Below are 56118 nucleotides of genomic sequence, written 5' to 3' on the forward strand. Positions count from 1 at the left end.
GTTCTTGCTCGGCAGCTCGCCGAGGATGTCGAAGTCGACCTTGCTCGTGCCCTGCCCGCGCAGGTACTGCATGAAGACGAGGTTCCAGATCTCGACGTAGCGGTCGTCGTCGGTGGCCGGGCCGCCGTCGATGCCGTAGGCGGGCCCGCGGTCGAAGAAGATCTCGGAGCAGGGCCCGGCGGGGCCGGGCTGGCCGGTGGACCAGTAGTTCGTGTCCTTGTCGAGGCGCTGGATCCGCTCGTCGGGCAGGCCGGCGATCTTCTTCCAGAGCGCGATGGCCTCGTCGTCGTCCTTGTAGACGGTGACCCAGAGGTCCTTCTCGTCGAAGCCGAGGTTGCCGTCGCTCTCACTGCCGGTGAGGAGCTCCCAGGCGTAGCCGATCGCCCCCTCCTTGAAGTAGTCGCCGAAGGAGAAGTTGCCGTTCATCTGGAAGAACGTGCCGTGGCGAGGGGTCTTGCCGACCTCCTCGATGTCGTTCGTGCGGATGCACTTCTGCACGCTCGTCGCGCGGTCGAACGGCGCGGGGACGACCCCGGTGAGGTAGGGCACGAAGGGCACCATGCCTGCGACGGTGAAAAGGAGGCTCGGGTCGTCGCTGACGAGGGAGGCGGAGGGGACCACGGTGTGCCCGCGGCTTCCGAAGAAGTCGAGCCAGCGGTTGCGGATGTCTGCGGTCTGCATGGGTTCCGTTACGTTTCGGTCGACCGGGTCGACGCGGATGTCTGTCGGGTGGTGCGGTTCCAGCGGGTCGTGCGGGTCTGTCGGGTGCGCCGGGACGGGCAGGGAGTCAGCCCTCGCCGATCGCGGCCTTGAGCTCGGCCTCGCGCTGGTGGTAGCCCTCGGAGACGGCGTCGCCGAGCTCCTTCGCCGTGCGGTTGATGTCCTCGAAGAGGCGGGCGCCCGCCTCGGTGCGCGCGACCTCGTGCGCGACCGCGAATCCGAGACCGATCCCGATGACGATCAGCACGATGTTCTTCACAGCGATTCCTCCCACAGCGTTTCCTGCTCACGGCAGCCGGCCCGAGGGCGCGGCGACCCCCTCGATTGTAGGGCGCGGGCAGGGGGCTACCTGGAGGACGACCTGCGGGTGCGCCGAGAGCGGCGCGCGGCGCCGCGTCCGACCGCGGCACCCGCCTTGTCGGCGGTGCGGCCGGCGACGAGGACGGCGCGGACTCCGGCGGTGAAGCCGGCGAGCTTGATCAGCGGTCCGCCGATCGTCGCGGCGGTCAGGGCGACGAGCGCGTTGACGTTGCCGGTGACCTCGGCCACGTCCTTCGTGATGGTGTCGACGCGAGCCAGCTGCTGGTTCGCCTCGCGCAGCGTCGACGCCGATTCGTCGAGGATCGGGGTCAGGCCGTCGCTGGCCTGCTTGATGGCCTCGCTCGTGCTGTCGAAGACCCGACCGAGCTTCCAGAGCGGGATCGCGGCGACCGCGACCAGGATCGCGAACACCCCCGCGGCGATGAGCCCTGCGATGTCTCCACCGGACACGATGACCTCCGTTTCGGCGCCGCCGGATGCGGCACCCCAGCCTACCGACGGCGCACGGCGGCCCCGGCTCCCCCGGCCTCAGCCGCACCTCCGGCACGCGGAACCACCCCCGGCACGCCGGAACACGCGGATCCCGCGAGCCCGAGCTCGGATCGCGAGCCGAACCCGAGTTCGGCTGACCTCCGGCACGGGGAATCAGCTCCGGCACGCCGGAACGGGCGTATCCGGCGAGCCGGAGCACGGATCACGAGCCGGAAGGACACGACTCCGGACCGCCGGTCGCTCGCCGGAGCCCGGAAACGAGGAAAGGCCCCGGCAGGAGCCGGGGCCTTTCCAACGGGGGTGCGCTGACTAGCGGGCCGCGTAGTACTCGACGACGAGCTGGACTTCGCAGGTCACGGGGACCTCGGCGCGCTTCGGGCGGCGCAGCAGCGTCGCCTGGAGCTTGTCGATCTCGACCTCGAGGTAGCCCGGGGTCTTGGGGAGGACGTCGACGTGTCCGCCGGCGGCCGCGACCTGGAAGGGCTCGGTGCCCTCGGAGCGGGTCTTGACGTGGATGACCTGGCCCGGCTTCACGCGGAAGGAGGGACGGTCGACCGTCTGGCCGTCCACCATGATGTGGCGGTGGGTGACGAACTGGCGGGCCTGCGCGGTGGTGCGGGCGAAGCCCGAGCGCAGGACGAGGGCGTCGAGGCGCATCTCGAGGAGCTCGACCAGGTTCTCACCGGTCAGGCCCTGGGTACGGCGCGCCTCCTGGAAGGCGATGCGCAGCTGCTTCTCGCGGATGCCGTACTGGGCTCGCAGACGCTGCTTCTCCCGCAGGCGGACGGCGTAGTCGGAGTCGGCCTTGCGCTTCGAGCGGCCGTGCTCACCGGGAGCGTAGGGACGCTTCTCGAGGTAGCGGGCGGCCTTCGGGGTCAGGGGGATGCCGAGGGCGCGCGAGAGGCGCGTCTTCGAACGGGTACGTGAGGTGGTCGACACTGTGGTCCTTCCAGGGTCTGAGAGGTTCGGTCGCAGTCCTCGTCCGCCGGCTCCGGGAGGAGGGCGGGCGCCGAGGTCGTGTCCCCCCGCGGGTGCGGGAGGCAGGGTGACCGCGGTGGCGGACTGCGCGATTCAGAGGGATGCGCTGCTCCGCTCGGCTACAGAGCGGTGGGCAACCTCGCAAGACTACCAGGCGCGGGAGCCCGCGTCACGCGCGGTTCCGGGTCCGCCGTCCCGGACCGTCAGCCGCGGCCTCGGATGATCCGGAGCAGCTTCGCCAGCCGGGCCGACACGTCGCGCTCGTTGCCGTGCTCGGTCGGCGCGTAGTAGCGCGCGCCGCGGAGCTCGTCCGGCAGGTACTGCTGCTCGAGGACGCCGAGCTCGGCGTCGTGCGGGTAGCGGTAGCCCTTGCCGTGGCCGAGCCGCTTGGCGCCCGGATAGTGCGCGTCGCGCAGGTGCGGCGGCACCCGGCCGGCCTTGCCCGCGCGGACATCGGCGATCGCCCTGTCGATGGCCGTGTAGGAGGCGTTCGACTTGGGCGCGGTGGCCAGGTGGACGACGGCCTGCGCGAGCGGGATGCGCCCCTCCGGCATGCCGATGAACTGGACGGCGTCGGCCGCGGCGATCGCGACGACGAGCGCCTGCGGGTCGGCCATCCCGATGTCCTCGGAGGCCGAGACGATGATCCGGCGGGCGATGAAGCGCGGGTCCTCCCCCGCCTCGATCATCCGGGCCAGGTAGTGCAGCGCCGCGTCGACGTCCGAGCCGCGGATCGACTTGATGAACGCGCTGATGACGTCGTAGTGCTCGTCGCCGTTGCGGTCGTAGCGCAGCAGCGCGCGGTCGACGGCGCGGGCGACCACCTCCACCGTGATCAGCGGGAGCTCGGGCTCCTCCGCCTCGGCGGGCTCGGCGGGCTCGGCGGGCTCCTCCTCGTCGTCGTCCTCGTCGTCCCCCTCCACCGCGGTCGCCCGCGCGACGCGATCCGCCTCGCGCGCCTCCGACCTCGCGGAGGTGGCGGCGGCCTCGAGCGCCGTGAGCGCACGTCGGGCGTCCCCGGAGGCCAGCCGGACGATGCTCGCGCGGGCCTCGTCGTCGAGCCGCACCGAGTCGCGGAGTCCGCGCTCGTCGTGCAGGGCCCGGTCGACGAGCAGCCCGAGGTCCTCGTCGTCGAGGGTGTTCAGCGTGAGCAGCAGGGAGCGCGAGAGCAGCGGGGCGATCACCGAGAAGGACGGGTTCTCGGTCGTCGCCGCGATGAGGATCACCCAGCCGTTCTCGACGCCGGGCAGCAGCGCGTCCTGCTGCGCCTTGGTGAAGCGGTGGATCTCGTCGAGGAAGAGGACGGTCGACGTGCCGTAGAGGTCGCGGGTGGAGAGCGCCTCCTCCATCACCTGGCGGACGTCCTTCACGCCGGCCGTGACGGCGGAGAGCTCGACGAAGCGCCGGCCGCTGGAGTGCGCGACGGCCTGGGCGAGCGTCGTCTTGCCGGTGCCCGGCGGGCCCCAGAGGATGACGGAGACGGCTCCGCGCTCACCCGTGGTGTCGGCCGCGAGGGCCACCAGCGGCGAACCGGGCGTCAGCAAGTGCCGCTGCCCCGCGACCTCCTCGAGGCTGCGGGGACGCATGCGCACGGCGAGCGGCGTCGCCCCGGAGCGGAGTCCGGCCTGCTGCATGGTCATCGCACCAGCGTAACGAGGGCCTCCGACAGTCGACCCCGGCGCCCACCCGGCACCCGGCGCCGCGGCGTCCGGCAAGGGCGCGGCGATTCTCGTAGGCTCGACGCGCTCCGCGCTCGCGCGGGGCCGCGCCGGACGCAGGCGCGACGCACGACGGCGGAGGAACACGTGGCTCAGGGCAGGACGAACGATCGCGAGGCGCGCACCCGACTGAGGGCCTACCAGGCGCGGCAGACCCTGCACCGCACGCGCGCCAAGCGCCGGGTCCGCGACAACGTGATCGCGGCCGTCGCGGGCGTCGTCGTGATCGCCCTCGCGGTCGTCGCGCAGCTCCTCTACTTCTCCGGCGGCCCGGGCACCCCGGTCGCCGAGCCGACCTCCTCCGAGAGCGCGACCCCCACGCCGACCCCCGAGGCGACCGGCCAGAACACCGGGGACGTCCCCTTCGCCGACATCGCCGAGGGCCGCGACTGGACCGGCACGATGTCGATCAACAGCGACGAGCTGGGGATCACCCTGGCCGGCGCCGCCGCCCCGCAGGCCGTCTCCTCCTTCCTCTCCCTGTCGCAGTCGGGCTTCTACGACGGCGTCTCCTGCCACCGGCTCACGACCGAGGGCCTCTACGTCCTGCAGTGCGGCGACCCGAACGGCGACGGCACCGGCGGCCCCGGCTACAGCTACGGACCCGTCGAGAACGCGCCCGCGGACGGCGTCTACCCGGCCGGCACGATCGCGATGGCTCGCCAGGGCGGCAACGGCTACAGCCAGGGCAGCCAGTTCTTCGTCGTCTACCGGGACACCCAGCTCCCCGAGGACGCGGCGGGCGGCTACACGGTGGTCGGGCAGGTCACCTCGGGTCTCGATGCGCTGATCGCCGACGTGGTCGCGAAGGGCACGGCGGACGGCTCCGGCGACGGCGCTCCCGCCGAGCCGGTCACGATCGGCGGCATCACGCTGCAGTAGCCCTCGTGCGCGCCGCCGGCGAGCGGCGCGCACGACCCGCGGGACCGCGGACGAACGGGGGCGCGGGGAGTGCAATAGGCTTGTCGTCACTGCCCGTTCGCGGCTGAGCGCGGTCGTCGGCCTCCGGCTGTCGAGCACCGAGGCCGAGGGGCGGGACGACAGCGAAAGGCGGCACCCGATGCTGACTCCAGACGGCGACATCGACACCGTGTCCACCCCCGGCACCGTGTCACCCGACGACAGCGCGTCCTCCGAGACGACGGACGCTCCCGAGAGCACCGGCGCCCCCGAGGGCGCCGACGCCCCGGCCGAGACGGACGCTCCCGAGACGGGAGAGGACTCCCCCGAGGCGGCGACGTCCGGATCCGAGACGGCGACGCCCGACGAGGTGGCGGCCCCCGAGGAGGCCCCGGCCTCGGACGAGACGGCGACCTCCGACGAGACGGCGCTCTCCGACGAGGCAGCGAGCTCCGACGAGGCGACGACTCCCGAGGACGTGGCGCCTCCCGTCGTCCCGACGGCTCCCCGCCCGCAGGCGGGCGCCCGGCAGCCGTGGGGCCGCGTGGCCGACGACGGCACGGTCTACGTCCGCGTCGGCGACGAGGAGCGCGAGGTGGGCCAGTACCCCGACGCGACTCCCGAGGAGGCCCTCGCCTACTACGAGCGCAAGTACACCGAGCTCGCCGGCCAGGTCTCCCTGCTCGAGCAGCGGGCCAAGCGCGGCGCTCCGGCGAACGACGTGTCGCGCGGAGTGCAGACGCTCACCGCGGCCATCTCGCAGGCGCACGCCGTCGGCGACCTCGACGCCCTGCAGGCCCGCGTCAGCGCGCTCAGCGGTTCCGTCGAGGATCTGACCGAGCAGCAGGCCGCCGAGACGAAGGCCGCCCTCAGCGACGCGATCGCGCACCGCGAGGCGATCGTCGCCGAGGCCGAGGCGCTGGCCGCCGTCGACCCGGCGAAGACGCAGTGGAAGCAGGCCAGCGCCGCGATCGACGACCTCTTCGCCCGCTGGCAGAGCCACCAGCAGCAGGGTCCGCGCCTCCCCAAGAACGACGCCAACGAGCTGTGGCGCCGCTTCCGCGGGGCGCGCACGACCATCGAGCAGAACCGCAAGGCGTTCTTCGCCGACCTCGACTCGGCGCACCGCGAGGCCAAGCAGGCCAAGCAGTCGCTGATCGATCAGGCCGACGCCCTGGTCTCGCGCGGTGCCGAGGCGATCCCGGAGTACCGGGCCCTCCTCGAGCGCTGGCGGGTGGCCGGTCGCGCGGGCAAGCGGTTCGACGACGCCCTCTGGGCGCGCTTCAAGGCCGCCGGCGACGCGATCTACGGCGCGAAGGCCGAGGTCGTCGCGCAGGAGAGCGTCGAGTACACCGAGAACCTCGACCTCAAGCTCGCCCTCCTCGAGGAGGCGGAGCCGCTCCTGCAGGAGCAGAACCGCGAGAAGGCCAAGCGCGTGCTGCTCTCCGTGCAGGAGCGCTGGGACGCCGTCGGCCGCGTGCCGCGCGAGCAGGTGCGCACCGTCGAGGACCGCCTCCGCAAGGTCGAGGCGCACGTGCGCAAGCTCGACGAGGAGCACTGGAACCGCAGCAATCCCGAGCGCAAGGCGCGCTCGGAGGGCCTCGCCTCGCAGCTGACCGCCGCGATCCAGAAGCTGCAGGACGAGCTCGACGAGGCAAAGGCCCGCGGTGACCGCGCCGCCATCGCCCAGGCGCAGGAGGCCCTCGACGCCCGCAAGGTGTGGCTGGACGCCCTGGGCTGATCCCGGCCGGCATGCACGCTGGTCGAGTAGGCGCCGCAGGCGGCGTATCGAGACCCACCCCTCGGACGACGTGGATCTCGATACGCCCGCTGCGCGGGCTACTCGATCAGCATGAGGGGGGCCCCGGATTCACGGGGCCGGACCCCGAGTGGCTCGGACCTGCATGCTGGTCGAGTAGCCGCCGGAGGCGGCGTCTCGAGACCCGCCTGTCGCCGGCGGGAACCGCACGGCGCTGGTTCCGGCGGCTCCGTCCACAGATGTGTCCCGGGTGTCCCGCGGGGACGGCGGCTCGGTCAGCATGGGCGGATGACGCGCCTCCTCCCCTCCGTGCTGCTCCCGGGGCAGCTGCCGCTCGCCGAGCTGTGCGCCGCCCGTCTCGACGGCGAGGTCGTCGCGCTCGACGAGGGCTTCCTCCTCGCCGATCTGCCGGTCGGTCCGGCCGAGCGCGGCGCGGCGCTGCGGGCGGTCGTCCCGGCGAAGGCGGTGGCGGACCGGCTGTCGGCGGCCTGGGTGCACGGCACGATGCCCGCCGCTCCCGCGGTGCACAGCGCCTCCATCGACCGACGGAACCGCTTGCACCCGCCGATGCTCGCGCGGGTGCGCTTCCACGAGGTGCGGCTCACCGACGAGGACGTCGTGCTCCTCGGCGGCTGCTCCGTCACGACCCCCGAGCGCACCCTGATCGATCTGGCGCGCACCCGCAGCACCTGCGACGACGATCTCCTGCGCAGCCTGGCGGCCGTCACCGGTGTCTCGCTCGAGCGGGTGCTCGAGCGGCTGGACAGCGGTCCTCCGGTCTCGAGCCGCCGGATCGCCCTGCTCCGCCTGACCACGGCCCTCGGCTGACCCGGCTCTGAGCCTCTGCCCTGCGCTGACCAGGTCCTGCGCCGGCCTCGCCGGGCGGTCAGCCCGCGTTCACCCGGTAGACGTCGTAGACCGCGTCGATCCTGCGGACGGCGTTGAGCACCCGGTCGAGGTGCGTGGTGTCGCCCATCTCGAACACGAACCGGCTGATCGCCAGCCGGTCGCTGGAGGTGGAGACCGTGGCCGACAGGATGTTCACGTGGTGCTCGGAGAGCACGCGCGTCACGTCGCTGAGCAGGCCGGACCGGTCGAGCGCCTCGACCTGGATCTGCACCAGGAAGATGCTCTTCGAGGACGGCGCCCACTCGACGTCGACGATCCGCTCCGGCTCCTTGAGCAGCTCCTGCACGTTGTGGCAGTTGGCCTGGTGCACCGAGACGCCGGCGCCGCGGGTGACGAAGCCGACGATCTGATCGCCCGGCACCGGGGTGCAGCACTTCGCCAGCTTGACCAGGATGTCCGGTGCGCCCTTGACCAGGACCCCGGACTCGCTGCTGCGGCTGCGCGGACGCGGGGAGCGCGGGAGGGTGACCTCGTGCTCGTCCGACTCCGGGTCGCCCTGGATGGTCGCGACGACCTTCTCCAGCACCGACTGGGTGGAGACGTGCCCCTCGCCGACCGCGGCGTAGAGCGCCTCGACGTCGTTGTAGCGGAGCTGGCTGGCCACCTCGGTGAAGGTGTCCTGGCTCATCAGCTTCTGCAGCGGCAGGTTCTGCTTGCGCATGGCCCGCGCGATGGAGTCCTTGCCCTGCTCGATCGCCTCGTCGCGGCGCTCCTTGGTGAACCACTGGCGGATCTTGTTGCGGGCCCGCGGGCTCTGCACGAAGTTCAGCCAGTCCTGGCTGGGGCCGGAGTCGGGGTTCTTCGAGGTGAAGACCTCGACCACGTCGCCCGTGGTCAGCGAGGACTCGAGCGGCACGAGGCGCCCGTTGACCTTGGCGCCCATGGTGCGGTGGCCGACCTCGGTGTGCACGGCGTAGGCGAAGTCGACCGGTGTCGCGCCCGTCGGCAGGCCGATGACGCGGCCCTTGGGCGTAAAGACGTAGACCTCCTTCGCACCGATCTCGAAGCGGAGGGAGTCGAGGAACTCGTTCGGGTCGGTCGTCTCGGACTGCCAGTCGGAGAGGTGCGCGAGCCAGGCGAGGTCGGTGTCGTTCGAACCGGAGGCGACCTTGCCCGTCGCCATCTGCTCCTTGTACTTCCAGTGCGCCGCGATGCCGAACTCGGCGTGCTGGTGCATCTCGTTGGTGCGGATCTGGATCTCGACTGCGCGGCCCTTCGGCCCGATCACCGTGGTGTGCAGCGACTGGTACAGGTTGAACTTGGGCGTGGCGATGTAGTCCTTGAAGCGCCCGGGCATCGGGCTCCAGCGCGCGTGGATCGAGCCGAGCACGGCGTAGCAGTCGCGCACCGAGTTGACCAGCACGCGGATGCCGACCAGGTCGTAGATCTCGTCGAAGTCGCGGCCGCGGACCACCATCTTCTGGTAGATCGAGTAGTACTGCTTCGGCCGGCCGACGACGCGGCCGCGGATCTTGCCCGCCCGCAGGTCCTCGCCGATGAGGTCGATGATGCTCTGGACGAACTCCTCGCGCTGCGGGGTCCGCACCTTCACGAGGCTCTCGATCTCGTTGTAGATCTTCGGATAGAGCACCGCGAAGGACAGGTCCTCGAGCTCCCACTTGATCGCCTGGATGCCGAGGCGGTTCGCCAGCGGCGCGTAGATCTCGAGGGTCTCGGTCGCCTTGCGGGCCGCGGACTCGGCGGGGACGAAGCCCCAGGTGCGCGCGTTGTGCAGGCGGTCGGCCAGCTTGATGATCAGAACGCGGATGTCCTTCGACATCGCCACGATCATCTTGCGGACGGTCTCGGCCTGCGCGCTGTCGCCGTACTTGACCTTGTCGAGCTTGGTGACGCCGTCCACCAGCATCGCGACCTCGTCGCCGAAGTCGGCTCGGAGCTCGTCGAGCTTGTAGTCGGTGTCCTCGACGGTGTCGTGCAGCAGCGCGGCGGCGATGGTCTTCGAGCCGATGCCGAGGTCGGCGAGGATCTGCGCGACGGCCAGCGGATGCGTGATGTACGGCTCGCCGCTGCGGCGCTTCTGATTCGCGTGCGCGCGCTCGGCGACCGAGTAGGCCCGCTCGATCAGCGCGATGTCGCTCTTGGGGTGGTGCGTCCGCACCGTCCGGACGAGCGTGTCGACCGCCCCGGAGGGCTGCGCGCGCGAGAAGATCCGCGGGACCAGCCGGCGCAGGGCGGCGGTCGAGGACGTGGTCGTGGTGTCGCTCACGCGGAGATCTCCATCGCCTCATTATCGCCCGTCGCGCGGGCGCCGCGTGACCGGTCCGCCGGGAGCGGACAGGCCCGCGGTCAGTCGATCCGGCCCGGGCGTCCCTCGTCGTCGACGACGTCGCCGCCTGCGGCCGCCCAGGCGGTCATCCCGGCCTCGATGTTCGCCGTCTCGTAGCCGGCGCCGTCGAGCGCCTGGACGACCATGGCCGAGCGGACGCCGGAGTGGCAGACGACGAGGATCGCCGCGTCCCGAGGGAGCTCGTCCTGCCGCTCGCCGATGCTGCCCATCGGGATGTGGTGCGCCGCTGCGGCGTGCCCGAGCGCCCACTCGTGCGGCTCGCGCACGTCGAGCAGCCAGACCTCGTCGCGCTCGACGAGGCCGATCGCGTCCGCGGCGGTGACCTGTGCGTAGTCGGCCACGATCAGCCCTGCACGACGGGGGTCGCGGCGCGCTCGCGTGCCGAGACGACCCGCTTGTCGTGCTTGCCGATCTCGGCCTCGCCGCTGCGCAGCTGCGCGTAGAGCGGGGCCGCGACGAAGATCGTCGAGTACGTGCCGACGATGATGCCGATCAGCAGCGCGAGCGAGATGTCGCGCAGCGTGCCGGCACCGAGGACGAAGGCGCCGATCACGAGGATCGCGGCCACCGGCAGGGCGGCGACGATCGAGGTGTTGATCGAGCGCACCAGCGTCTGGTTCTCGGCGAGGTTGACCGTCTCGGAGAAGGTCTTCGTGGTGCTGCCGAGCGCCTCCGCGGTGTTCTCGCGGATCTTGTCGAAGACCACGACGGTGTCGTAGAGCGAGTAGCCGAGGATCGTCAGCAGGCCGATGACCGCCGCCGGCGAGACCTCCGTCCCGGTGATGCCGTAGACGCCGGCCACGATCACGAGGTCGTGCAGGAGCGCGACGATCGCGGCGAGGGACATCTTCCAGGTCCGGAAGTACGCCCACATCGCCAGGGCGGCCAGGATCACGAAGATGATCAGGCCGCGGACCGCCTGCTGCGTGACGTCCGAGCCCCAGGCGGCGCCGATGAAGGACGACGCGACCTGCTCCGTCGGGACGGAGTAGGCCTCCGACAGGGCGTTGCGGACCTGGGTCGACTCGTCGGTCGACAGCTGGCTGGTCTGCACCCGGATCGAGTCGTCGCCGACGATCGAGACGCGCGGGACCGCGTCGGGCGAGACCGAGGTGACGGCGTCCGTCGCCGCGGTCTGGTCCAGGTTCTCCGGCGCGGTGACCGTGAACTCGGAGCCGCCGGTGAACTCGATGCTGAAGTTGAAGCCATCGCGCGCCGCCGTGCCGAGCACGGTGAGCAGGATGATCGCGATCGAGATGAGGTACCAGGTGCGCCGGCGGCCGACGAAGTCGACCGAGCGCTTGCCGGTGTAGAGGTCGTTTCCGAACTGCGAGAAGCTGGCCATCACGCGTCCTTCCCGTTCGAGTCGTTCGAGGAACTGCGCGCGGCGGCCGCCTCGGCGGCCTTGCGCTCGGCGATGGTCTGGCGGCGGGCGGCCTCGCGGGCGGCGGAGGAGCCCTTGCCCGAGGCGCCCTTGCCGGCGAGCACGGCGTCCTGCGGGCGGAACGCCGCTCGGCCGCGGTAGACCGCGCCGAGTGCGCGCGGATCCAGCCCGGAGGCCTTGTGCCCCTCGGAGAAGAACTTGGTCGTCGCGAGCAGCTGCAGCATCGGGTGGGTGAAGAGGATCACCACCACGAGGTCGATCAGCGTCGTGATGCCGAGCGTGAGCGCGAAGCCGCGGACGCTGCCGACCGCGAGGGCGAAGAGCACGACGGCGGCGAGCAGGTTCACCATGTCGGAGGCGAAGATCGTGCGCAGCGCGCGCCGCCAGCCGGCCTCGACGGAGGACTCGAGTCCGCGGCCGTCGCGCAGCTCGTCGCGGATCCGCTCGAAGTAGACGATGAACGAGTCGGCCGTGATGCCGATGGCCACGATCAGACCCGCGACGCCCGCGAGCGAGAGGCGGAGTCCCTCCCGCCAGGAGAGCAGCGTCACGACGAGGTAGGTGACGATCGCCGCCACCATCAGCGACGCGATGGTCACCGCGCCGAGCACGCGGTACTGCGCGATCGAGTAGACGACGACGAGGATGAGGCCGATCAGGCCCGCGAGCAGGCCGCTGGCGAGTTGGGTGGAGCCGAGCGTCGCGGAGATGCTGTCCGAGCTCTGCACCTGGAAGCCGATCGGCAGGGCGCCGTACTTCAGCTGGTCGGCGAGGGTCTTGGACGACTCCTGGGTGAAGGAGCCGGAGATCTGCGCGTTGCCGTCGGTGATCGCCGCGTTGGTGGACGGCGCCGAGATGACGCGGCCGTCGAGGACGATCGCGAACTGGTTCTGCGCCCCCTGCAGGCCGATGAGGCGCGAGGTGACGTCGCCGAAGGCCTGGGTGCCCTGGTCGTCGAAGGAGAGGTTGACCGCCCAGGTGCCGGTGCTGGCGCCGGAGGACGTCGTCATCAGGCCGTTCGAGGCGTCGGAGATGTCCTCACCGGTGATCTCGACCGGTCCGAGGATGTACTTCGCCGTGTCGTTGTCGTCGCAGGTGATCAGGGGCTGATCGGCCGGCGCGAGGTTCGGGTCCTGGTCGTTCAGGAACGCGCAGTCGAAGGAGGTGTACTGCGCCTCGAGCGCCGGCGTGATGTAGGCGAGGTCGCTCGCGCTGGTCGGAGCGGCCGTCGGCTCGGTGGCGAGGGAGGGGTCGACCGGGGTCGGCGTGGGCGACGCGGTCGAATCGCCGCCGACCGAGCTGTTGGTCGCCTGGCTGGCGACGAGCACCGGGCGGAAGTCGAGCTTCGCCGAGGCCTCGATGCGCTGCAGCGTCGCGTCGTCCGGCGTGCCCGGGATCGAGACGACGATGTTGCTCGAGCCCTGGGTCGTGATCTCGGACTCGGAGACGCCCGCGGCGTCGATCCGCTGGCGGATGATCGAGACGGCCTGCGTCAGCTGCTCGGACGAGACGGTCTGGCCGTCCGAGAGCTGGGGCTGGAGCACGATCTGGGTGCCGCCCTCGAGGTCGAGCGCGAGCTTCGGCGTCCAGGAGCCGCCGCCGAAGGCGACGGCGGCGGCGTTGAGGCCGACGAGCGCGAGGATCAGGACGCCGAGCCAGCTCAGCGAGCGCCGGGCCTTCCGGACGGGGGTTGATGCGGCCACCCAGGGCTCACCTTCTTCTTCGGTCGGCGCCGGCTCTCCGGCCGACGCTGGCTCTGCGGTCGACGTCGATCCTCGCGCAGGCGCCGACCCCGGGGGCCGCGCCTGTCGTCCGATCGACGGTCTTCGATCCGGGGCGCACCCCGGACGTGGAAGGGCGGGCGGGGTGCCGATGCACCCTGCCCGCCCTGGAGACTACTGCGCGTCGGGCCTGCGGTCGCGCTCGACCGGGTCGACCAGCGGGTCGGCGGTGTGCGCGGCGTCGCGCTCGCCGAACGCGGGCGACTCGACGGCCGCCACGGACTCGGCCTCGTCCTCGTCTGCGACGACCGCGTTCTCGGTCGGGTCGATGAGGCGGGCGATGGCCTGGCGGTGGATCGTCAGGAGCGTCCCGGGGGTCGACTCGATGACGATCTTGTTCTCGTCGTCGTCGATCGAGACGACGGTGCCGAACAGGCCGGAGCCGGTCATCAGCTCGACACCGGGGACCAGCCCGGACTTCATCTTCTCCGCGTCGCGCTGCCGCTTCTTGTTGTTGCGGAACATGAAGATGATCATCACGGCGAGAAGCAGGACGAGCAGGATGATCGTCGGATCCATGGGTGAGCCTTCCGGAGTTGAGGGTGATCCGCCGCGCACACAAGGGGTGGCGCATGCGGATCGAGCGGCCCGTCGGGCCTTGAAGATTATAGGTCATCTCCGAACAGGGGCCGCTGGGAGGCCGAGGCGGCTCCCCCGCGCGGATCCACGCCGAAGTGCCGGTACGCGGCCGGGGTCGCGACGCGCCCGCGCGGAGTGCGGGTGAGCAGCCCGATCCGGACGAGGAACGGCTCGACAACCGCCTCGACCGTCTCCGCCTCCTCGCCGACGGAGACCGCGAGCGTGTTGAGTCCGACCGGTCCGCCGTCGAAGCGGGTGAGCACGATGTCCATCACGGCGCGGTCGAGGCGGTCGAGGCCGAGCTCGTCGACGTCGTAGAGGTCGAGTGCGGCGCGGACCGCGGTGACGTCGGCGCGACCGCCGTGCACGAGCGCGAAGTCGCGGACCCGGCGCAGCAGGCGGTTCGCGATGCGCGGGGTGCCCCGGCAGCGGCCGGCGATCTCGGCGACCGCCTCGCCGTCGATGTCGAGGTCGAGCAGCCGCGCGGCGCGGGTCAGCACCTGGCGCAGCTCGTCCTCGGCGTAGAACTCGAGGTGGGCGGTGAAGCCGAACCGGTCGCGCAGCGGATTCGGCAGGAGGCCCGAGCGCGTGGTCGCGCCGACGAGGGTGAACGGCGCGAGATCCAGCGGGACGGAGGTCGCGCCGGCGCCCTTGCCGACCATGATGTCGATCCGGAAGTCCTCCATCGCGAGGTAGAGCATCTCCTCCGCGGAGCGCGCCATCCGGTGGATCTCGTCGATGAAGAGGATCTCGCCGGGCAGCAGCGAGGAGAGCACGGCGGCCAGGTCCCCGGCGTGCTGGATCGCGGGGCCGCTGGACATCCGCAGCGGCGAGGAGCTCTCCTCCGCCACGATCATCGCGAGGGTGGTCTTGCCGAGGCCGGGCGGGCCGGCCAGCAGGATGTGGTCGGGCGTGCGGCCCTGCATCGCCGCCGCCTTGAGCAGCAGCTCGAGCTGGCCGCGGACCTTGCGCTGGCCGACGAACTCACCGAGGTTCTTCGGGCGGAGCGCGCCCTCGAAGGCGATCTCGGCCTCGGAGGCGACCTCGGGGCCCATCACGTCGTCGCCGCTCACGAGCGCGCCGCCGGACCGAGCCGGGCCAGGGCGAGGCGGAGCAGCGACTGCACGCTCGCGGCGTCGGAGGCCTGGGCGTCGAGCAGGATCTCGTCGACGACCTCGGCGGCGACGCGCTCGGGCCAGCCGAGGCCGACGAGTGCCGAGAGCACGCTCTGCGCGGCCGTCGCGCCCGGCCCGGAGCCGCGGGCGGCGCGCGGGCGGACGGCGAACTTGCCCGCGAGCGACAGGATGATGAGCTTCGCGGTCTTCGGGCCGATGCCGGAGACCTTGCGGAAGACGGCGTCGTCCTCGTCGGCGACGGCCTGGGCGATGCGCTCGGGCTCGACCGCGCCGAGCACGCCGAGCGCGGACTTGGGGCCGACGCCGGTGACGCCGATCAGCAGCTCGAAGATCTCGAGCTGCTCCTCGTCCGGGAAGCCGTAGAGGGTCAGCGAGTCCTCGCGGACGATCAGCGTCGTCGTCAGCACGGTCTCGTCGCCGACCCGCAGCTCGAGCGCGTGCTGCGGCGTGACGTTGACCGCGTAGCCGACGCCGTGGACGTCGACGACGGCGAGGCTCCCGCGAGCGGAGAGGACGGTGCCGCGGAGGGAGGAGATCACCGCGTCAGTCTAGAGGCTCGAACAGGCGTTCGAGTGGCGGCCTCCGCGGCGCGCCAGGCCCGCTGCGCCGCGGTCTCCCCCTCGGCCGTGGCGGGGCCCGCGGCGATCGGCCCGCGCCAGGCGTGGCAGACGGCGAGGGCGAGGGCGTCGGCCGCGTCGGCCGGCTTCGGCGGGGCGTCGAGCCGGAGGATGCGCTGGATCATCGTGGTGACCTGGCGCTTGTCGGCCGAGCCGTAGCCGGTGACCGCGGCCTTGACCTCGCTGGGCGTGTGCATGCCGACGACGAGGTCGCGGCGGGCGGCCGCGACCAGAGCGACGCCGCTGATCTGGGCGATGCCCATCACGGTGCTGACGTTGTTCTGCGCGAAGACGCGCTCGATCGCCACGGCGTCGGGACGGTGCTCGTCGAGCAGCGCCTCGATCCCGTCGCCGAGGGCGAGCAGCCGGCGCTCGAGCGGCGCGTCGGCCGGGGTGCGCAGGACGCTCACGTGCACGAGCGTCGCTCGGCGATCGCGTCCGACGTCGACGATGCCGACGCCGCACCGGGTGAGCCCCGGGTCGATCCCGAGGACGCGCATCAGCGCGTCCGCCCGGGACGAGCCGGGGTCACCGGGTCACTCCTCGTCGTTCTCGAGCTCGGCCCGGACCTCGGGCGTGATGTCGAGGTTCGTGTAGACGTTCTGCACGTCGTCCGAGTCCTCGAGCGCGTCGATCAGGCGGAAGACCTTGCGCGCCGTCTCCGCGTCGGCCTCGACCTGCAGCGAGGCGACGAACTCGACGTCGGCGGCGTCGTAGTCGATGCCCGCCTCCTGGAGCGCCGTGCGCGCCGGGACCAGCTCGGCGGCCTCGGTGCGGACCTCGAAGGACTCGCCGTGGTCGATGACGTCGTCGACGCCGAAGTCGAGGACCGCGCCGAGCACGTCGTCCTCGGTGACGCCGTCGCCGTGCGGCACGGTGATGACGCCCTTGCGCGCGAAGTTGTAGGCGACGCTGCCCGGGTCGGCCATGGTGCCGCCGTTGCGGGTCATCGCGGTGCGGACGTCCGCCGCGGCGCGGTTCTTGTTGTCGGTGAGGCACTCGACGAGCAGAGCGATGCCGTTCGGGCCGTAGGCCTCGTACATGATCGTCGTGTAGTCGATGACCTCGCCGGTGAGGCCCGCGCCGCGCTTGATCGCGCGGTCGATGTTGTCGTTCGGCACCGAGGTCTTCTTCGCCTTCTGCACGGCGTCGACGAGCGTCGGATTGCCGGACATGTCGGCGCCGCCGATCTTGGCGGCCACCTCGATGTTCTTGATCAGCTTGGCGAAGGACTTCGCGCGGCGCGAGTCCTTGATCGCCTTCTGGTGCTTGGTCGTGGCCCACTTGGAATGCCCGGACACGGTGCTCCCTCGGAAATCTCTCGTTCGTGCGACTCCCTCGGGCGCCGCTGATGGCTGGTCCAGTGTAATCGAGCGCCGGGCGGGGCGGTCCGAGCCGCGCCCGAGGGCCCGAGGACGCATGCCAGGGCGGCTTCGGCACCGGGAAGCGCGTCCGGCTCGTCGGAACCGGGCGGTTCTGCGAGCCGGAGGGGGTTCCACGAGCCGGAGGTCGATCGCGCGGCCCTCCGGCACGGACCCGATCGTCGGGGACCTCTGCGGAAGCCCGTCGTCCAGCGGACCGGTGACGATCCGACGAGCGGGATCCGTGCGCTCGGGATCGTCCGATCGAGCCACCGACCCGATCTCCGCCAGCGATTCGGCGCCGGCCGCTCCTCGTCGGAAGAGTGGCCGGCGAGCCGGGTCGCACCCCGCCGTCCAGTCGACGCGAACGAGAACGAGGACACCGATGCCACCCGATGAGCGCCACCCGCACGACGACGAGCGCCGATCCTCCCCTCCGCCGGGCATCGCACGGCGGACCGCTGTCACGGCCGCGTGGACGACCCCGGTGGTCGCCGCCGCGGTCGCCGCTCCCGGCGCCTCGGCGTCCCCCGCCCCGGTGGGAGACGGAGCGTTCCTGGGTGTGACTCTTCAGGGCTACCGCTCCGGTGTCTTCGTGACGGCGGTCCTCCTCAATGTCCCTCAGACGTCCTTGACGCCGATCGTGCTCGAGCGCGCCGCGGAGATCCGGATCACGGCGGGGCACGACGTCGCGTACTGGGGATCCGGGATCGTGGCAGAGAGCCCCCGAGCGGGCCGCCTGCTCGTCCCTGCGGGCTCGTACTCGGTCGACGCCATCTACGACATCGCCGGACGACGCATCTCGGTCGCGTCCCCGCTCGGACAGCTGACCTCCGGACTCACTGCCTCTCCGACCGGCTCGTTCCCCGTGACCGTCGCTGTGGTGAGCGGACCGGTCTACCCCGGTCCCGACCCGTCCGTCACGCAGGGATACGGGCTTCCGTCGCAGACCGTCATGATCACGGTCTGACGATCGCCGGCGGTCAGCGCGGCAGCTGGGAGAGGACGCGGTCGGCCTCCGACGCGTCGCCGGTCCGGAAGGTCGGGCGGAGCGGGCAGCTCTGCGGCGTCGATCGGATCGGATTCCGTCCTCCGCCAGGAGGCTGTGGGCGGACGGCCGGAGTCGCCGCCGAGGCCGCGCTCCGCGGCAATCCCGCCAGGCGGCACGATCGGTGCCAGAGATTCGCCCCTCGTCCCCTCACACCGAGAAGGTGATGCCGGCGCTGGAACGCTCCGCGCGGCGCCTGCGGTTCGAACGAGGACGATGACCCACCAGGACGCAGGGCCGCGCGGCCGAGACGAGAACGAGGACCGCGATGACGAACGACCCGCAGAGGGACGACACGACCGGACTGGACGGGGATCGTCCACCGGGGATCGGGCGCCGGTCGGCGCTCGCGGTCGCCTGGACGGTCCCGGTGATCGCGGGCGCCACGGCCGCCCCTGCGGCCTCCGCCTCCACGCCGCCGAAGGAGGACGGCACCTTCCTCGGCGTCTGGCTCGCCTCCCTCGGCGGCGAGTCCCCGCGGGCCTTCCGCGTCGAGGTGTACCTCAACGGGACCGGGACTCCGGGCACCCCGGTCGTCCTCCCCCAGGACGCGGTCGTGCGCGTCGACTCACCGGACCACGACGTCGCCGTCTGGCCGGACGGGATCGTTCCCGAGGGGCCTCGGGCCGGAATGATCACGATCCCCGCCGGGGTCTACCCCACCGTCGAGAGCTACACGGTCCGCACCAGGAGCGTGGTGGTCACCGCCCCGTACCCGGGGCCTCAGACCGTGTGCGAGCTCGTAGCCGATCCGCGGGGGCGATTCGCGGTGGAGGCGAAGGTGACCCGGGGACCCACCTACCGAGGTCCCGACCCGTACGCGACCGGCATCCACGGCCGCCCGTCCGCGGTGGCCGTCCTCACGTTCTGAGAGGTGTCGGCAGGCTGGAACCGGTCGATTCCGCACGCCGGAGAGTGTTCCGCGCGCCGGAGATCAGCCGCGCGGCTCTCCGGCACGCGGAGCTGCGTCCGGCACGTCCGAACGGACCGATCCAGCGAGCCGGGGGATGTTCCACGAGCCCGAGGTCCGCCCCGCGGCCCCTGGCACCGACGTGCAGGATCCGCGCGCTCGGGATCGTCCGATCGAGCCACCGGCACGATCTGCGCCACCGATTCGGCGCTCACGGCCCCTCATCGGCAGAGTGGCCGGCGAGCCGGGCAGCTCTCTGCCGTCCGGTCGCCGCGAGCGAGAACGAGGACCGATGACACCCGACGAGCACCCTCCGCAGTACGACGAGCTCCGATCGCCCCCTTCGCCCGGAGTCGCGCGGCGGACCGCGGTCATGGCCGCGTGGACGACCCCGGTGGTCGCCGCCGCGGTCGCGGCCCCCGGCGCCTCGGCGTCACCCGCCCCGGTGATCGTCGCCACCTTCGTCGGGGTGAGGGTCACGTCGTACGCCGCCGGTACCTTCGGCGTCACCGCCTACATCAACGCGACCGGAACGACCGGGTCGAGCGTTCAGCTGGAGGAGGAGACGTGGGTGGACGTCTCGACCGACCACGACGTCTCGCGCTGGGACAGCGGACTCATCGCGATGGGGCCCCGGGCCGCCCGCCTGGTCGTCGCCGTCGGCCCTTACCCCGTGAACCGGACCTACCAGATCGGCAGCCAGAGCGTCTCGGTCTCCTTCAATCAGACGTACACGTCCTTCCTCACTGCAGAGCCGAAAGGCAGTTTCCTCGCGACAGCCACCCTGACCCGCGGCCCCGTCTACCTCGGGCCCGATCCCGGCGCCGCCCAGCAGTTCGGAGCGACATCCGCGACGGCGACAGTGACGAACTGACCTCGCGCTACTTCAGCAGGCGGGAGAGGACCCGGTCGGCCAGGAGCTTCCCGCCGGTCTGGCAGGTCGGGCCGAGCGAGCGGTCCTGCGGCGTCGATCGGAGGAGGTCCGGTCCTCCACGAAGAGGCTGTGGGCGAACGGCCGGAGTCGCCGCCGAGACCGCGCCCGCGGCGGATCCCGCCAGGCGGCACGATCGATGCCAGAGATTCGCCGCTCGCCCCCTCCCCTCGGGAAGGTGATGCAGGCGCAGGAACGCTCCGCGCAGGAACGCTCCGCGCGGCCCCGCGATTCGAATGAGGACGAGGACGAGGACACACCATGACGCAGGACCACCACCACGACGACGGTCTCCGCTCGTCTCAGCCCCCGGGCATCGCGCGCCGCACCGCCGTCGCCGCCGCATGGACCACCCCGGTCGTCGCCGCCGCCGTCGCGGCTCCCGGCGCCACCGCGTCACCCGCACCGGTCGGCACCGGGACCTTCGCCGGCGTCATCCTGTCGAGGGTCTACCCCCGCAGCTTCCAGACCGGGGTCATCGTGAACGGGGACCGGACCGCCACCGGGCAGATCGTGCTCGCGGAGGACGTCGAGGTCAGGATCACGGTCGAACACGACGTCGAGTCCTGGGGGACCGGCGTCGTAGCCGAGGGACCCCGCTCCGGGCGCTTCCTGTTCCCCGCCGGATCGTACCCGGCCATCGAGAGCTACCCCTTCGGCACCACTCTCATCTGGGTCTCCTTCTCCTCCAGGCCCCCGGTGACACGCCTCAGTGCCAGTCCGACGGGCGCGTTCTCCGCGACGATCGCCATCGTGCGAGGGCCGGTCTTCCCGGGCCCGGATCCCTCCGCGACCCGAGGATGGGGTCTGCCGTCCGCCACCAGCACCATCGACGTCTGACCGGAGCTCCTCCGCTCCGAGCCGAGCCGAGGAGGACGTCCTCGGCGGCGAGCGCGTCGAGCCGATGGCGCGCTACTTCAGCAGGCGGGAGAGGACGCGGTCGGCCAGCGGCTTCCCGCCGGTCTGGCAGGTGGGGCAGTACTGCAGCGTCGAGTCGGAGTAGATCACCTGGCGGATCGTGTCGCCGCAGACCGGGCAGGCCTCGCCGGTGCGGCCGTGCACCCGCATCCCGAGCTTCTTCTCGCGCTTGAGATCGGCGGCGTGCAGCCCCTCGGCCCGGCCGAGCGCCTCCTCCAGGGTGTAGTGCAGCGCGGTGTACAGGCGGTCGAGCTCGTCCGGCGTGAGTGTCGCCGGCTTGAACGGCGACATCCGCGCGACGTGCAGGATCTCGTCGGAGTAGGCGTTGCCGATCCCGGCGATCCGGGACTGGTCGCGCAGCACGCCCTTGAGCTGGGCGCGGCCCGCGGTGGCGAGGATCGCGCCGAGGATCTCGCGGGTGAACTCCGGGTCGAGCGGATCGGGACCGAGCCTGGCCACGCCCGGCACGTCCCGCGGATCCTCGACGATCGAGATGGCGAGGCTCTTCTTCGTGCCGGCCTCGGTGATGTCGAAGCCGGAGCCGTCGTCGAGGATCAGGCGCGCGGCGAGCGGGCCACGGCCCGGCTTCACCGGCGCGGTCGGCCGCTCGGGACGCCAGCGCACCCAGCCCGCGCGGGCCAGGTGCAGCAGAACGTGCACGTCGCCGATCGCGAGATCGAGGAACTTGCCGTGCCGGCTCACCCCGTGCACCGTCTCCCCCGCGAGCGAGGACGGCGGGATCGCGACGGTCTTCAGCGCGGAGATCGCGAAGACGTCGAGGCGCTCGAGCACGCGGCCGCCGAGGCGCTCATCGAGGTCGCGGGCGAGCGCGTGCACTTCGGGGAGTTCGGGCATCCCCCTACTGTGCCGTGCCGAGGCGATCGGCGGCGACCTCAGGAGGAGCCGCCGATGGTCGCAGTAGAGGAGCACGGCGCACATCGGTATGTCGGATCCCGCCAGCGCACATCGGCCGCGCCACGGGTTCGTCGGTGCAGGCGCTCAGCCGTCAGGCTCTCGGTGGCCCGGCGCGCTCGCACCGCGCTGCAGACGACCCACGACGAGGAGCACCACGATGATCGGCCGCCACCACGACCACCCCGACCACATCTGTCGAGGCACGTCAGATCCGGACGGCTGCGAGAGCGGCGTCGACCGCAAGGCGTCGCCCCGAGTCGCGCGGCGCTCCTCAGCGGCGGTCGCCTCGACGAGCCCGGTGATCGCCACCGCCGCCGCACCCGGCGCCCCCGCGTCCGTCCCGCCGTCGAGCGCATCGTCGGGCCGCCACTCCGCCCGGGCAGCGACGCGGGAAGACTCCTCCGGAGACGCCGCGGACACCCGAGGATCCGACCTCACGGCGAGGAACACGACCGTCGAGGTCTGAGCGGTCCCTGCGGGCCCGCTCTCCGTGCGAGCGGGTCCGCGGCCGAGGAGACCGGCGCGCCCCTAGGCGTCGGCGTCGAAGCGGGTGGCCGCGACCTTGCGCAGGAACAGCTCGTGGAACCGGTAGTCGCCGGTGATCTCGGGGTGGAACGAGGTGCCCAGCAGGGCGCCCTGCTCGACGGCGACGACCCGGCCGTCGGCCAGGGCGGCGAGGGCGTGCGCCCGCTCCCCCAGCTCCTCGACGACGGGGGCGCGGATGAAGACCGCATGCATCGGCGGGTCGCCGATGCCGTCGATGTCGAGGTCGGTCTCGAAGGAGTCCAGCTGGTTGCCGAAGGCGTTCCGGCGGACCGTCACGTCCAGGCCGCCGAAGCTGCTCTGGCCGTCGATGCGGTCGAGCACGCGGTCGGCGAGCATGATCAGCCCGGCGCAGGTGCCGTAGACCGGCAGACCCGCCGCGATCGCGGCCTTCACCGGCTCGGCGAGGCCGAACAGGCGCGAGAGCTTGTCCATCACCGTGGACTCGCCGCCGGGGATCACGAGACCCGCGACGGAGTCGAGCTCGGCCGGGCGGCGCACCAGCACCACCTCGGCGCCGAGCTCGCGCAGCACGTGCGCGTGCTCGCGGAAGTCGCCCTGCAGGGCGAGGACGCCGACCCGGAGCCCCGCGAGGGACTCCCGGGTCTCGTCCTCGCCCGCGACGGGCGCGCTCTCGCTACCAGCCACGCTCGGAGAGCCGGTGCGGCGCGGGCACGTCGGCCACGTTGATGCCGACCATCGCCTCGCCGAGACCGCGGGACGCCTCGGCGACGACCTTCGCGTCGTCGAAGAACGTCGTCGCCTTGACGATCGCAGCGGCGCGCTTCGCGGGCTCGCCCGACTTGAAGACGCCGGAGCCGACGAAGACGCCGTCGGCACCGAGCTGCATCATCAGCGCGGCGTCGGCCGGGGTGGCGACACCGCCGGCGGTGAAGAGCACGACGGGGAGCTTTCCGGTCTGCGCGATCTCGGCGACCAGCTCGTAGGGCGCCTGCAGCTCCTTGGCGGCGACGTAGAGCTCGTCCTTCGTCAGCGACTTGAGGCGGTTCACCTCGGCGGAGATGGTGCGGATGTGCTTGGTGGCCTCGGAGACGTCGCCCGTGCCGGCCTCGCCCTTCGAGCGGATCATCGCCGCACCCTCGGTGATGCGGCGCAGGGCCTCGCCGAGGTTGGTGGCGCCGCAGACGAAGGGGACGGTGAACTTCCACTTGTCGATGTGGTTCACGTAGTCGGCCGGCGAGAGGACCTCGGACTCGTCGATGTAGTCGACGCCGAGCTCCTGGAGGATCTGCGCCTCGACGAAGTGGCCGATGCGGGCCTTGGCCATCACGGGGATGGAGACGGCGGCGACGATCCCGTCGATGAGGTCGGGGTCGCTCATCCGCGCGACGCCGCCCTGCGAGCGGATGTCGGCGGGGACGCGCTCGAGCGCCATCACGGCGACGGCTCCGGCGTCCTCGGCGATGCGCGCCTGCTCGGCGTTGACGACGTCCATGATGACGCCGCCCTTGAGCATCTCGGCGAGCCCGCGCTTGACGCGGCTCGAGCCGAACTGCTCCGAGGCGGAGGAGGACGTGGGGGTGGTGTCGGTCATGTTCGCGAGTCCTGTTCTGTGCGGCGACTTCCGCCGACGGCAGCGTCCAGTCTACGAGACGGGGCTGACCGACATCGGCGCTGGACATGCGGGCGGGGCGGGTCTCGAGACGCCGCTGCGCGGCCGGCAAGGAGGGCGGCATGAGGCGGTCCATGCTGATCGAGCAGCCCGCGGAGCGGGCGTATCGAGATCCACCGGCGTCGGGACTGGAGTCTGCAGACTCGGCCTGCTGACGACGGTGGGTCTCGATACGCCCCTGCGGGGCTACTCGACCAACATAGGCAGCAGCAGCGCAGCTGCCCGAGAAGGATGCGCAGCCGCTGCGCGGCTGCTCACTGCGGCTGCTCGACAGGCGTAGGGAGGCCCGGCTAGGGGCGGGGCCAGGCCGCGGCGAGGCTCGCGCGGACGTCGCCGAGGAGCTGGGGCAGGGCCTTGGTGCGGGCGATGATCGGGAAGAAGTTGGCGTCGGTCGCCCAGCGCGGCACGACGTGCTGGTGCAGGTGGGCGGCGATGCCGGCGCCGGCGACGGCGCCCTGGTTCATGCCGAGGTTGAAGCCGTCGTTGTTCGAGACCTCGCGGAGGACGCGCATCGCCGTCTGGGTGAGCGCGCCGATCTCGGCCACTTCCTCGGGAGTGGCCTCGTCGTAGAGCGGGATGTGCCGGTACGGGCAGACCAGGAGGTGGCCGGAGTTGTACGGGAAGAGGTTCAGCAGGACGAACGCGTGCTCGCCGCGCGCGACGATCAGCGCCTCCTCGTCGCTCAGCGTCGGCGCGACGCAGAACGGGCAGTCGTCGTCGCCGGGCTGGCCCTTCTGGATGTAGACCATCCGGTGCGGGGTCCACAGGCGCTGGAACTCGTCGGGGACGCCGGCGAGGTGCGCGGAGGACTCGGCACCCTCGGGGACGGCGTCGTCGAACGGCTCCGCCATCGCTAGACCTGAGCCTTGGTCGCGATGGCCTCGCGGATCCGGGCGACAGCGTCGGCGACGGGGATGCCGTTCTCCTGGGTGCCGTCGCGGAAGCGGAAGCTGACCGCTCCGGCGTCGCGGTCCTTCTCGCCGACGATCAGCTGGAACGGGACCTTCTGCAGGGTCGCGTTGCGGATCTTCTTCTGCATCCGGTCGCTGGAGTAGTCGATCTCGGCGCGGACGCCGGCCTTCTTCAGCTGACCGACGACGTCCTCGAGGTAGGGCAGGTACTCGTCGGCGATCGGGATGCCGACGACCTGCACCGGCGAGAGCCAGACCGGGAACGCTCCGGCGTAGTGCTCGGTGAGGATGGCGAAGAAGCGCTCGATCGAGCCGAAGAGGGCGCGGTGGATCATCACCGGGCGCTTCTTCGAGCCGTCGGAGGCGGTGTACTCGAGCTCGAAGCGCTCGGGCTGGTTGAAGTCGAGCTGGATCGTCGACATCTGCCAGGTGCGGCCGATGGCGTCGCGCGCCTGGACCGAGATCTTCGGGCCGTAGAACGCGGCTCCGCCCGGGTCGGGGACCAGCTCGAGGCCGGAGTCGACGGCGACGGCGCGCAGCGACTCGATCGCCGACTCCCACTGCTCGGGGTCGCCGACGAACTTCGGGTTGCCCTCCTCGTTGGTGGAGAGCTCGAGGTAGAAGTCGTCGAGGCCGTAGTCGCGCAGGACCTGGAGCACGAACTCGAGGTTGCGGGTCAGCTCGGCCGACACGTCCTCCTGCGTGACGTAGATGTGCGCGTCGTCCTGGGTCAGCCCGCGGACGCGGGTGAGGCCCTGCAGGGTGCCGCTCTTCTCGTAGCGGTAGACGGTGCCGAACTCGGCCAGGCGCAGCGGCAGCTCGCGGTAGCTGCGCCCGCGCGAGCGGAAGATCAGGTTGTGGAACGGGCAGTTCATGGGCTTCAGGTAGTAGTCCTGGCCCTGGCGGGTGACGGTGCCGTCCTCGTCCTGCAGCTCGTCGAGGTGCATCGGAGGGAACATGCCCTCGGCGTACCACTGCAGGTGGCCGCTGGTCATGAAGAGGTCGCCCTTGGTGATGTGCGGCGTGTAGACGAGCTCGTAGTCGTGGGCGAGCAGCTGCTCGCGCATGTACTGCTCGATCTCGTAGCGGATGATGCCGCCCTTGGGGTGGAAGACCGCGAGGCCGGAGCCGATCTCGTCCGGGAAGGAGAAGAGGTCGAGCTCGTGGCCGAGCTTGCGGTGGTCGCGGCGGGCGGCCTCCTCGAGGCGGGCCTGGTGCGCGCGCAGCTCGTCCTTCGTGGGCCACGCGGTGCCGTAGACGCGCTGCAGCTGCGGGTTCTTCTCAGAGCCGCGCCAGTAGGCCGCGGCGTTGCGGGTCAGCGCGTAGCCGTTGCCGATCATCCGGGTGTTGGGCAGGTGCGGGCCGCGGCAGAGGTCCTTCCAGACCGTCTCGCCGGTGCGGGGGTCGACGTTGTCGTAGATGGTGAGCTCGGCGCCGCCGACCTCGACCGACTCGCCGTCGGCGCCCGCGCCCTTGAGGCCGATCAGCTCGAGCTTGTACGGCTCGGCGGCCAGCTCGGCGCGCGCCTCGTCCTCGGTGACGACGCGGCGCACGAAGCGCTGGCCCTGGCGGATGATGCGGTCCATCGCCTTCTCGAGCGCCTTCATGGCCTCGGGCGTGAAGGGCTCGGTGACGTCGAAGTCGTAGTAGAAGCCGTCGGTGACGGGCGGGCCGATGCCGAGCTTCGCCTCCGGGTTGCTCTGCTGCACGGCCTGCGCGAGCACGTGCGCGGCGGAGTGGCGGAGGATGCTCAGGCCGTCGGGCGAGGAGATCAGGACGGGCTCGATGCTGTCGCCGGGGACGACGTCGGCGGCCAGGTCCTTCAGCTCGCCGTTGACGCGGATCGCGACCACCGCCCGGTCGGTGAAGTGCGTGAACCCCGTGCCGGCCTCGGTGACGACGGCGGCGTCGGCGGCGGGACGGGACGATTCGGGGACGTTCGACGATGCGTTCGACACGCGCGGGTGCTCCTCTGGGGCTGGGGGACCCCTCGACTTTAGTCGTCGGCGCGGCCGCCTCGACGCGGCGACGCGGCCCGGGAGGTGACCTCCCGGGCCGCGCAGGGATTCCCGCGCCCCGTCTCGATTCCTGGCGATCGGGGGCGGCAGTGCTCCCCTGGCACCGGGGCGCGACCCGATCGCACTCCCGGCACCGGGACGATTCTAGGAGGATCGCTGAGGAACGCCCGAGAGAAGATCGAGGATGTCACTCCCCGTGCGACCCCCTTACTGGGGCCACGCACTGGGTTGCCAGGACCGCTATGTTCGGCTGAGAACCACCCGACCACCGGGAACGGAGCGCACGAACCCTGTCGTGCCGCGCCGCCCCGACGCGAGGCCCTGCCTCGACCGATCTGCTCATCCTGGGAGCACGACGGTCACAGCGGTGCCGACGTGGCGACGATGCATCGCGGCCCCGAAACCGCGACGTCCTCCGAGCCCGCCCTGCAGTACCCCCCTTCCCTGTAAACCCGAAATGCAGGTTGATCCTTTGTATGCACCACTGGTGCGCGCCTTCAGCGCGCCCACACGGCTCCCTCCCTCCTCGAGACCCCGTCGCCTCCCCCCGGCGACCCGGCATACGAGCGGCGGTGAGAGCAGGAGACCGCGGTGACCGCCGTCTCCACCGCGGCCCCGACTCCTCAGCGCGATCCGCGCGCCCTCGTCCTCGTTCCGGCACCGCCGGCGGAGGCCTCGAGCTGGCGACGCCGATTCTCGCGGAGGGTCCTGGCCGCGGACGTCTTGGTCGTGCTCGGGGCCGTGTCGCTGGCCGCCGGCCTGCGCTCGACCGCCGAAGCGCGATCCGCCGAGGCGCGCTCGGCCGACCTCGTGGTCGCCGGCGTCCTCGGCGCCCTCTGGGTCTGCTCCGTCCTCCTCGCCCAGCGGCGCCTCGCGCACCGCATCGGAGCGGGAGCGGACGAGTTCCGCCGTCTGCTCTCGGCGACGGTCGCGACGTTCGGCCTCGCCTCCGTCGCCTCGGTCCTCACCCACGTCGACCTGCCGCGGGTGCACGTGCTGATCGCCCTGCCCGTCGGGCTCGGCGGGATGCTGGCGGCGCACGCCCTCAGCCGCGGGCACCTGGCCCGGGAGCGACGGGCCGGTCGTGCCCTGTCCCGGGTGATCGTCGTCGGCAGCGCCGGTGACGTGACGCACATCGTCACGCAGATCGACCGCCGGCGCGGCCGCGTCGAGTACGACGTCGTCGGCGTCGCGCTCTCGACCGGCGGTGAGCGCACGCTCCTCGCCGACCCGCGGCGCTCGATCACCGTCCGGGGCCGCTCGATCCCGGTCGTCGGAGCGATCGACACGATCGCCCAGGCGGTCGTCGAGCAGCGCGCCGACGCGGTGGTCGTGGCCGGTCAGGTGGACGGCGGCGACGCCTACCTCCGCCGGCTCTGCTGGGCGCTCGAGCCGTTCGCGGTCGAGCTGGTGCTCGCACCGGGGCTCAGCAGTGTCGCCGGACCGCGCATCCACTGGCGCCCGGTGGACGGTCTCCCGCTGATGCGGGTCGAGCCGCCGCGCTACTCCGGTCCGCGCCACGCGCTCAAGCGCGTGCTGGACGTGAGCGTCTCGGCCCTCGCGCTGCTGGTGCTCTCGCCGCTGCTGGCCGTGCTCGCGGTGATGATCCGGCGCGACAGCACCGGGCCCGCCCTGTTCCGGCAGCAGCGGGTCGGCCGCGCCGGGCACCTCTTCACCATGCTGAAGTTCCGCTCGATGAGCATCGACGCGGAGTCGCGGCTGGCGGAGCTGAGTGCGGCGAACGAGGGCTCCGGCCTGCTGTTCAAGCTGCGCGACGATCCGCGGGTGACCCCGCTCGGCCGCGTCCTGCGGCGGTACTCGCTCGACGAGCTGCCCCAGTTCTGGAACGTGCTGCGCGGCAGCATGAGCCTGGTCGGCCCTCGCCCGCCGCTGCTCAGCGAGGTGGAGCGCTACGACGACGTCGTGAACCGCCGTCTCTACATCAAGCCCGGCATCACCGGCCTCTGGCAGACCGGCGGCCGCTCCGAGCTCGACTGGGAGGACGGGATCCGACTCGACCTCTACTACGTCGAGAACTGGTCGCTGGCCGGCGACCTGCTCATCCTCTGGCGGACCCTGCGCGTGATGCTGCGCCCGGTCGGCGCGTACTGACGCACGACCCCGCTCCCCTCCTTCCTCTCCTCTCCCCTCCGGCGCTCTCCCCGCCGTCCCCTCCCTCGGCGCGCCCTGACGCGCCGTCCCCACCCGTCCGCGCGCTCCTTCTCCCTGGTCGGAGCGCCCGGTCCCCTCGGCGTGCCCGCATGCCGCCCTCCTCACCCGAAGGAACCCGCCATGACCACCACCATCCCCTCCCGGAGGCTCCGCGTCGCGCTCGTCGGCGCCGGCTACTGGGGCCCGAACCTCGCCCGGAACTTCTCCGCCAGCGCCGACTGGGACCTGGTCGCGATCTGCGACCTCGACCCGGTCCGCGCGGAGGCCGTCTCCCGCGCCAACGGCTCCGTGCCGGTGCTGCGCTCGCTCTCGGACGTCCTCGACCTGCCGGGACTCGACGCCATCGCCATCGCCACGCCGGCGCGCACCCACCACGCGATCGCCATGGCGGCGATCGCCGCGGGGCTGCACGTGCTGGTGGAGAAGCCGCTCGCCGACTCGAGCGTGCTCGGGATCGACATGGTGAACGCCGCCGAGCGCGCGGGCGTCGTGCTGATGGCCGACCACACCTACTGCTACACGCCCGCCGTGCTGAAGATGAAGGAGCTGATCGCCGCCGGCTCGCTCGGCGACGTGCTCTTCGTCGACGCGGTGCGGATCAACCTCGGTCTGATCCAGCCCGACGTCGACGTGTTCTGGGACCTCGCCCCGCACGACCTGTCGATCCTCGACTTCATCATCCCCGGAGGCCTGCGCCCCGGGAACGTGGCCGCCCAGGGCTCCGACCCGCTCGGCTCCGGCCGCGCCTGCGTCGGCTACCTGACCGTCCCGCTCGGCCAGGGCGCGATCGCCAACGTGCACGTGAACTGGCTCAGCCCGACCAAGATCCGCCGGATGGTGATCGGCGGCTCGCGGCGCACGCTGGTCTGGGACGACGTGAACCCGCAGCAGCGCCTCAGCGTCTTCGACCGCGGCGTCGACCTCGGCACCTCGCTCCGCGGCGGGACCTCCCGCCACGACGCGGCGATCTCCTACCGTCTCGGCGACACCTGGTCGCCCGCCCTGCCCGAGCGCGAGCCGCTCGCCGACATGGTCACGGAGTTCGCGACCTCGATCTCGGAGCGCCGCGCGCCCCGCACCGACGGCCGCGCCGCCCTGCGCGTCCTCAGCGTCCTGGAGCAGGTCAGCGACCGGCTGCTCGACGCCGGCCAGGTCAGCCGCACCACCGCTCCGGCGGTCCGCCTGGAGGAGGCGTCGTGGCTGAGCTGACCCCCTCCCCCGTCTCGCTCGAGGGCGCCGAGGTCCTGGTGACCGGCGGTGCCGGCACCATCGGCTCGACGATCGTCGACCGCCTCCTCGACACCGGCGTCAGCCGGGTCGACGTCCTCGACAACCTCGTCCGCGGGCGTCGGCAGAACCTCGAGCACGCGCTCGCGGACGGCCGGGTCCGGCTGATCGAGGGCGACATCCGCGACCGCGCGACGGTCGACTCGGTCGTCCGTGGCAAGGACGTCGTCTTCCACCAGGCGGCGATCCGGATCACCCAGTGCGCGGAGGACCCGCGCCTGGCCTTCGACGTCCTCGCCCAGGGCTCCTTCACCGTCTTCGAGGCGGCGGCGGCGCACGGCGTGGGCCGGGTGGTGGCCGCGTCCAGCGCCTCCGTCTACGGACTCGCGACGCAGTTCCCCACTCCCGAGAGCAACAACCCCTACGCCAACGACACGATCTACGGCGCGGCGAAGGCCTTCTCGGAGGGCATGCTCACCAGCTTCGGCGCGATGAACGGCCTGCGCTCGACGGCGCTGCGCTACTTCAACGTCTACGGACCGCGGATGGACGTGCACGGCCTCTACACCGAGGTGCTCGTGCGCTGGATGGAGCGGATCGAGGCGGGCGTCCCGCCGCTGATCATGGGCGACGGCGCGCAGACGATGGACTTCGTGCACGTGGACGACGTCGCGCGGGCCAACGTGGTCGCGGCGACGGCGGGCCGTGACGGCGCCTTCAACATCGGCACGGGGGTCGAGACCAGCCTGCTGGAGCTCGCCCGCACGCTGCTGCACGTCATGGAGTCCGACCTCGACGTCGTCTTCGCACCGGCGCGCTCGGTCAACGGCGTCACCCGCCGCCTGGCCGACACCCGGGCGGCGCGCGACGAGCTCGGCTTCGTCACCGCGTACGACCTGGAGAGCGGTCTGCGCTCCCTGGTCGAGTGGTGGCGCGCCGAGCGGCTGGACGCCCCCGTCCTGAGCGGAGCGACCCGATGAGCGCGGCGAGCACCGGCGCGGCGAGCACCGGGCGCATCGACGTGATGCGCCCCTGGCTGGGAACCGAGGAGAGCGACGCGCTCGCCGAGGTGATCGCCTCCGGCTGGATCGCGCAGGGCCCCCGGGTCGCGCGCTTCGAGGCGGCCTTCGCCGAGGCGATGGGCGTCGGCCACGCGGTCGCGCTGTCCAGCTGCACCACGGCCCTCCACCTCGGGCTCGTGGTCGGCGGCGTGAGCGCCGGGGACGACGTCGTGGTCCCCTCCTTCTCCTTCATCGCGACCGCCAACGCGGTCGTGCACGCCGGCGGCCGGCCCGTCTTCGCCGACGTCGACCCGGTCACGGGCAACGTCACCGCGGAGACGATCGCCGCGGCGCTGACCCCGGCCACCCGCGCGGTGATCGCGGTCGACCAGGGCGGCGTGCCCGTCGACCTCGAGCCGATCCGCGCGCTCTGCGACCCGCTCGGGATCCTCGTGCTCGAGGACGCCGCCTGCGGCGCGGGCTCTCGGTACCGCGGCCGCTCCGTCGGCGCCGGCGCGGCGCTGACGGCCTGGTCGTTCCACCCGCGCAAGCTCCTCACCACGGGTGAGGGCGGGATGCTCACGACGGACGACGCGGACCTCGCGGCCCGCGCCCGCCGCCTCCGCGAGCACTCGATGTCCGTCTCCGCGGCGGACCGGCACGGCAGCGTGCTCGCGGCGCCGGAGCACTACGACGAGGTCGGCTTCAACTTCCGGATGACCGATCTGCAGGCCGCCCTCGGCCTCGTGCAGCTCGGCCGGCTGCCGGCGCTGATCGAGCGCCGCCGGGCGCTCGCGGCCCGGTACGCGGCGGCCTTCGCCGACGTCCCGGGCCTGCGCACGGTGACCGACCCGGAGCACGGCACGAGCAACTTCCAGTCGTTCTGGATCGAGGTCGGCGACGACTACCCGCTCGAGCGCGACGGCCTGATGGCCGAGCTCGCCTCCCGCGACGTCTCCGCCCGCCGCGGCATCATGGCGGCCCACCGCCAGCCGCCGTACCGCGCCCACCCGAACGCGGACCGACTGCCCGTCACCGAGCGACTGACCGACCGGACGCTGATCCTGCCGCTCTTCCACGCCCTCACCGAGCAGGACCAGGACCGGGTGATCGAGGCCGTTCTGGCCCCGTCGCGCCTGGCCCGCGAGCACGAGACGGCGGTCCTCCGTGCGTGAGCTGATCCTGGTCGGCGCGAGCGGACTGGCGCGGGAGACCCTCGCCCTCCTCTCCGTGAGCGGCAGCCACCGCGTCATCGGCGTGGTCGACGACGGCGCCGCGCGCTGGGGCACCGAGATCTCGGGAGTCCCCGTGATCGGCGGCCTCGACGCGATCGCCGAGCACCCCCGCGCCGAGATCGCCGTCTGCGTCGGCCACGGCAGCGGCCGGGCGCGCATCGTCGACCGCCTCCGCGCGCTCGGCGTGCACGACCACCGCTACGCCCGGATCGTGCACCCGGCCATCCACGTGCCCGACGACTGCCGGATCGGCGCGGGGAGCATCCTGCTCGCCGGCGTCGTGCTGACCGCCGACGTGGCGATCGGCCGGCACGTCGTGGCCATGCCGAACGTGACCCTCACCCACGGCGACCGCATCGGCTCGTTCGCCACCCTCTGCGCCGGGGTCACCCTCGGCGGCGGGGTGCGGGTGGGCGAGGAGGCGTACCTGGGCATGGGCGCCTCCGTCCGCGAGCGCTCGCGGATCGGCCGCCGGGCGACGCTCGGCATGGGCGCGGTGCTGCTGCGCGATCAGCCGGCCGGCGAGACCTGGCTCGGCGTGCCCGCGGCTCCGCGGATCGAGCCCGACGCCGTCCGGCGCGCGGACAGCACCCTCGAAGGAGCGTCCGCATGAGCGCCGTCCGCGGGCACCGGTCGCCGGTGCTCCCCCTCTCCGGCCCGGCGCCGCTCGTCTCGGTCGTGATCGCGGCCGTCGACGGCGCATCTCCCCTCGCCGCGCTGGCGAGCGTCCTCGCGCAGCGCGGCGTCCGGCTGGACGTCGTCGTCGTGACGGACGCGGATCCGGTCGTCGACGACGAGCGCGTGCGCGTGCTCGAGGTGCCCGCCGGCCTCGGCGCGATCGCCGCCCGCAACGCCGGGCTCGCGCTCGTCCGCGGCGAGTCCGTGCTGGTGCTGCCGAGCACCGACGCGTTCACCGCCGGGGCGCTCGAGCGGGCGGCGGCCCTGCTGGCCGCGCACCCGTGGGTGGGCGCCGTGCACGGCGACGCCGAGATCTCGGTCCGGCCCGCGACCGCGGGCACCGGGCGCGTGGAGTGGACGCTGTGGAGCGGGGCCGACTGGATCGAGCGCACGAGCCGGCACGGCTCCGACCTCCTGGTCGACCACGCCGTGCTGGTCCGCCGCTCCCTCGCCGACGCGCTCGGCGGCTACGCCGAGGACCTCCCCCGCACCGCCGACCTCGACTACGGGCTGCGGCTCGCGGCGCTCGGCGGGATCGGCCGGATCAGTGGCGTCGTCCAGACCCGCTGCCACCCGCAGCCGAGCAGCGACCCGCTGGCGGAGCTGCGCGAGCGCCGCGGCACCATCGAGCACTTCTTCACCAGCGCCGGGCACGACTCCTCCGGCCGCCGGGCGCAGGGCGGGGACCGCCGCGCGAACGCCGGCCGCGCCCTCGCCCACGAGGCGATGGGCCGGGCGCTGCGCAGCCGCGCCTCGGCACGCCCCGAGGATCAGGCCGAGGGCGCCCGCTTCGCCTCGATCGCCGCCGAGTGCTGGCCGGCGGTCGTCGACACGGCCGAGTGGCGGCGCTTCGTCCGCGCCGGCGAGCGCGCGCGGAGGCCGCTCTCGTGACCGCCGTCGAGTCCCCTCCGGTCTCCGCGGGCCGGAGCCGCATCGCGTCGGCCCTGGGCTGGAGCGCGCTCAGCACGATCGCGCTCCGGCTCGGCAGCCTCGCCCTGGGCGTCGTGCTGGCCCGGCTGCTCGCGCCCGAGGCGTTCGGCGTCTACGCGCTCGCGCTCACCGTGCAGTCGGTGCTGATGGCGCTGTCCGACTTCGGACTCAGCACCGATCTGATCCGCTCGAGCGAGCCCGAGCGGCGCGCGCCGACCGTGGCCGTGCTCGGCCTGGTCCTCGGCGGGACTCTCGGCGCGGCGATGGCGGCCTCGGCGCCGATGATCGCCGCGGCGACGGGCTCGCCCGAGACGGCCGGCGTGCTGGCGGTCCTCGCGATCACCCTGCCGCTGGCCGGGGCCGGAGTGGTCCCCTACGCCGCGCTGCAGCGCCGCTTCGCCCAGCGGCCGCTCTTCCTGATCGCCGCCGTCGACTTCGTCGTCTCCACCGCGATCACCCTCGCGCTGCTCGCCGCCGGCACCGGGGTGCTGGCGCTCGCCGTCGCCCGCGTCGTGGCGCAGACCTGCACGATGGTGCTGCTCTTCGTCGCCGCCCGCGAGCGGCCGCGCCTGGGCTGGGACCGCTCGATCGCCCCCTCCGCGCTGCGCTTCGGCCTGCCGGTGGCGATCGCCAACCTGATCTCCTGGGGCGTGCTCGGCACCGACAAGGTCGTGATCGCCGGGCTGATCGATCCGGTGGCGCTGGGCTACTACGTCCTCGCGTTCAACATCTCGACCTGGCCGATGACCGCGGTGGGCCAGGTGGTCCGCTCCGTCGCTCTGCCCGCGTTCTCCCGCGCGCACGAGGACGGCCGCCCCCTGCCCGTCGCCGCGGCGACCGGGCTGACCTGGGCGCTCGCCGCTCCGCTCGGCGCGCTTCTCGCCGCCCTGGCCGCCCCGCTCGTGCACGTCGTCTACGGCGAGCGCTGGGCTCCCGCCGCGGCGGCGCTGGGACTGCTCGGCGTCGTCGGCGCGCTGCGGGTGGTCGCCGATCTCTTCAGCTCGGCGGCACTCGCGAAGGGCGGCTCCGGTCGCGTCGCGATCGTGCAGGGCGTCTGGTTCGCGGCGCTCACGCTCGCGCTCGTCCCGGCGGTGCTGGGCGGCGGCTTCGTCGGCGCGGCCTGGGCGCAGATCGGGGTGGCCGCGCTCGTGGTCGGTCCCGTCTTCGCCTGGCTGCTGCGCTCGATCGACGTCGACCTGCGCGCCGTCGGCCGCTCCCTGCTGCCGCCGGCGCTCGCAGCGGCGGCCGCGGCCGGTGCCGCGCTGCTCGTCCCGATCGGCCTCGCCGCCGTCGGCCTCGACGCCGACTGGCTCGCCCTCCTCGGGGGCGGCGCGATAGGCGGCGTCCTCTACCTCCTCCTCCTGCGGACCTGGCTGCTGCGCCGGGTCCGCGAGCTCACCTCCGACCGAAGGAACCCGTCATGACCACCGAGCCGATCGTCCCGCTCGCCGATCTGCACCTCCAGCACCTCGTCGTCGCCGACGTGATCCGGGAGGGCTTCGACCGCGTGCTCGCGGACTCGTCGTTCGTCCGCGGTCCGGACGTGTCCCGTTTCGAGGAGGAGTTCGCCGCGTACTGCGACGTGCGGCACACCATCGGCGTCGGCAATGGGACGGACGCGCTCGAGCTCGCCCTCCTGGCGCTCGACCTCGCGCCCGGCGACGAGGTGCTCGTCCCCGCGAACACGTTCGTGGCGACCGCCGAGGCCGTCGTGCGCGCCGGCGCCCGCCCGGTGTTCGTCGACTGCGACGACGACTACCTGATCGACGTCGACTCGGCCGCGGAGGCCGTCACTCCCCGCACCCGCGCGGTGATGGCCGTGCACCTCTACGGGCAGTGCGCCCCGGTGGAGCGGCTCTCCGCCGCCCTCGGCGACGGCGTGCCGATCGTCGAGGACGCCGCTCAGGCCCAGGGCGCGCGGCGCTTCGGCGCCCGCGCGGGCTCGCTCGGCGCCATCGCCGGCACCAGCTTCTACCCGGGCAAGAACCTCGGCGCCTACGGCGACGCGGGCGGAGTGATGACCGACGACGACGAGCTCGCCGCGGCCGTCCGCCGCCTCGGCAACCACGGCGGCCTCAGCGCCTACCGGCACGACGTCGTCGGCACGAACTCGCGGCTCGACTCGCTGCAGGCGGTCGTGCTGAGCGCGAAGCTCGCGCACCTGGACGAGTGGAACCAGCAGCGCCGCGACGCCGCCGCGCGCTACGCCGAGCTCCTCGACGGCGTCGACGGGCTGGTCCTCCCCCGCACCGCGCCGGGCAACGAGCACGTGCACCACCTCTACGTCGTGCGCACCCCGGAGCGGGAGCGCCTGCGCGCCGCGCTCGCGGAAGCGGGCGTCGCGACCGGCGTGCACTACCCGACCCCGGTGCACCTGCTGGCCCCGTTCCTCCCCGCCTCCGGCCGCCCGCGCTCGCTGCCGCGCGCCGAGGCGTTCGCCGGGCAGCTGCTGACGCTGCCGCTGTTCCCCGGCATCACCGCGGCGCAGCAGGAGTACGTGGCGGAGTCGCTGATCGCCGCGCTGCGGAGCACGACCTCCGCCGCCCCGAGCCCGGCGGGGGTGCTGTCGTGACGACCGCCGTCGCCGCGGGGACCCGGCGCGGTCGCACGGTGCCGGTCGAGGACGTCGACACCTCCGACGCCACCGTCTCGGTCCTCATCCCGCTGCACGACTACGCGCAGTTCCTCCCCGCCGCCGCGGCGAGCGCCCTCGGCCAGACGGGCGTCCGCGTGCAGCTGGTGATCGTCGACGACCGCTCCACCGACGACTCGCTCGCGGTGGCCCGCTCGATCGCGGCCGGCGACGACCGCGTCCTGGTGCTGGCGAACCCGCGGAACCTCGGCCCCGTCGGCAGCGTGCTCGCCGCGCTGGCCGTGGCGACCGGCGAGTTCTCCTGGTACCTCGACGCCGACGACGTGATCGCCCCGGGCGCCCTGGCCCGCGCGGTCGCCGTCGCCCGCGCGCACCCGTCGGTCGGGCTGGTCTACGGCCACCCCGTGCACTTCCCGGACGGGTCGGTGCTGCCGACCGCGCGGACGACTCCGACGTCGTGGCTGCTCTGGTCCGGCGGCGACTGGCTGCACGAGCGCTGCCGCACCGGGCTCAACGTGATCACCTCGCCCGAGGTGCTCGTGCGCCGGTCCGTCCTCGACCGGGTCGGCTGGCCCCGGCCGCTGCCGCACACCTACGACATGGAGCTCTGGCTGCGCCTCTCGGCCGCGTCCGACGTCGCCTACATCCAGGGCGTCGACCAGGCCTGGCACCGCGAGCACGCGGGCAGCCGCTCGGACACCGTGACGCCGCTGCACGACCTGCGCGAGCGCCTGCTCGCCTTCGAGACCTTCTTCGCCGATCCCGGCGGACCGCTCGACCGGCGCGACGAGCTCGAGCACCTCGCCCGGCGGGCCCTCGCCCGCGACGCCCTCGTCAAGGGCGCGCAGCGCTTCGACAGCGGCGGCGCCACCGCGGCGGACCTCGAGGAGCACCTCGGCTTCGCGCACCAGGTCTACGGCGACGCGGCCCGGCTGCCCGAGTGGGAGCGCCTGCAGTCGCGGCTGCTGAGCGCGCCGAGCGACCGCTTCTCCCCGCGCTTCCTGCTGGAGCGGGTGCTGCGGCGCCTGCGCACCGACCGGTCCTGGCGCCGCTGGCACCGCGAGGGGAGCTTCTGATGCGCGCCTCCCGCGTCCCCCGCGAGCTCGTCCGGCGCCTGCGCAGCACCGGCGGCCGCGATCTGCTGCAGCGCGCCGTCCGCTCGCTCGGCGACCGCGTCGGCGTCCGCGAGCTCGACATGCCGCTGCTCCCCGGCGACATCGCCGACTCCGGTCTCCTCCACCTGCCCGGCGCCCCTGTCCGCGCCGAGGGCCCCGCATCGATCGGCTGGATCTGCACCCCGCCCGACCGCGGCTCCGGCGGCCACACCACCCTGTTCCGGATGGTGCAGGCCCTGGTCGAGCGCGGCCACCGCTGCACGCTCTTCCTCTACGACCGGCACGGGGCCGACTTCGAGACCCGCGCCGCGATCATCCGGGCCGGCTGGCCGTGGCTCGACGTGGACATCCGCAGCGCCGACGACGGCGTCACCGGCGTCGACGCGGCCGTGGCGACCTCCTGGGAGACCGCGCACGTGCTCGCCACCCGCGGAACGGCGCCGATGGCCCGGCTGTACTTCGTGCAGGACTACGAGCCGTTCTTCCACCCGCGCGGGACCCTCGCGGCCCTGGCGGAGGACAGCTACCGGTTCGGCTTCCGCACCATCGCCCTCGGCGAGATGGTGCGCTCGCACCTCGACGCGCTCGGCGTCGCGAGCGACCTCGCGCCGTTCGGCTGCGACACCGCGACCTACACGCTGGACAACCTCGACGGCGAGCGCTCCGGCGTGGTGTTCTACGCCAAGCCCGCCGCCGACCGGCGCGGCTACCTGCTCGGCCGGCGGGCGCTCGCGCTCTTCCACGCCGAGCACCCCGAGGTGCCGATCCACGTCTACGGCACGGCGCCCGGAGCGTGGGACGTGCCGGTGATCGAGCACGGCACCCTCGCGCCGAGCGAGCTCGCCGCGCTCTACAACCGCTGCTCGGCCGGCATCGCGCTCTCCTTCACCAACATCTCGCTGGTGGCGGAGGAGCTGCTCGCCTGCGGCGCCGTCGCCGTGGTGAACGACGCCGTCGACGCCCGCGCGGACCTGCCGCACCCCGGCGCGAGCTGGGCCCGCCCGACTCCGGCGGGCATCGCGGAGGCGCTCGGCCGCGCGGTCGACGCCGCCCGTCCCGGCCGCGAGGTCGCCACCGGCGTCCGGCACGGCTGGGGCGTCGCCCAGGAGGTCGTCGAGCGCGTCGTCCTCGACGAGCTCGCCCGGACGACCCTCGCCGGCCCGGCACGCACCGCGGCCGCGGCCCCCGCCCCCGCACTCGTCCCCTCACTCGCCCCCGCTCGATCGGAGAGCTGACCCATGACCCTCGAAACCCACCGCCGGGTCGTCCTCGGCGGCAGCCCCGTCGATCTCGCCCGGCACGAGGAGGCGGTCCGCACCATCGCGGACCGCGCCGCCGCCCTGCACGACGCGCCGCTGGGCGTCCTCTCCGTGAACGTCGACCACGTCAACCACTTCGGCCACGGCGGACGCTGGCAGCACGTGCTCGAGCGCCGCGCCCTGCCGGTCGCCGAGGCGCCGACCCTCGTCCTGGTCCCCGTGGCCGAGGGCGAGACCGAGTGGACCGACGCGCCGCTGGACGTCCCGGCCCGCCCGGTCGAGTGGCTCTCGCTCATCGACGGCAGCCCGATCGCCAAGCAGGCCGAGCGCCTCACCGGCGTCTCCTGGCCGCGCCTGGCCGGCAGCGACCTGATCGGGCCGCTGCTGGACCGCGCCGCGACCGACGGCGTGCGCGTCGGCGTGCTCGGCGGCTCCGAGGTGGCGCAGTCGCGGCTGCGCGCCCGCCTGTCCGAGGAGCGGCCCGACCTGGTGATGGCCGGACTCTGGTCGCCCTCCCGGGCCGAGCTCGCCGACCCCGCCGCCAACGCCGCGCTGGTCGAGTCGATCCGCGGCGCGCGGGTCGACCTGCTCATCGTCGGACTCGGCAAGCCCCGCCAGGAGCTCTGGATCGACGAGCACGGCCCGCGGACCGGCGCGCACGTGCTGCTGGCCTTCGGCGCGGCCGTCGACTTCCTCGGCGGCTCCGTCCGCCGCGCGCCGCAGTGGGTCGCCGACCGCGGCGTGGAGTGGCTCTGGCGCCTCGCCCTCGAGCCGCGCCGCCTCGCGCGCCGCTATCTCGTCGAGGGGCCGCTCGCCTACGCGAGCCTGCGCCGGCACAGCTCGACCACCCCGCAGCGCGGCCCCGTGCTCGGCAGGGCCGCGCAGCCCGCCGCGCCGTCCCCCGTGCTGCCCGTGGTCCTGCCCGGCGGGAGCGCCCGCTTCGTCGGAGCCGGCGAGCGCGCCGACGTCGCCGCCCTCGTCGTCAGCTACCGCTCGGCCGCGACGATGGAGCGCCTGCTGACGAGCCTGCGCGCGGAGGCCGCGACCGGCGTCCGGATCCGCGTGGTCGTCGTCGACAACGCCTCCGACGACGGCTCGCTCGCCCTCGCGGCAGCGCACTCCGACGTCGTCGCCGTCGACGCGGGGGCCAACGTCGGCTACGCCGCCGCGATCAACATCGCCCGGCGGCACGCGGGCGACGCGGGTGCGCTGCTCGTGCTGAACCCCGATCTGGTCGTGCTGCCCGGCGCCGTCTCGACGCTGCTGGCGCGGATGGACTCCTCCTCCGCGGGCATCGTCGTGCCGCTCCTGCTCGACGCCGCGGGCGCCCCGTCGCGCTCGCTCCGCCGCGAGCCGACCCGGCTGCGCGCCCTCGGCGACGCACTGCTCGGCGACAAGGTCCTCGACCGCCCCGCGTTCTCCAGCGAGACCGACAGCGACCCGGAGAGCTACCGGCACGCCCACCGGATCGACTGGGCGACCGGCGCCGCGATGCTGATCGACGCGCTGGTCGCCGCCCGCCTCGGCGACTGGGACGAGCGGTTCTTCCTCTACTCCGAGGAGACGGACTACTTCCGCCGCGCCCGCGACCTCGGCGCCGAGGCCTGGTTCGAGCCCGCCGCGCGGGTCGTGCACGACGGCGGCGGCTCCGGCTCCTCCACCGCCCTCGCCGCGCTGCTCGCCGTGAACCGGGTGCGCTACGTGCAGAAGTTCCACGGCGCGCTGTACTCGAGCACCTTCCGTCTCGTCGTGCTGGCGGCGGAGTCGGCCCGCAGCGCCCTCCCCGGCGCCCGAGGCCGCGAGCACCGGCACGCGGCCCTCGCGCTCGCGGTCGGTGCCCGGCTCGCCTCGCTCCCCTCCGGCGCGCTCGCCCGCCCGCTCGCCGCACCGCACCCGAGCGGCTCGGTCGTCGTCCCCGCGCACGACGAGGAGGCGGTGATCGCCCGCACCCTGGCGCCGCTGGCCGCCGCCGCTGCGAGCGGCGCCCTCGAGGTGATCGTCGTCTGCAACGCCTGCACCGACGCCACCGCCGAGATCGCGCGCGGCTTCGCCGGCGTCACCGTGGTCGAGATCGCCGAGGCGTCCAAGACCGCGGCCCTCAACGCGGGCGACGCGGTGGCCGCCACCTGGCCGCGCCTCTACCTCGACGCGGACGTCGGTGTCACGGCGGACGCGGTCTGGAACGTCTTCGACGCGGTCACCCGCGGCGGGCTGCTCGCCGCCCGGCCGACGGCGGTCTACGACGCGACCGGAGCCGACCCGCTGGTCCGCGCCTACTACCGCGCCCGCTCGCGCACGGCCTCGCTGCACACCGCGCTCTGGGGGGCCGGCGGCTACGCCGTCAGCGGCCCGGGGCACGAGCGGATCGGGACCTTCCCCGCGCTGATCGCCGACGACGAGTTCGTCGACGGCCGGTTCTCCGTCGCCGAGCGCGCCGTCGTCGCCACCGCCCCCGCGGTGGTGCAGGTGCCCCGGAGCGCGACCAGCCTGCTCGGCGTCCTGCGCCGCACCCAGCGCGGCAGCGCGCAGCTGGCGGCGGCGACCCCCGGCGGCGAGCGCCGCTCGTCCCGCACCGCCGTTCAGGTGCTGCGGGCCGCCCAGGGTCCGCTCGAGCTCGCCGACGCCGCCGTCTACCTCTGCTTCGCCCTCGCCAGCCGGCTGCCGGAGCGGCAGGCGGCGGGCTGGACCCGCGACGAGACCACCCGCCGGGCCTCCTCCGCGCAGTCGGGGGCCTGACCCGTGGCCGTGATGATCGAGCGGACCGGGCCCCCGACGCTGCTGCGCCTGGTCGCCTACGCGCTGTTCCTCTTCCCCGCGGATCAGGTGCTCGCTCCCCTGGGCGCGTCCGGCTCGGTCGCGATGGTGCTCGCACTGCTGCTCACCGGCGCGTGGGCGGCGTCGGCCCTGCTGGGGCTGCACGACCCGATCCCGATGCGCCACCCGGGGCGGGCCGCGCTCACCCTGCTGCTGCTCGTGAGCATCGCGTCCTACGTCCGCTACGCCGTGAACGACACCATCCCGCGCACCGGCGAGGGGCAGCTCAGCGCCGACCGCTGGCTGCTGCTGCTGCTCGCCTCCGCCGGGATCGCCCTGGTCACCACCCAGAGCGTGCGCACCCTCGAGGACGCGCGGGTGCTGCTCGGCTCGCTCGTGAACGCGGCGTCGCTCTGCGCGATCGTGGCGATCATCCAGTTCACCACCCACGTCGACCCGGTCGAGTGGATCCGGAGCGTCATGGTCGGCTTCGTCGACAACGGCGGCAGCACGCCGTTCCAGGACCGGGACGGGCTCACCCGGGTGGCGGGCACCACCTTCCACCCGATCGAGCTCGCGGTCGTCTCGGCGATGCTCCTGCCGCTCGCCGTCTGGCGGCTGCTGTACGACCGGACGTCTCCGCGGTTCCTCCGCGCCGCCTCCTGCGTGCTGCTGGTCGTCGCCCTGGCGCTGACGGTCTCGCGGTCGGGGGTGCTCTCCCTGGTGGTGGGCGCGGTGGTCTGCGCGGTCTTCCTGCCCGCCTACGCCCGGCGGTGGGGCTACGTGATCGCGCCCGTCGCCGTCGCGGCGTTCTTCGTGACCACGCCGGGTCTGCTCGGCACCCTCACCGGCTCGATCGGCGCGGGCACCAGCGACTCCTCGATCACCAACCGCCTCGACAACTACCCGCGCGTGGCGGCCCTCGTCGCGCACCAGCCCCTGCTGGGCACCGGCCCGGGCACCTACCTCCCGGACAGCGCCCTGCTCATCCTCGACAACCAGTACCTCGGCGCCGCCATCACGCTCGGCCTCCTCGGCGCCGTCGCGGTGCTCGCCTACTTCGGCGTCCCGGCCCTCTTCGGGCTGATCGCCGCCCAGTTCGCCCGGGACCCGCGCCTGCGCGCCCTGACCGGGAGCGTCGCCGCCTCCGCGACGGTCGCCGCGGTCGCCTCCGCCACCTTCGACTCACTGGGCTTCCCGGTGTTCGCCCTGCTGTACCCGTTCGTGCTCGGCCTGTCCGGGAGCTGCTGGCTCCTGGTCCGCGCCGAGCTCGGACTCCCCTCCGCCCTGAGCACGGACGCCTCCGTCCCCGCCCGCGGCGCGATCGAATCCGCCCCAGAAAGGCTGTCCTGATGGACCCCGTCTCCGTTCTCCGCACCCTCTGGCGCCACCGGCTCCTCGCCGGCGTCGTCCTCGTGCTCACCGTCGCCGCGATGGCGTACGTCCTCGTGCTCTCACCGCGCACCTACGCCTCGACCGCGACCTACGCGCTGGTCAATCCGAAGCTGCCCTCCACGGCGGAGCTGGAGGCCGACCCGGCCCTCGCCGCGCTGAACTCCGACAACCCGTACCTGCGCTCCTCGGACAACTCGCTCGCCGCCCAGGTGCTCGTCACCGTGATGAACAGCGACGACACCGCGGACGCGCTCGCCGCGCAGGGTCTCAGCACCCAGTTCGCCGTCGAGCGGTCGGCCTGGGCCGGCCAGGGGCTGCTGCTGAGCGTGACCGCCGACGCCCCGACGGCCGACGGCTCGCTCGCCACGACGACGGCGCTCGGCGACCGGCTCGTCGACACGCTGCGCAGCATGCAGACGATCAACGGCGCGGACGACCGCTACCTCTTCACCGCGCTCGAGGTGCAGACGCCCGGCAAGGCCGTCGAGCAGATCTCGGACCGGCTCCGTGCGGTGATCATGGTCGCCGTCGGCGGCGTGGTGCTGCTCTTCGGCGCGATCTCGATCGCCCGCGCCGTCGACGGCCGGCGCGCGGGACGACGGGGCGCCCCGGCCGGCGCCTCGACGGCGGCGGCACCGTCTCCGCGCCTCCCGATCGCCGCGCCGAGCGCGACGACCTCCGCGCACGACGCCCCGCCCGCCTTCCGCGCCGCCCCGCACGCCGGGCACAGCACCCCGCCCGCCCTGGTCCGGCACCGCGACCCCGTCCCCGAGCGGAGCGGGCTCACCTCGCACCGCAGCTGAGCGGGCCGCGGCGCCGGACGCCGTGCGGGCCGGGCCCGGTGCCGGGCAGGCCCGGGCCTCAGACCCGGCTCAGCACCCCGTCGCGCTCGACGTACTCCTCGCCGGTCTCCGGGCAGCGCCAGAGAGCGCCGTCCGGACCGTCACCGGCCGCCTCGAGTCGCGCACCGGCCCGCCCGACCCAGCCGACCCTCCGGGCGGGCACGCCGACCACGAGGGCGAAGGGCGGCACGTCGGCGGCCACCACGGCGCCGGCCGCGACCATCGCCCAGGCGCCGATCCGCACCGGAGCGACGCAGACGGCTCGGGCGCCGATCGCCGCGCCCTCCTCCACCACGACCCCGACGGCGTGCCAGTCGTCCGCCGACTTCAGCGCCCCGTCGGGAGTGACGGCGCGGGGCCGCAGGTCGTTGGTGAACACCACGGCGGGGCCGACGAACACCCCGTCGCCGAGCACGGCCGGCTCGTAGACGAGCGCGTGGTTCTGGATCTTGCAGCGGTCGCCGACCACGACGCCGGGGCCGAGGTAGGCGCCCCGGCCGATCACGCAGTCCCGGCCCACCCGGGCCCGCTCGCGCACCTGGGCCAGGTGCCAGACCAGCGTCCCGTCGCCGATCTCGGCGCGCGGATCGACGTCCGCCGACGCCTCGATGCGCGCCGGCCGCAGCGAGCGCCCGAAGCAGACCGAGTGCTCCGAGCCGAGGTAGGAGCCGAACAGCGGGATCGGCGCATAGCCCTGCCGGGTGTAGAACCGGATCGCGTCCGGCTGCAGCGTGCCCGTCTCCAGCACCAGGCGGACCGCCCCGCGCTCGCGAGCCCTGTCCTCCAGCGCGGCGAGCACGGCCCCGGCGACTCCGGAGCCGCGAGCGGCCCGGTCGACGAACATCCGCTTCACCTCGACGACGTCCGGCCCGAGCACCGAGTCCGGCAGCGGGCGCAGCCCGCCGCAGGCCACGGCCGCGCCGCCCTCGTCGACGGCGACGAGGAACACCGGCACGTCGTCGGCGGACGGCGGCGTCCCCGGCTCGTGGTCGTCCGAGCCGTAGCGCTCGTCCAGCTCGACCCGCTGCGCCGCCCGCAGGCTCTCGGCCCGGGGGTCCGCCCACTCGACCTCGACGATGCTCCAGCCCATGGCTCCTCCTCCGGCGACCGCGCGGCGAGCCCGCTCGACGGGTCCATCCTGCCCTGCGCCGCGGTCCCGCACCCCGCGGCGACCCGGCGGGACGGCGCTCCCGGTCCCGCCGCCCGGCCGCACTGCTCCGCGCCGCCGTCTTAGAATCAGCGCATGCCCGACGACTCCGCCCCTCTTCCCGCGCCCGGCTGGTACCCGCACCCCGCCGACCTCGGTGCCGAGCTCTACTGGGACGGAGCGGCCTGGACGGATCGCTCGCGCCCCGCCGCGCCGCCCGCTCCCGCCTACGGGACGCCCGAGCCCGAGCAGCCCGCCACGCCCGGCTACGGAGCCGCGCCCGGGTACGGAGCCGCTCCCGGCTACGGCGCCGCGCCGCAGTACCCGGTCACCCCGGGCTCCGGACCGGCCCCCGGCTACGGCCCGGCCGCCGGCTACGGCGCCGCCCCCGCACGCCGCAACTCCCTCGCGATCGCGAGCCTCGTCCTCGGCATCGCCAGCATCCTGATCAACCCGCTCCTCGTCCCGTCGATCCTCGCGATCGTCTTCGGCGTCCGCGGCCGGGCCGCCTCCGCGCAGCTCGGCGGCCGCGGCTTCGCCACCGCGGGCCTGATCACCGGTGTCATCGGCATCGTCTTCGGAGTGCTGTCCTTCCTGGCACGCGCCGCCGGGCTCTCCAGCTGACCGGCGTGACGCGGCGGAGCGCCCCCTGGCTCTTCGTCGTCGCCGTCGCCCTGGTCGCGCTGGTCCTCCGGGGCCCGATCGTGGCCGTGGCTCCCGTCATCGACGCGATCCGCGACGACCTCGCGCTCTCCTCCGGCCAGGCGGGCGTCCTCACCAGCATCCCGGTGCTCTGCTTCGCCCTGGCCACGCCGCTGGCCCTGCTCGTGATCCGCCGGGTCGGGCCGGACGCCGCGGTGACCGTCACCGTGCTCGGCGTCGCCCTCGGCACGATCCTGCGCTCGGCCGGCGACGTGGTCTCCGTCGTCGCCGGCACCATCCTCATCGGCGTCTTCATCACCATCGGCAACGTCGTGGTCCCCGTCGTCATCCGCCGCGACGTCGCACCCGAGCGCGTGGACCTCACGACCGGCGTCTACACCGCAGCGCTCAACATCGGCTCGACCATCACCTCGCTCGGCACCGCGCCGCTCGCACTCGTCCTCGGCTGGCGCGGCGCCCTGCTCGCCTGGCTGGTGCTCAACGTCCTGGCCGTCGCCGGCTGGCTGCTCGCCCGCGGACCCGCCCGGGCCCTCCGCCCCGCCCCGCGCCCGCCGGCCGCGCGCGGACCGCAGGAGCCGGCGCCCCGGATCTGGCGCAGCGCCACCGTGCTCGCGCTCGCGGTCTGCTTCGCCAGCCAGGCCTTCTCCTACTACGGCGTCACCGCCTGGCTGCCCTCGCTCCTGGTCGACCGCAACGGCTTCTCGATCGAGGCGGCCGGAGCGAGCTCCTCCGTCTTCCAGATCGCCGCGATCATCGGCGCGATCGGCGTCCCGCTGGTGGTGCGCCGGCTCCGGCCGCTCGGCAGCATCGTCCTGATCGGCGTGCTCTGGTGCACCGTCCCGCTCGGCCTGCTGCTCGCCCCGCAACTCTGGGCGCTCTGGTGCCTGCTCGGCGGCGCGGCGCAGGGCGGCGGGATCACCGTCGTCTTCGTCCTGCTCGTGCGCCTCTCCCGCTCCGACCGGCACGCCTCGCGGCTCTCCGCCACCGTGCAGGGCCTCGGCTACGCCGTCGCCGCCACCGCCCCGACCGTGGTCGGCCTCGCGCACGACGTCAGCGGCGGCTGGGACGCCCCGCTGTTGATCGTGCTCACCGCGACCTGCTCCTTCCTCGCCTTCGGGATCCTCGCCGCGAGCCGTCAGGGCCGCACCGCCTGAGGCACCGGCGCGGGAGCACGGCCGCGGACCCCGGATCGAGGGCCCGTCTGAGAGCGCTCCCCTCCCGGATCGGGCGGCTCGGCGTCAAGGGGCCACCGTTCTCCCGCGCGGGGCAATAGCGTGGCGGCATGGCCGAGAAGAGCACGACCCGCGAGAAGACCGCGCCCGAGCCCGACGACGCGCGCAAGCCCGACGACGTCACCGACATCACCAAGCGCTCCTGGTTCTACGTCCTGAAGAAGACCGGCCGCGAGTTCGGCGCCGACCAGTGCACCGACCTCGCCGCCGCCCTCACCTACTACGCCGTGCTGGCGCTGTTCCCGGCGCTGCTCGCCATCGTCTCCGTCCTCGGCCTCTTCGGCCAGGCGCAGGCGACCACGCAGACCGTGCTCGACCTGGTCGGCAACCTGGCCTCCGCCGAGGTCGTCGACCTGCTGCGCGACCCGATCCAGTCGCTGGTCAACTCGCCGGCCGCCGGCGTCGCCTTCGTCACCGGTCTCGTCGGCGCGCTCTGGTCCGCCTCCGGCTACGTCGGCGCCTTCGGCCGCGCGATGAACCGCGTCTACGAGATCGACGAGGGCCGCCCGTTCTGGAAGCTGCGCCCGACCATGCTCGGCGTCACCGTCGTCACCGTGATCCTCATCGTCGTCGCCGCGCTCATCCTGGTGCTGAGCGGCCCGGTCGCCACCGCCGTCGGCGACGTCGTCGGTCTCGGCCCCGCCGCGCTGTCGGTCTGGAACATCGCCAAGTGGCCGGTGCTGGTGATCATCGCGGTGCTGACCATCGCGATCCTCTACTATTGGGCGCCGAACATCCGCCAGCCGAAGTTCCGCTGGATCAGCGTCGGCTCGATCCTCGCGCTCGCCATCTGGCTGCTCGCCTCGGTCGGCTTCGCCTTCTACGTCGCCAACTTCTCCAACTACAACAAGACCTACGGCTCGCTCGGTGGCGTGATCGTCTTCCTGCTCTGGATCTGGATCACCAACATCGCCCTGCTCTTCGGCGCCGAGTTCGACGCCGAGCTCGAGCGCGGCCGCGAGCTCCAGGCCGGCATCGAGGCGGAGGAGACCATCCAGCTGCCCCCGCGCGACACCGCCGCGAGCGACAAGAAGGCCGCGGTCCACGAGAAGGACGTGCGCGACGGCCGCTGGCTGCGCCTCTCCAGCGAGAACCGCGGCCAGAAGGGCCCCTCGCAGGACGACGAGGCCGCGAAGGACTCCGAGAAGGCGGCCGCCAAGGACTGAGACACCCGCGGACATGCTGGTCGGGCAAGGCGGCGTCACGAGCCCATGCCGGTCGAGTAGCCCCGCCAGGGGCGCATCGAGACCCCCCGTCCTCAGCACGGCAGGACTGCAGCCGCATGTTCCGACGCCGGCGGCTCTCGATAGGCCCGCTCCACGGGCTGCTCGATCACCATGGCCGAGCTCCCGAGTCGCACTCGGTTCACGACTCGAGCCGCCACAGCTCCCGGTAGTACTGCGCCCGCTCCTCGTCCGGCCCGATCCCGTACTCGCGGAGCAGCAGCGGCCCCCAGCCCTCGCCGTAGTTCCAGCCGAGGCTGACCACCGCGACCGCGAGATCCGCCCAGCGGTCGCCCACGCCGAGATCGCCCACGTCGACGGAGGCGCACCAGCGGCCGTCGACACCGATCAGGGTGTTCGGCGCGCAGGCGTCCCCGTGCACGACGACGGGCTCGTCCAGCGCCGGAGCCGCACCGAGCGCCGCGGGGCGCCGATCGAACCACGAGTCGCCGCGCAGCGCCGCGGGCACCTCGGCCACGAGCAGTGCGTGCACCGCCCGCAGCCCCGCCGCGATCGCCCGCACCGCCTCCTCCGGCCGCGCGATCCACTCCGGAGCGACCGCGCTCGCGCCGTCGAGCGGCGCCGTCAGCAGCCACTGCGCCTCGGCGTCCTCCCCGCGCTCGAGGATCCGCGGCACCGGATGCCGTCCGGCGAGCCACTCGAGCCGCACCGCCTCCCGCCCGAGGTCGACGCCGCTCGCCCGCGGATTCCACTTCAGGTACCCGTCCCGCACCCGGAACGTCAGCCCGTCCAGCTGGTTCCGCCACACCAGCTCCGGCGCGACTCCCCCGTTGAGCGCGATCGCCACCTCGGGCACCCGCACCCCGACCATCGACGTCTGCCTGCTCAGATCCGGCCCGCTCATGCCCCCACCCTCCCGCGAGATGCCACTTGTGCACGCAATCCTCGGCGTGTCCTGTGCACAAGTGGCATCTCGCGGGAGGGGTCAGCGCAGGTAGCGGAGGAGGAGGGTGTCGCCGGCGGCCAGCACGTGGGCCAGGCGCAGGTCCCGCGGCGTCGCAGCGCCGCGGGCGATGCGGCCGGCGTCGCCCGACTCGAGCGACGGGCTGATCGTCAGGCACAGCTCGTCGACGGCGTCAGCGGCCAGCAGTGTGCCGAGGAGGCCCGGACCACCCTCGCAGTGGATCCGGCCGAGCCCGCGCTCGACGAGCGCCGCGCGCATCCGTCCCGCGTCCAGGGCGTCCTCGCCGCAGACCAGCACGTCCGCGACCTCGGCCAGCTCCGCGCGCCGCCGCTCCGGCGACGCCCCGGTCGTCACGACGATCGGCCGCACCGGCGCCTCCGTGAAGATCCGCGACCCTGGATCGAGGTCCAGCGACCCCGACACGATCGCGAAAACCGGATGCGGAGGCAGCCCCGCCGCCGTCCGCGCCACCGCGGCCTCGTCGCCGAGCACCATCGGCCCGTAGCCCTCGGTCCGCACTGTGCCCGCCGCGACGAGCACCACGTCGGCCAGGCGCCGCAGCAGGTCGAAGACCCGCAGATCCGCCTCGCCGCCCAGCGCCCCCGAGACCCCCTCTCGGGTCACCGCGCCGTCGATACTCGAGACGAAGTTCACCCGCAGCCACGCGTCACCGGCGCCGTCCGCGTAGGCCGCGAGCAGCTGGCCGTCGTCGAGGTCCTGGGCGGGCGCCGGCCGGAGCCGGTCGATCGCCGCGCTCACGCGCGGTCCGCCGTCTCGTCGGCCGCGACGTTGTGACGCAGATAGGCCGGCTGCCGCCAGCCGAGCACCGCCTCCGTCAGCCGCACCGCGTCCACCGCCTGCCGCACGTCGTGCATCCGCACGATCCGCGCGCCGTTCAGGATGCAGATCACCGCCGCCGCCAGCGAGCCCTCCAGCCGCTCGCCCTGCGGCCGGTCCAGGGTCTCGCCGATGAAGTCCTTGTTCGACACCGCCGCGAGCACCGGCAGCCCGAGGACCGACAGCTCCCCCAGCCGCCGCGTCAGCTCCAGCGTGTGCAGCGTGTTCTTGTTGAGGTCGTGCCCGGGATCGACGATCAGCCGGTCGTCGGGGATCCCCGCGGCCCGCGCACGGTCCACCCGGACGCGCAGGTGCTCGATCACCTCGGCCACGACGTCGTCGTACTGCGGCGCCGTGGGCTCGCTGCGCGGCGCACCGACGCTGTGGGTGACGACGAGCTGGGCGGAGGAGCCCGCGAGCACCGCGAGCATCCCGGGATCGTGCAGCCCGCTGGTGTCGTTGACGACGGAGGCGCCCTCGGCGATGCTCGCCCGGGCCACCTCGGCGCGGGTCGTGTCGACGGAGATCACCACGTCGCTGCGCCCGTGGATGGCCGCGACCACCGGCACCACCCGGTCCAGCTCCTCCTGCAGCGAGACGGCGGGCCCGCGGCCGAAGGGGACGCCGCCGATGTCGACCCAGTCGGCGCCCTGCTCGGCGGCCCGCACCGCGGCGTCGACGGCCCGGTCGAGCGCGAAGGTGGAGCCCTTGTCGTAGAAGGAGTCCGGCGTGCGGTTCACGACCGCCATCACCGCGACCTCCCGCTCGAAGTCGAACCCGCGTCCGCCGATCGTGCGCCTCATCGTCCGTCGTCCCTCCGGCTGCCCGCGCCGAGCGAGCGTCGGCGCGCTCACCCTAGACGAGCAGCATCGGCGAGGGCTGCGGCGGCAGCAGCGGCGTCGTCGCGGCGTCCTCGAGCAGCACCTGGAAGAGCAGGTGGTCCTGCCACTCCCCCGCGATCCGCAGGTAGCGCCGGGCCACGCCGATCCGCTCGAAGCCGTTGCGCTCGAGCACCGTCTGCGAGCCGACGTTGTGCAGCAGCGTGCCCGCCTGCACCCGGTGCAACCGCAGCTCGTCACGGGCGAGGCCGAGGGTCGCGCCGACCGCGCGGGTCATCACCCCACGGCCCTCCAGCTCGGCGTCGACCCAGTAGCCGAGGTCCGCGCTGTCGAAGGCGCCGCGCACCACGTTCGAGAGCGTCACCCGCCCGACGAGCTGGTCGCCGCGCTCGAGCACCAGCGGGAGCAGCGCCCCGGACCGGTACCCGTGCAGCGCGTCGGCGATAGCGTCGGTCTGCCCGCCGGCCTCGAAGAACCGCGCCGACCGCAGCGGCTCCCAGGGCGCGAGGCGACGCCGGTTGCGGCGGTACGCCTCGGCGAGCGCGGGACCGTCCTCGCGGACGATCAGGCGGAGGACGGTGCCGTGACCGACGGCGATCGAGGCTGACACCCTGCGAGGCTAGACCGATCCGGTCCATTAACGCACGAACCCCCGGCCGGGGCCGGGGGTGTCGTCGTGGTGGGCGATACTGGGATCGAACCAGTGACCTCTTCCGTGTCAGGGAAGCGCGCTACCGCTGCGCCAATCGCCCGCTGCTCCCGGAGGAGCGCCTCGCTCGGTGAACGATCGAGGTGGATACGGGATTCGAACCCGTGTATACGGCTTTGCAGGCCGCTGCCTCGCCTCTCGGCCAATCCACCGTGTACGGGATTCGGTGTCGGCGGCCCCTCGGAGCGTGAGCTCCCGGGGCCGACCAGGTGAAACACCGGCCCGGGGGCCGGTTCTTCGAGCGGATGACGAGATTCGAACTCGCGACCCTCACCTTGGCAAGGTGATGCGCTACCACTGCGCCACATCCGCATGATGTGTTGTATTGCTGTCTTGCTACCGATTGCTGGTCTTGCCCGTCTCCCCGGCGCTTTCGCTGCCCGGCTCGACCTAGAAGACTGTATCCGAACGCCGCGCGAACTTCCAAATCGACGGCGCCCCGATTCGTGCACCGCGACGCCGGACCCGCGTCGTTCCGCGCGAAACCGGCCCGCAACCCGCTGTTCACCCGGGCGTGGCGCGCCGTTCCCGGTGCATCGGAGCGCCGCGGATCCGCTACGATCGTTTCTCGGGTCGTCCACAAGACGGCCGTCAGGGCGATTGGCGCAGTTGGTAGCGCGCTTCCTTCACACGGAAGAGGTCATCGGTTCGAGTCCGGTATCGCCCACCACCTCCCTCCTCTCCACCTTCCGCATCTCCACCCGCGCATCTCCACCCCGCGGAGGCACTCTCGTGATGGGTCGCTCCCACGCCGTCTCCGGCGCGCTCGCCTGGTCCGTCGTCACGACCGTCCCGGCCCTCGCCGCGCCGCTCGGCCTCGCCGGCCTGCCGCTCGACCTGCGGCTCGTCGGTCTCGGCGTCGCCGCCGGCTGGGCGCTCGTCCCGGACGCCGACCACGCCCGGGCGACGATCTCGCGCTCGGCACCCGGCGCGTCCCTCCTCACCGCGACCGCCGGCCGCATCAGCGGCGGCCACCGGCACGGGATGCACTCCCTGCTCGCCGTGGCCGTCGTCTGGTACCTGATCCCGCTCCTGGTCGCCCTGCGCTTCCCCGTGCCGCTCGTCGGCCCGGTCTCGCTGGCCGCCGTGCTCACCCTGCCGGCGATCGCCTTCGCCGCGAAGGCGGTCAGGGCGGCGCCCTCCTGGCCGATCGCCTGGGCCGGCGCGCTCGTCGTGACGGCGCTCCTGGTCACCCTCGCCGACGGCACCTGGGCCTGGCTGCAGGTCGCCGCGACCCTCGGCTACCTCGTGCACGTCGCCGGTGACGCCCTCACCACCGAGGGGATCAACTGGCTCTGGCCGCTGCGGATCCGCTCCCCGCGCTGGGTGCGCCGCACGCCCGTGCTGCGGCGGCTCTGGACGTCCGGCGGTTACGCCGCGATCCCCGTCCTCGGCTCGGCCGGCTCCTGGCGCGAGACGATCCTCTACTGGCTGATGTCGGCCGCCACGATCGTGCTGACGGCCTGGCTGCTCGCCGAGGAGCTCCTCTGACCCCGGGCGGGAGCCCTCAGTACACCGCCCCCGGGTTCATGATCCCCAGCGGATCGAACACCGCCTTGATCCCGCGCTGCAGCGCCATGGAGTCCTCGCCGAGCTCCTCCGCGAGCCAGCGCCGCTTCAGCAGCCCCACCCCGTGCTCGCCCGTGAGAGTGCCGCCGAGCGCGAGCGCCGTGCGGAACAGCTCGCCCGCGGCCGCCCAGACCTCCTCGCCGACCCCGTCGGACCCTGCTGGCACGACGAAGTTCGGGTGCAGGTTGCCGTCGCCCGCGTGGGCCACGGTCGGGATGCTCAGCCCGGTGCGCTCCTCGATCCCGCGGATCGCGGCGAACATCGCGGGCAGCGCCGAGCGCGGCACGCAGACGTCCTCGATCAGCACCTCGCCCTCGGCCTCGAGCGCGGGATGGAAGGCCCGCCGCACCGCGAGCAGCGCCTCGCCCGCCACCGGGTCGTCCGTCGACTCGGCGTCCCCGCCGGCCCCGGTGACGATCGCGAGGATCCGGCGCGCCTCGTCCTCCGCTCCCCCGCCGTCCGTCTGCACGAGCAGGTAGGCGGCGCCGCGGTCGAGCTGCGCGCCCGTGTAGCGGGCGATCGCGGCGAGCGCCCCCTCGTCCATCAGCTCCATCACCGCCGGTCGCAGCCGGGCCGCCGTGATCGCCGCCGAGGCGGCCGCGGCCACGACGACACTCGGGAAGTACGCGCCGATCGTGACCACCCGGCCCGCGGGGATCGGCCGGAGCTTCACCGTCGCCTCGACGATTACCCCGAGCGTCCCCTCCGAGCCGGTCAGCAGCGCCGTGAGGTCGTAGCCGGCGACGCCCTTCACGCTGCGCCGCCCGGTCCGCACCAGGCGCCCGTCGGCCAGCACGACGGCGAGACCGAGCACCGCCTCGCGGGTGACCCCGTACTTCGCGCAGAGCAGCCCGCCCGCGTTGGTGGCGATGTTGCCGCCGATGCTCGAGATCGCCTTGCTCGCCGGGTCCGGCGAGAAGATCAGCCCGTCCGCGGCGACCGCGTCCGACAGCGCCTGATTGAGCACGCCCGGCTCGACCACCGCGAGCTCGTCCTCGAGCGAGATCTCCAGGATGCGGTCCATGGCCGCCGTCGAGAGCACGATCGCGCCGTCGCGGCCGACGGCCCCCGCGGCGAGCCCCGTCCCCGCACCGCGCGGGACGACCGGAACCCGGTGCTCGGTGGCGATCCGGAGCGTCGCCTGCACGTCGGCGACCGAGCGCGCGCGGACCAGCGCGAGCGCACGTCCGCCGGCGGTCCACCCCGACTTGTCGGTGTGCGCGGACTCGAAGTCCGGCCCCTCGGTCGTCACCGCGTCACCGAGCTCCTCCCGCAGCCTCCGGAGGACGAGCGCACGGCCGGTCGTCCCGGCGCTCGTTCCGATGCCGGTCCCAGCACCGCCGACGGTCTCGGCGCCGGTGCCGGTCTCGGTGTGGACTGTCTCGGCGGCGCTGGTCTGGGTACGGCTGGTCTCGGTGCTGCTCATGCGGGTCACTCCGGGCGGATCGCGGGTCGGCCCCTCGATCCTTCCACGGCGGCCCGGTCACACGGCAGGATGGGCGGATGAGCGGAGCGCGGCGATGACGGGACCCACGAGCGCGGGGATCCTCCTGCACCGGCTGCGTGACGGCGAGCGCGAGGTGTTCCTCGGCCGGATGGGCGGCCCGCTGTGGACCCGCCGCCCGCGGGCCTGGTCGATCCCCAAGGGCCTGCACACGCCAGAGGAGGCACCGCTCGACGCCGCTCAGCGCGAATTCGAGGAGGAGATCGGCGTCGCCGCCCCGGACCTCGACTACGCGCTCCTCGGTGCCTACCGCCAGCGCTCCGGGAAGACCGTCACCGTCTTCGCCGCGGAGTGCGCCGCCGACATCGCCTTCGTCGCCAGCAACACCTTCGAGCTCGAGTGGCCGCGCGGCTCCGGAGTGGTCCGCACCTACCCGGAGATCGAGCGCGCGGAGTGGCTGCCGCTCGAGCGCGCCCGCGAGGAGATCACCGCCGGGCAGGTGCCCGCGCTCGACGATCTCGAGCGGGCCCTGACCGCGACGGACCGACCGGCGGCCCAGCGCCCGGACGCGCAGGACTCGGCTCAGTAGTCGAGGACGTCCAGCGGGATCGCCAGGTCGTCGTCGGTCGCCATCGGCACGGGCCGGCCGAGCCGGCGGGCGCGGTCGGCCAGCTCCGCGACCAGCGCCTCGTCGACGATCTCCGCGGCGTCCTCGGGCTCGTCCTCGACGAGCATCTGGCTCGACGGTCCGAGCAGCAGCCGGGCCGTCAGCACGCCGCCACCGCGTCGGACGGGGATCTCCACCGTGGCCGCGGTCGCCGTCGAGGCGAGCATCCGGGCGTACTCGAGCACCGCGTCCGCGATGTCGTCCCCGGTGAGGACGCTCCCCTCGGCGTAGTGGATGCGTCGCACGGCGGACTCCTTCAGTCGGCGGAGCGGCCGGCTGCAGGAGAGCCCGGCCGGCTCCCTCCCCAGGGTGGCACGCGCTCCCCGGCGCGCAGGCGGATCGGCGGACATCCGCCGGGGGCTTTACTTCCCGGCACCGCCCTCGCCGTGCCCGCGGTCGTCGGCCGCCGAGTAGACCCGCAGCGCCAGCGGCACGATCCGGACCCTCGCCTCGTGGAACCCGTCCGGCTCGCCGTCGAACACCTCGCTCTCGCCGTCGTGCGCCCACTCCGGGTCCACGCCGGCCGGTCGCCGCGCGCCCACCACGACGCCCGCGGTGCTGGCCGACTCGACCACCGGAGCGCGCCAGCCGGGCACCCGCCCGACCACCGGCGTCGCGCCCCGCCCGAGCGCCAGCGACACCGCCCCGCGGGTCCGGGGCGTCCGTCCCGAGTGCAGCACGCGGATGTCGAGCTGCCCGTCGTCCAGGCGCCGGCGGGCGAGCGGCGTCGCGGTGCGCGGGTGATCCCGGTTCACCCCGACGAAGTACGACCAGACCAGCTCCGTCCGCCCGTCGCGCCGCAGCTCGAACGGGTCGGTCGAGCGCACCACCTCGAAGGCGGCGAGGACCGCGGCGAGCGGCTTGCCGATCAC

The 56118-nt window shown here is 73.4% G+C and carries 53 protein-coding genes, 4 tRNA genes and 1 pseudogene (2 of these 58 running past the window's edge); 27 read left to right on the forward strand and 31 right to left on the reverse strand.

Annotation, left to right across the window (positions count from 1 at the left end; all coding sequences use genetic code 11):
* The 5 genes from alaS to EDF43_RS08540 all read right to left on the reverse strand — a co-directional run.
* Positions 1 to 681, reverse strand: partial view of an alanine--tRNA ligase gene (alaS, locus tag EDF43_RS08520; protein WP_132436279.1) — the start only. The gene continues 1977 nt to the left of window position 1, outside the view; only the first 681 of its 2658 coding nucleotides appear in the window; it begins with the start codon at positions 679 to 681; its stop codon lies off the left edge, out of view.
* Positions 682 to 787: 106 nt separating this feature from the next.
* Positions 788 to 979, reverse strand: coding sequence for a hypothetical protein (locus EDF43_RS08525; RefSeq protein WP_132436280.1), 192 nt, complete (start codon positions 977 to 979; stop codon positions 788 to 790).
* An 86-nt stretch (positions 980 to 1065) separates the two neighbouring features.
* A complete protein-coding gene (locus EDF43_RS08530; RefSeq protein ID WP_123446207.1) occupies positions 1066 to 1491 on the reverse strand; it encodes a DUF948 domain-containing protein in 426 nt (141 codons plus the stop codon).
* 351 nt (positions 1492 to 1842) lie between these two features.
* Positions 1843 to 2472 (reverse strand): 30S ribosomal protein S4, encoded by a 630-nt coding sequence (gene rpsD / locus EDF43_RS08535; protein ID WP_123446206.1) that lies wholly within the window; start codon positions 2470 to 2472, stop codon positions 1843 to 1845.
* A gap of 242 nt (positions 2473 to 2714) precedes the next feature.
* Positions 2715 to 4151 carry a replication-associated recombination protein A gene (locus EDF43_RS08540; protein ID WP_123735839.1) on the reverse strand — a complete coding sequence of 479 codons (1437 nt, stop codon included), beginning with the start codon at positions 4149 to 4151 and terminating at the stop codon, positions 2715 to 2717.
* Positions 4152 to 4316: 165 nt separating this feature from the next.
* On the opposite strand from EDF43_RS08540, the gene EDF43_RS08545 reads away from it, so the two are divergent.
* From EDF43_RS08545 to EDF43_RS08555, 3 genes are all read left to right on the forward strand, one after another.
* Complete coding sequence (locus tag EDF43_RS08545) at positions 4317 to 5111, forward strand: peptidylprolyl isomerase (RefSeq protein ID WP_132436281.1); 795 nt, start codon at positions 4317 to 4319, stop codon at positions 5109 to 5111.
* 178 nt (positions 5112 to 5289) lie between these two features.
* Entirely contained in the window at positions 5290 to 6870 is a 1581-nt protein-coding gene (locus EDF43_RS08550) for a DUF349 domain-containing protein (protein WP_132436282.1), read from the forward strand.
* Between the two features lie 306 nt (positions 6871 to 7176).
* Positions 7177 to 7716, forward strand: a complete 540-nt coding sequence (locus EDF43_RS08555) for a type IV toxin-antitoxin system AbiEi family antitoxin (protein WP_165909055.1) — start codon at positions 7177 to 7179, stop codon at positions 7714 to 7716.
* 58 nt (positions 7717 to 7774) lie between these two features.
* On the opposite strand, the gene EDF43_RS08560 is transcribed toward EDF43_RS08555, so the two are convergent.
* The 9 genes from EDF43_RS08560 to EDF43_RS08600 form a co-directional block, all read right to left on the reverse strand.
* Positions 7775 to 10024: a bifunctional (p)ppGpp synthetase/guanosine-3',5'-bis(diphosphate) 3'-pyrophosphohydrolase gene (locus tag EDF43_RS08560; RefSeq protein ID WP_123446201.1), complete on the reverse strand. Its 2250-nt coding sequence runs from the start codon at positions 10022 to 10024 to the stop codon at positions 7775 to 7777.
* Positions 10025 to 10104: 80 nt separating this feature from the next.
* Positions 10105 to 10446 (reverse strand): rhodanese-like domain-containing protein, encoded by a 342-nt coding sequence (locus tag EDF43_RS08565; protein WP_132436284.1) that lies wholly within the window; start codon positions 10444 to 10446, stop codon positions 10105 to 10107.
* Between the two features lie 2 nt (positions 10447 to 10448).
* Positions 10449 to 11450, reverse strand: a complete 1002-nt coding sequence (gene secF, locus EDF43_RS08570) for a protein translocase subunit SecF (RefSeq protein ID WP_132436285.1) — start codon at positions 11448 to 11450, stop codon at positions 10449 to 10451.
* Positions 11450 to 13192, reverse strand: coding sequence for a protein translocase subunit SecD (gene secD, locus EDF43_RS08575; RefSeq protein ID WP_132436286.1), 1743 nt, complete (start codon positions 13190 to 13192; stop codon positions 11450 to 11452). The genes secF and secD overlap by 1 nt, the downstream gene beginning before the upstream one ends.
* Positions 13193 to 13384: 192 nt before the next feature.
* Positions 13385 to 13789 (reverse strand): preprotein translocase subunit YajC, encoded by a 405-nt coding sequence (yajC, locus tag EDF43_RS08580; protein ID WP_123735844.1) that lies wholly within the window; start codon positions 13787 to 13789, stop codon positions 13385 to 13387.
* Between the two features lie 86 nt (positions 13790 to 13875).
* A complete protein-coding gene (gene ruvB, locus EDF43_RS08585; RefSeq protein WP_123446196.1) occupies positions 13876 to 14904 on the reverse strand; it encodes a Holliday junction branch migration DNA helicase RuvB in 1029 nt (342 codons plus the stop codon).
* 14 nt (positions 14905 to 14918) lie between these two features.
* On the reverse strand, positions 14919 to 15524 hold the full coding sequence (gene ruvA / locus EDF43_RS08590; RefSeq protein WP_132436287.1) for a Holliday junction branch migration protein RuvA: 606 nt from the start codon (positions 15522 to 15524) through the stop codon (positions 14919 to 14921).
* Positions 15521 to 16102 carry a crossover junction endodeoxyribonuclease RuvC gene (gene ruvC / locus EDF43_RS08595; protein ID WP_132436288.1) on the reverse strand — a complete coding sequence of 194 codons (582 nt, stop codon included), beginning with the start codon at positions 16100 to 16102 and terminating at the stop codon, positions 15521 to 15523. The genes ruvA and ruvC overlap by 4 nt, the downstream gene beginning before the upstream one ends.
* Positions 16103 to 16138: 36 nt before the next feature.
* Positions 16139 to 16903 carry a YebC/PmpR family DNA-binding transcriptional regulator gene (locus EDF43_RS08600; RefSeq protein ID WP_123446193.1) on the reverse strand — a complete coding sequence of 255 codons (765 nt, stop codon included), beginning with the start codon at positions 16901 to 16903 and terminating at the stop codon, positions 16139 to 16141.
* 445 nt (positions 16904 to 17348) lie between these two features.
* On the opposite strand from EDF43_RS08600, the gene EDF43_RS08605 reads away from it, so the two are divergent.
* From EDF43_RS08605 to EDF43_RS21760, 4 genes are all read left to right on the forward strand, one after another.
* Entirely contained in the window at positions 17349 to 17933 is a 585-nt protein-coding gene (locus tag EDF43_RS08605) for a hypothetical protein (protein ID WP_132436289.1), read from the forward strand.
* 346 nt (positions 17934 to 18279) lie between these two features.
* Positions 18280 to 18882 carry a hypothetical protein gene (locus EDF43_RS21755; protein WP_165909056.1) on the forward strand — a complete coding sequence of 201 codons (603 nt, stop codon included), beginning with the start codon at positions 18280 to 18282 and terminating at the stop codon, positions 18880 to 18882.
* Positions 18883 to 19213: 331 nt separating this feature from the next.
* Complete coding sequence (locus EDF43_RS08615) at positions 19214 to 19795, forward strand: hypothetical protein (RefSeq protein ID WP_165909057.1); 582 nt, start codon at positions 19214 to 19216, stop codon at positions 19793 to 19795.
* 318 nt (positions 19796 to 20113) lie between these two features.
* Positions 20114 to 20692: a hypothetical protein gene (locus EDF43_RS21760; RefSeq protein WP_165909041.1), complete on the forward strand. Its 579-nt coding sequence runs from the start codon at positions 20114 to 20116 to the stop codon at positions 20690 to 20692.
* Between the two features lie 72 nt (positions 20693 to 20764).
* On the opposite strand, the gene EDF43_RS08630 is transcribed toward EDF43_RS21760, so the two are convergent.
* Positions 20765 to 21625, reverse strand: coding sequence for a DNA-formamidopyrimidine glycosylase family protein (locus EDF43_RS08630; protein WP_132436291.1), 861 nt, complete (start codon positions 21623 to 21625; stop codon positions 20765 to 20767).
* Positions 21626 to 21842: 217 nt separating this feature from the next.
* On the opposite strand from EDF43_RS08630, the gene EDF43_RS08635 reads away from it, so the two are divergent.
* Positions 21843 to 22151: a hypothetical protein gene (locus tag EDF43_RS08635; protein WP_132436293.1), complete on the forward strand. Its 309-nt coding sequence runs from the start codon at positions 21843 to 21845 to the stop codon at positions 22149 to 22151.
* A gap of 62 nt (positions 22152 to 22213) precedes the next feature.
* Here the strand turns inward: EDF43_RS08635 and pdxT are convergent, their stop codons facing one another.
* From pdxT to thrS, 4 genes are all read right to left on the reverse strand, one after another.
* Positions 22214 to 22876 carry a pyridoxal 5'-phosphate synthase glutaminase subunit PdxT gene (pdxT, locus tag EDF43_RS08640; protein WP_132436295.1) on the reverse strand — a complete coding sequence of 221 codons (663 nt, stop codon included), beginning with the start codon at positions 22874 to 22876 and terminating at the stop codon, positions 22214 to 22216.
* Positions 22866 to 23783: a pyridoxal 5'-phosphate synthase lyase subunit PdxS gene (pdxS, locus tag EDF43_RS08645; protein WP_123446185.1), complete on the reverse strand. Its 918-nt coding sequence runs from the start codon at positions 23781 to 23783 to the stop codon at positions 22866 to 22868. The genes pdxT and pdxS overlap by 11 nt, the downstream gene beginning before the upstream one ends.
* Before the next feature lie 368 nt (positions 23784 to 24151).
* The gene (locus EDF43_RS08650; protein ID WP_123733032.1) at positions 24152 to 24712 is read right to left on the reverse strand and encodes an HIT domain-containing protein; all 561 of its coding nucleotides are present in this window, start codon (positions 24710 to 24712) and stop codon (positions 24152 to 24154) included.
* Between the two features lie 2 nt (positions 24713 to 24714).
* Entirely contained in the window at positions 24715 to 26625 is a 1911-nt protein-coding gene (gene thrS / locus EDF43_RS08655; RefSeq protein ID WP_243646269.1) for a threonine--tRNA ligase, read from the reverse strand.
* 756 nt (positions 26626 to 27381) lie between these two features.
* On the opposite strand from thrS, the gene EDF43_RS08660 reads away from it, so the two are divergent.
* From EDF43_RS08660 to EDF43_RS08720, 13 genes are all read left to right on the forward strand, one after another.
* The gene (locus EDF43_RS08660; RefSeq protein WP_123446182.1) at positions 27382 to 28902 is read left to right on the forward strand and encodes a sugar transferase; all 1521 of its coding nucleotides are present in this window, start codon (positions 27382 to 27384) and stop codon (positions 28900 to 28902) included.
* Between the two features lie 180 nt (positions 28903 to 29082).
* Positions 29083 to 30171, forward strand: a complete 1089-nt coding sequence (locus tag EDF43_RS08665; protein WP_123733029.1) for a Gfo/Idh/MocA family oxidoreductase — start codon at positions 29083 to 29085, stop codon at positions 30169 to 30171.
* Positions 30159 to 31169: an NAD-dependent epimerase/dehydratase family protein gene (locus EDF43_RS08670; RefSeq protein ID WP_243625855.1), complete on the forward strand. Its 1011-nt coding sequence runs from the start codon at positions 30159 to 30161 to the stop codon at positions 31167 to 31169. The genes EDF43_RS08665 and EDF43_RS08670 overlap by 13 nt, the downstream gene beginning before the upstream one ends.
* Positions 31166 to 32365 carry a DegT/DnrJ/EryC1/StrS family aminotransferase gene (locus tag EDF43_RS08675; protein WP_132436299.1) on the forward strand — a complete coding sequence of 400 codons (1200 nt, stop codon included), beginning with the start codon at positions 31166 to 31168 and terminating at the stop codon, positions 32363 to 32365. Before EDF43_RS08670 ends, EDF43_RS08675 begins: the two co-directional genes overlap by 4 nt.
* Positions 32358 to 33038, forward strand: a complete 681-nt coding sequence (locus EDF43_RS08680) for a NeuD/PglB/VioB family sugar acetyltransferase (RefSeq protein WP_123446179.1) — start codon at positions 32358 to 32360, stop codon at positions 33036 to 33038. Before EDF43_RS08675 ends, EDF43_RS08680 begins: the two co-directional genes overlap by 8 nt.
* The gene (locus EDF43_RS08685) at positions 33035 to 33994 is read left to right on the forward strand and encodes a glycosyltransferase (protein WP_132436301.1); all 960 of its coding nucleotides are present in this window, start codon (positions 33035 to 33037) and stop codon (positions 33992 to 33994) included. Before EDF43_RS08680 ends, EDF43_RS08685 begins: the two co-directional genes overlap by 4 nt.
* Positions 33991 to 35457 carry an oligosaccharide flippase family protein gene (locus EDF43_RS08690; protein WP_165909058.1) on the forward strand — a complete coding sequence of 489 codons (1467 nt, stop codon included), beginning with the start codon at positions 33991 to 33993 and terminating at the stop codon, positions 35455 to 35457. Before EDF43_RS08685 ends, EDF43_RS08690 begins: the two co-directional genes overlap by 4 nt.
* Positions 35454 to 36605, forward strand: coding sequence for a DegT/DnrJ/EryC1/StrS family aminotransferase (locus EDF43_RS08695; RefSeq protein WP_132436305.1), 1152 nt, complete (start codon positions 35454 to 35456; stop codon positions 36603 to 36605). The genes EDF43_RS08690 and EDF43_RS08695 overlap by 4 nt, the downstream gene beginning before the upstream one ends.
* A complete protein-coding gene (locus EDF43_RS08700) occupies positions 36602 to 37702 on the forward strand; it encodes a glycosyltransferase family A protein (protein ID WP_132436307.1) in 1101 nt (366 codons plus the stop codon). Before EDF43_RS08695 ends, EDF43_RS08700 begins: the two co-directional genes overlap by 4 nt.
* The gene (locus tag EDF43_RS08705; RefSeq protein ID WP_207901648.1) at positions 37702 to 38976 is read left to right on the forward strand and encodes a glycosyltransferase family 1 protein; all 1275 of its coding nucleotides are present in this window, start codon (positions 37702 to 37704) and stop codon (positions 38974 to 38976) included. Before EDF43_RS08700 ends, EDF43_RS08705 begins: the two co-directional genes overlap by 1 nt.
* A 3-nt stretch (positions 38977 to 38979) precedes the next feature.
* Positions 38980 to 41736, forward strand: a complete 2757-nt coding sequence (locus tag EDF43_RS08710) for a WecB/TagA/CpsF family glycosyltransferase (RefSeq protein ID WP_132436309.1) — start codon at positions 38980 to 38982, stop codon at positions 41734 to 41736.
* A 12-nt stretch (positions 41737 to 41748) separates the two neighbouring features.
* A complete protein-coding gene (locus EDF43_RS08715; RefSeq protein ID WP_132436311.1) occupies positions 41749 to 43107 on the forward strand; it encodes an O-antigen ligase family protein in 1359 nt (452 codons plus the stop codon).
* Complete coding sequence (locus tag EDF43_RS08720) at positions 43107 to 43952, forward strand: chain-length determining protein (RefSeq protein WP_132436313.1); 846 nt, start codon at positions 43107 to 43109, stop codon at positions 43950 to 43952. Before EDF43_RS08715 ends, EDF43_RS08720 begins: the two co-directional genes overlap by 1 nt.
* Positions 43953 to 44010: 58 nt before the next feature.
* Here the strand turns inward: EDF43_RS08720 and EDF43_RS21765 are convergent, their stop codons facing one another.
* Positions 44011 to 44616, reverse strand: coding sequence for an acyltransferase (locus EDF43_RS21765; RefSeq protein ID WP_165909064.1), 606 nt, complete (start codon positions 44614 to 44616; stop codon positions 44011 to 44013).
* 72 nt (positions 44617 to 44688) lie between these two features.
* Positions 44689 to 45081, reverse strand: a pseudogene (locus EDF43_RS22115) (GNAT family N-acetyltransferase); the annotation flags it as partial.
* Between the two features lie 153 nt (positions 45082 to 45234).
* On the opposite strand from EDF43_RS22115, the gene EDF43_RS08730 reads away from it, so the two are divergent.
* From EDF43_RS08730 to EDF43_RS08740, 3 genes are all read left to right on the forward strand, one after another.
* Positions 45235 to 45762 (forward strand): DUF4190 domain-containing protein, encoded by a 528-nt coding sequence (locus EDF43_RS08730; protein ID WP_132436317.1) that lies wholly within the window; start codon positions 45235 to 45237, stop codon positions 45760 to 45762.
* 5 nt (positions 45763 to 45767) lie between these two features.
* Positions 45768 to 46955 carry an MFS transporter gene (locus tag EDF43_RS08735; RefSeq protein WP_347812539.1) on the forward strand — a complete coding sequence of 396 codons (1188 nt, stop codon included), beginning with the start codon at positions 45768 to 45770 and terminating at the stop codon, positions 46953 to 46955.
* A 128-nt stretch (positions 46956 to 47083) separates the two neighbouring features.
* Positions 47084 to 48199 carry a YihY/virulence factor BrkB family protein gene (locus EDF43_RS08740; protein ID WP_123735867.1) on the forward strand — a complete coding sequence of 372 codons (1116 nt, stop codon included), beginning with the start codon at positions 47084 to 47086 and terminating at the stop codon, positions 48197 to 48199.
* A gap of 199 nt (positions 48200 to 48398) precedes the next feature.
* Here the strand turns inward: EDF43_RS08740 and EDF43_RS08745 are convergent, their stop codons facing one another.
* From EDF43_RS08745 to EDF43_RS08775, 7 genes are all read right to left on the reverse strand, one after another.
* Positions 48399 to 49121, reverse strand: coding sequence for a phosphotransferase (locus tag EDF43_RS08745; RefSeq protein WP_165909059.1), 723 nt, complete (start codon positions 49119 to 49121; stop codon positions 48399 to 48401).
* Between the two features lie 81 nt (positions 49122 to 49202).
* Positions 49203 to 49940, reverse strand: a complete 738-nt coding sequence (locus EDF43_RS08750) for a pyrimidine reductase family protein (protein ID WP_132436321.1) — start codon at positions 49938 to 49940, stop codon at positions 49203 to 49205.
* Complete coding sequence (folP, locus tag EDF43_RS08755; protein ID WP_132436323.1) at positions 49937 to 50821, reverse strand: dihydropteroate synthase; 885 nt, start codon at positions 50819 to 50821, stop codon at positions 49937 to 49939. Before folP ends, EDF43_RS08750 begins: the two co-directional genes overlap by 4 nt.
* Positions 50822 to 50873: 52 nt before the next feature.
* On the reverse strand, positions 50874 to 51467 hold the full coding sequence (locus tag EDF43_RS08760) for a GNAT family N-acetyltransferase (RefSeq protein ID WP_132436325.1): 594 nt from the start codon (positions 51465 to 51467) through the stop codon (positions 50874 to 50876).
* A gap of 67 nt (positions 51468 to 51534) precedes the next feature.
* Positions 51535 to 51609, reverse strand: a tRNA-Val gene (locus tag EDF43_RS08765).
* A gap of 38 nt (positions 51610 to 51647) precedes the next feature.
* Positions 51648 to 51718, reverse strand: a tRNA-Cys gene (locus EDF43_RS08770).
* Positions 51719 to 51806: 88 nt separating this feature from the next.
* Positions 51807 to 51878: transfer RNA gene (locus EDF43_RS08775), tRNA-Gly, on the reverse strand.
* 282 nt (positions 51879 to 52160) lie between these two features.
* On the opposite strand from EDF43_RS08775, the gene EDF43_RS08780 reads away from it, so the two are divergent.
* Both EDF43_RS08780 and EDF43_RS08785 read left to right on the forward strand, forming a co-directional pair.
* A tRNA-Val gene (locus tag EDF43_RS08780) sits at positions 52161 to 52236 on the forward strand.
* Positions 52237 to 52301: 65 nt separating this feature from the next.
* Positions 52302 to 53057, forward strand: coding sequence for a metal-dependent hydrolase (locus tag EDF43_RS08785; protein WP_132962491.1), 756 nt, complete (start codon positions 52302 to 52304; stop codon positions 53055 to 53057).
* 16 nt (positions 53058 to 53073) lie between these two features.
* Here EDF43_RS08785 and EDF43_RS08790 read toward each other — a convergent pair whose 3' ends face one another.
* Positions 53074 to 54561, reverse strand: a complete 1488-nt coding sequence (locus EDF43_RS08790; protein ID WP_132436329.1) for an FAD-linked oxidase C-terminal domain-containing protein — start codon at positions 54559 to 54561, stop codon at positions 53074 to 53076.
* Positions 54562 to 54655: 94 nt separating this feature from the next.
* Between EDF43_RS08790 and EDF43_RS08795 the strand changes: the two genes are divergently transcribed.
* On the forward strand, positions 54656 to 55168 hold the full coding sequence (locus tag EDF43_RS08795; protein ID WP_132436331.1) for an NUDIX domain-containing protein: 513 nt from the start codon (positions 54656 to 54658) through the stop codon (positions 55166 to 55168).
* Here EDF43_RS08795 and EDF43_RS08800 read toward each other — a convergent pair.
* Together EDF43_RS08800 and EDF43_RS08805 are read right to left on the reverse strand one after the other, a co-directional pair.
* Positions 55162 to 55491, reverse strand: coding sequence for a hypothetical protein (locus tag EDF43_RS08800; protein WP_123735875.1), 330 nt, complete (start codon positions 55489 to 55491; stop codon positions 55162 to 55164). The two genes, EDF43_RS08795 and EDF43_RS08800, sit on opposite strands and share 7 nt — an antisense overlap.
* A gap of 117 nt (positions 55492 to 55608) precedes the next feature.
* A protein-coding gene (locus EDF43_RS08805) for a bifunctional phosphatase PAP2/diacylglycerol kinase family protein (protein WP_132436333.1) crosses the window boundary here: on the reverse strand, positions 55609 to 56118 show its 3' portion. It continues 1104 nt past the right edge of the window; the window shows 510 of its 1614 coding nt (coding positions 1105-1614); its start codon lies off the right edge, out of view; its stop codon occupies positions 55609 to 55611.

Origin of the sequence: Rathayibacter sp. PhB179 (assembly GCF_004345345.1) — a bacterium.
Lineage (GTDB): Bacteria > Actinomycetota > Actinomycetes > Actinomycetales > Microbacteriaceae > Rathayibacter > Rathayibacter festucae.

Excerpts from the sequence above, each read along its gene's own strand:
- EDF43_RS08540 (WP_123735839.1), bottom strand. The coding sequence starts at position 4,151 with ATGACCATGCAGCAGGCCGGACTCCGCTCCGGGGCGACGCCGCTCGCC.
- EDF43_RS08550 (WP_132436282.1), top strand. The coding sequence starts at position 5,290 with ATGCTGACTCCAGACGGCGACATCGACACCGTGTCCACCCCCGGCACC.
- EDF43_RS08555 (WP_165909055.1), top strand. The coding sequence starts at position 7,177 with ATGACGCGCCTCCTCCCCTCCGTGCTGCTCCCGGGGCAGCTGCCGCTC.
- secF (WP_132436285.1), bottom strand. The coding sequence starts at position 11,450 with ATGGCCAGCTTCTCGCAGTTCGGAAACGACCTCTACACCGGCAAGCGC.
- yajC (WP_123735844.1), bottom strand. The coding sequence starts at position 13,789 with ATGGATCCGACGATCATCCTGCTCGTCCTGCTTCTCGCCGTGATGATC.
- ruvB (WP_123446196.1), bottom strand. The coding sequence starts at position 14,904 with ATGGGCCCCGAGGTCGCCTCCGAGGCCGAGATCGCCTTCGAGGGCGCG.
- ruvC (WP_132436288.1), bottom strand. The coding sequence starts at position 16,102 with ATGCGCGTCCTCGGGATCGACCCGGGGCTCACCCGGTGCGGCGTCGGC.
- EDF43_RS08605 (WP_132436289.1), top strand. The coding sequence starts at position 17,349 with ATGCCACCCGATGAGCGCCACCCGCACGACGACGAGCGCCGATCCTCC.
- EDF43_RS21755 (WP_165909056.1), top strand. The coding sequence starts at position 18,280 with ATGACGAACGACCCGCAGAGGGACGACACGACCGGACTGGACGGGGAT.
- EDF43_RS08615 (WP_165909057.1), top strand. The coding sequence starts at position 19,214 with ATGACACCCGACGAGCACCCTCCGCAGTACGACGAGCTCCGATCGCCC.
- EDF43_RS21760 (WP_165909041.1), top strand. The coding sequence starts at position 20,114 with ATGACGCAGGACCACCACCACGACGACGGTCTCCGCTCGTCTCAGCCC.
- EDF43_RS08630 (WP_132436291.1), bottom strand. The coding sequence starts at position 21,625 with ATGCCCGAACTCCCCGAAGTGCACGCGCTCGCCCGCGACCTCGATGAG.
- EDF43_RS08635 (WP_132436293.1), top strand. The coding sequence starts at position 21,843 with ATGATCGGCCGCCACCACGACCACCCCGACCACATCTGTCGAGGCACG.
- pdxS (WP_123446185.1), bottom strand. The coding sequence starts at position 23,783 with ATGACCGACACCACCCCCACGTCCTCCTCCGCCTCGGAGCAGTTCGGC.
- EDF43_RS08650 (WP_123733032.1), bottom strand. The coding sequence starts at position 24,712 with ATGGCGGAGCCGTTCGACGACGCCGTCCCCGAGGGTGCCGAGTCCTCC.
- EDF43_RS08665 (WP_123733029.1), top strand. The coding sequence starts at position 29,083 with ATGACCACCACCATCCCCTCCCGGAGGCTCCGCGTCGCGCTCGTCGGC.
- EDF43_RS08675 (WP_132436299.1), top strand. The coding sequence starts at position 31,166 with ATGAGCGCGGCGAGCACCGGCGCGGCGAGCACCGGGCGCATCGACGTG.
- EDF43_RS08685 (WP_132436301.1), top strand. The coding sequence starts at position 33,035 with ATGAGCGCCGTCCGCGGGCACCGGTCGCCGGTGCTCCCCCTCTCCGGC.
- EDF43_RS08695 (WP_132436305.1), top strand. The coding sequence starts at position 35,454 with ATGACCACCGAGCCGATCGTCCCGCTCGCCGATCTGCACCTCCAGCAC.
- EDF43_RS08705 (WP_207901648.1), top strand. The coding sequence starts at position 37,702 with ATGCGCGCCTCCCGCGTCCCCCGCGAGCTCGTCCGGCGCCTGCGCAGC.
- EDF43_RS08710 (WP_132436309.1), top strand. The coding sequence starts at position 38,980 with ATGACCCTCGAAACCCACCGCCGGGTCGTCCTCGGCGGCAGCCCCGTC.
- EDF43_RS08715 (WP_132436311.1), top strand. The coding sequence starts at position 41,749 with ATGATCGAGCGGACCGGGCCCCCGACGCTGCTGCGCCTGGTCGCCTAC.
- EDF43_RS08720 (WP_132436313.1), top strand. The coding sequence starts at position 43,107 with ATGGACCCCGTCTCCGTTCTCCGCACCCTCTGGCGCCACCGGCTCCTC.
- EDF43_RS08730 (WP_132436317.1), top strand. The coding sequence starts at position 45,235 with ATGCCCGACGACTCCGCCCCTCTTCCCGCGCCCGGCTGGTACCCGCAC.
- EDF43_RS08740 (WP_123735867.1), top strand. The coding sequence starts at position 47,084 with ATGGCCGAGAAGAGCACGACCCGCGAGAAGACCGCGCCCGAGCCCGAC.
- EDF43_RS08745 (WP_165909059.1), bottom strand. The coding sequence starts at position 49,121 with ATGAGCGGGCCGGATCTGAGCAGGCAGACGTCGATGGTCGGGGTGCGG.
- folP (WP_132436323.1), bottom strand. The coding sequence starts at position 50,821 with ATGAGGCGCACGATCGGCGGACGCGGGTTCGACTTCGAGCGGGAGGTC.
- EDF43_RS08785 (WP_132962491.1), top strand. The coding sequence starts at position 52,302 with ATGGGTCGCTCCCACGCCGTCTCCGGCGCGCTCGCCTGGTCCGTCGTC.
- EDF43_RS08790 (WP_132436329.1), bottom strand. The coding sequence starts at position 54,561 with ATGAGCAGCACCGAGACCAGCCGTACCCAGACCAGCGCCGCCGAGACA.
- EDF43_RS08795 (WP_132436331.1), top strand. The coding sequence starts at position 54,656 with ATGACGGGACCCACGAGCGCGGGGATCCTCCTGCACCGGCTGCGTGAC.